This is a genomic window from Streptomyces sp. NPDC001348 (assembly GCF_053597535.1).
The window spans coordinates 56,059-104,103 of sequence record NZ_JBSFIK010000034.1; the positions used below are offsets into that span (position 1 = coordinate 56,059).

The following is a 48,045-nucleotide window of genomic DNA, read 5'->3' on the forward strand; positions in this document are numbered from 1 at the left end:
CGACGCCGACCCCCTCTCCCTGCTCCTCGCGGTGGACGCCCTCCCGCCCACCGCCTTCGAACTCGGCATCGTCGGCTGGGTCCCGACGGTCGAACTGACCGTCCACGTGCGCCACCGCCCCGCGCCCGGCCCGCTGCGGGTGGCGATCACCACCCGCAACCTGGCCGGCGGCTTCCTCGAGGAGGACGCCGAGGTCTGGGACAGCGCGGACCGCCTGGTCGCCCAGTCCCGCCAGCTGGCCCGGGTCAGGCTCGCCTGAGCGGTTCACGGCCGAGCCAGGCCGCCAGGCGGCTGTAGGAGTCGGCGCCTTCGGGGGCCGGGCGTACGTCGGCGAAGGGCGTGTTCGCGTCGCGCTGGGGGTCGGGCAGGACGCGGCGGGCCGTCGCGAGCGCGAAATCGGCGAGCTCCGGGTCGAGTTCGTTCGGGTGGCCGAGGGCCTCGGACAGGTCCCAGGTGTGGGTCACCAGCTCCATCACGTAGCCCGACAGGGCGGCGTGGCCCGGGACCTCGCCCCACGGCACGCGGACGGGGGCCGTCAGGCGCTCGTCGCTCTCCCAGGCCTTGAGGGCCCGGACGCGTGCCTCGTCGTACGCCGCCGCCCAGTCGTTGTCGTCCACCCCCTCGACGAAGGGGTGGACCGCGAGACCGTCGCCGCCCTCGCCGACGACCGCGATCCGCCGGGTGCCGCCGACGACATGGCTGAGCAGGGTGCGGACGTCGAACTCCGTACACGGCGTGGGCCCGGCCAGCTGTTCGGGCCGCGCCGTCTTGACGAGGGCCGCGAACTGCTCGGTGGCGCGGGCGTAGAGGGGGCGGGGGTCGATGGCGTCCATGGTGATGTCTCTCCTTGAGTTCTTGCCGTCGGGCGGAGGGCCGTCGGGCCGTTGGGCTGTTGGGCCGCTGTCCCGATGGATCGAGCATGGCGGGATAACCTGACATCCGCCGTCAACATTTGCCGCGGGGTCCCGGACGGCGCGATCCTGCCCGGGTGAAGTCCGACCGCCTGCTGTCCATCCTGTTGCTCCTGCAGACCCGGGGCCGGGTCCCTGCGCCCGAACTCGCCCAGCGGCTCGAGGTGTCGGTGCGCACCATCTACCGCGACGTCGAAGCCCTGTCGGCCGCCGGCGTCCCCGTCTACGCCGAGCGCGGCCGGCGCGGCGGCATCGAACTCCTCGCCGGCTTCCGCACCGACGTCACCGGACTGACCGCCGACGAGTCCCGGGCCCTGTTCATCCTGGCCGCCGAGGGAGCGCACACCGCCCTCGGCCTCGACGCGGCCCTCGGCTCGGCGCTGCGCAAGGTGATGGCGGCCCTGCCGGCGCCGCACCGGCCCGCCGCCGAGGTGACCAGCCGGCGGATCCTGGTCGACGCCACCCGCTGGAAGGGCGGACCGCAACGGACCGTCGACCTGGAGACGCTGCAGGACGCCGTGTTCGCCGACCGGCGCCTGAGGCTGCGCTACCGGCACAGCGGGGAGCGGGAACCGCGCACGTACACCGTCGATCCGTACGGCCTGGTCGCCAAGGCGGGCGTCTGGTACCTGGTCGCCGACCGGCGGGACGGGCCGCGGCTGTTCCGCGCCGACCGGGTGCACTCCGCCCGGGTGCTGGACGATCCCGTGCGCCGCCGTCCCGGCGTCGAACTCGCCGACGTCTGGGAGGTGCTGCGCCGCCAGGTCGAGGAGCCGGCGGGGGGCCTGGAGGTGACCGTACGGGTCCGCAGGGAGCGCCTCGACATGTTCCTGCGCATGGCGGCCTCGGCGCTGGCCGGACTTCCCGACGACGACGGGGAGGACGAGTGGGTGACCGCCCGGCTCACCTATCCGTTCGTCCGCGCCACCCGCCAACTGCTCGCGTTCTCCGACGCGGTGGAGGTCCTCGCACCGCCCGAGGCGCGTGCCGAGCTGCTGGCCGCGGCGCGCTCCGTCACGGACCTGTATCGGTGAGCGGGCCCGGCTCCCGGTGAGACACCAGCTCGGAGCCGGTGCTCGAGGTGCGATGCACGCCATGGACAGGGCGGTCACAGCGGGCGCTCACGAACGGCCCAGGCGCCGTTGGTTGAGTGCCCTTCTCATGACCCGCTCATCGTTTCTGGAGTTGGCCCCCATGCTGCGTGCACGTCTCCTCCCCGCCGTCGCCCTGCTCGCGATGTCTCCGCTGCTGCTGACCGCGTGCGGTCCCGGCGACTCCTCGTCCTCGACCGGGGGCTCCGCCGGGCAGGGCTGCCGGCGGCCCTCCGGCATGCCGACCGGGGGAGCGTCCGGGCGGCCGAGCGGCGCCCCCAGCGGCGCCCCCTCCGGGGCGCCGTCCGCTGCCGCCTCGGGCAAGCCGACCGGCACTCCCTCGGGCGCCCCCTCCGGCATGCCCGGCGGGGGACCCGGTGGCGCCCAGGGCGGCCCCGGCGGCGGTCAGGGCGGGTGCGGCGGTCCCGGTGGCGGGCAGCCGGGACAGGCTCGGCAGGGCTGACGGGGCTTTCGTACCGCGGGGGCGGCGAGTCCGGTGACCGGCTCGCCGCCCCGGCGCGTCTCCTCCCGGTTCAGTCCAGCCAGTGCCGGCGGCCGACGCTGATCAGCCGCAGCTGCCGGGTCGCCAACTGGGTGACGCGCTCCAGCTCGGCCCCGGAGGAGTCCGGTGCCTCCAGGGCCTCCAGGAAGAGGGAGGCCGTGATGAGCATCTGGTCGACGTAGAGGTGCGCGAGCATCAGCAGGTCGTCGTCGTGCCACCCCTCCGCCTCCGGGTCCGTGGCCAGCTCCGCCTTCACCTCCTGGGCGAACCGGGCCAGCTGGGCGCGGATGGCCTCGCGTACCGGCTGGACCCCGCCGTGCCGCTCGCGGGCGATGAACCGGACGTGCGCGGGATGGGCCTCGACGTGGTCGGCGATCAGCCGGACGACCCGCGTGATGCGGTCGTCGCTGTCGTCCGCCGAGGACACGGTCGTGCGCACCATCGGGTGCAGGCTGCCCAGCGCCTCGTCCACCAGGGCCACGCCGAGGTCCGCCGTGGAGCGGAAGTGCCGGTAGAACGCGGTCGGGGCGACGCCGACGGCACGGGTGACCTCACGCAGGCCCAGGCTGCTCAGGCTCTGCTCCTCCAGCAGTCCCAGCGCCGCGTCCAGAAGTGCCTGCCGGGTCTTCTGCTTCTGGGCCTGCCGGACCCCGAGAGTGTGACTCATGTCATCCAGTTAACAACTGTTCTCTGTAAATGGAAAGCGGTGGGGCGCGATAGACTCAAGAGTCAGTGAACAAGTGTAACCACAACCGTTCACCGAAACTTCACGCCAGCACCCCGGAGGGGGGATCCATCCCATGCTGTTCATCGTCGCCGCTCTCCTGCTGCTCGGCGTCGTCATGGGCACGGTGGCTCACGCGCCGCTGACCGTCACCGCCGTCGCCGCCGCCGTCATCGCCACCTGGCTCGCCGTCTTCGCGCTCCGCGAGCGCCACGGCCGCCGGCGGACCACGTCCGCCAACTGACCCGCATCCACCCATCCATCCGTTCCGTCGGGAGCTGACCACCATGCAACTCACCGCACCGGCAACCCGCCGTACCGGTGTCCGCGACACCGACGGCATGGCCGTCGCGTCCTTCGTCCTGGGCCTCCTCGGTCTCCTCGTCCTCAACCTGTTCCTCGGCCCCATCGCCATCGCCCTGGCGGGCGTCGCCCTGTGGCGTGGCACCACCCGGCGCGGCCGCGCCCTGCTCGGCATGACCCTCGGCGTCGCCGACCTGCTGGTCCTGGTGGCCTTCATGCAGGCGGACAACACCGTGTCCTGGAGCTTCTAGGAAGCTCCCGAAAAGCTCGACGGGTCGCTCGACGAGTCGTCTGAACGCGGGGACAGCGGCTGGGACGAGCCGCGACCACCGCCGGGCCGCCCCGTAGAATCGGGCTCACCATGGCTTATCTCGACCACGCGGCGACCACCCCGATGCTCCCGGAAGCGGCGGAGACGCTGACCGCCCAGCTGAGCGTCACCGGCAACGCGTCATCCCTGCACGCCTCCGGCCGCACGGCCCGCCGGACGGTCGAGGAATCCCGCGAGACCCTCGCGGACGCGCTGGGCGCACGCCCCAGCGAGGTGGTCTTCACCTCGGGCGGCACCGAGGCCGACAATCTCGCCGTCAAGGGCCTGTACTGGGCCCGCCGCGACGCCGATCCGGCCCGCACCCGCGTCCTGGCCAGCCCCGTCGAACACCACGCCGTCCTGGACGCCGTCCACTGGCTCGGCGAGCACGAGGGCGCCACCGTCGAGTACCTCCCCGTCGACGCCTACGGCCGTGTCCACCCCGAGGCCCTGCGCGAGGCCGTCGCCCGCAACCCCGACGACGTCGCCCTGGCCACCGTCATGTGGGCGAACAACGAGATCGGCACGATCCTGCCGGTCCGCGAACTGGCCGACGTCGCGGGCGAGTTCGGCATCCCCCTGCACGCCGACGCCGTCCAGGCCTTCGGTCAGGTCCCCGTCGACTTCGCCGCCTCCAAACTCGCCGCCATGACCGTCTCCGGCCACAAGATCGGCGGCCCCTACGGCATCGGCGCCCTGGTCCTCGGGCGTGAGTACGCCCCCGTACCCGTTCTGCACGGCGGCGGCCAGGAGCGCCATGTCCGCTCCGGCACCCTCGACGTCCCCGCCATCGCCTCCTTCGCGGTGGCCGGCCGCCTCGCCGACGAGCAGCGCGAATGGTTCGCCCGTGAGATGGGCACCCTGCGCGACGCCCTGATCGACGCGGTCCGCGCGGCCGTCCCCGACGCGATCCTGGGCGGCGACCCGGTGGACCGCCTCCCGGCCAACGCCCACTTCAGCTTCCCGGGCTGCGACGGCGACTCCCTGCTGCTCCTGCTCGACGCGCAGGGCATCGAGTGCTCCACCGGCTCCGCCTGCACCGCCGGCGTCGCGCAGCCCAGCCACGTCCTGCTGGCCACGGGCACCGATCCGGACCTGGCCCGCGGCACCCTCCGCTTCTCCCTCGGCCACACCTCCACGGAGGCGGACGTCGAGGCCGTCGCGAAGGCGATCGGCCCCGCGGTGGAGCGTGCGCGCGCCGCGGGCCTCACCTGACCGGCGTCAGCCCTCCGTCACCCTCACGCATCGGACGCATGTGTCGCGGAGTCGCGGCACAGCAACCCCGTGACGTGCGTCACACCTGCCGGCGTATGAGCCCCAGGTATCGCTCCCAGTCCCAGTACCGACCGGGATCGGTGTGGTCCGTCCCCGGCACCTCCACATGGCCGATGAGATGCTCCCGGTCCACGGCTATGCCGTACCGCCGGCAGACCGCGGCCGTCAGCCGGGCCGAGGCCGCGTACATCGCGTCCGTGAAGGAGGACGCGTGCTCCACGAACCCCTCGTGCTCGATGCCTACGCTGCGCTCGTTGTACCCCCGGTTGCCCGAGTGGAAGGCCACGTCCAGCTCACGGACCAGCTGCGTCACCCGGCCGTCCTTGCGCACGATGTAGTGCGCCGCCGCCTGGTGCGCCGGGTCCTGGAAGGCCTTCACCGCGCTCGCGTAGTCGCCCTGCGTGACATGGACCACCACCCGGTCCACGGAGTAGTCGTCCGGCCGGTCCGCCCGCCGGTAGTTCGCCGGGGAGGCCGCCACCCAGCGCGCACCCCGGAAGTCCACCGCCCCCGCCACCCGCGGCTTGTCCACTCCCGGCAGCCGCCACCACAGGTGCGACAGCTCCTCCCGGGCCAGCAGGGCCGTCCCCGCGGCGGCCACGGCCCCGCCGACCAGCAGGGCCCGCCGCCCCAGCCGCCGGTCGGAGTCGCCTCTCGCCGCACTCACCGTGTCACCCCCATGTGATCCTCACCTTGATCCTCAACGGATATGCGCGGAATCCGGTTCCCGCACCCCCGTACCCTGGAAGGGCTATGACTGACACCCCGCAGCCCACCCGCCCCCTCCGCGTCCTCGCCGCCATGTCCGGCGGCGTGGACTCCGCCGTCGCCGCCGCCCGCGCGGCCGAGGCGGGCCACGACGTGACCGGCGTCCACCTCGCGCTCTCCGCGAACCCCCAGTCGTTCCGCACCGGCGCGCGGGGCTGCTGCACCATCGAGGACTCCCGCGACGCCCGCCGGGCCGCCGACGTCATCGGCATCCCGTTCTACGTGTGGGACCTCGCCGACCGCTTCCGCGAGGACGTGGTCGAGGACTTCGTCGCCGAGTACGAGGCCGGCCGCACGCCGAACCCGTGTCTGCGCTGCAACGAGAAGATCAAGTTCGCCGCCCTCCTCGACAAGGCGCTGGCCCTCGGTTTCGACGCGGTCTGCACCGGCCACTACGCCAAGGTCGTCGTGCGCGAGGACGGCACGCGCGAGCTGCACCGCGCCTCCGACATGGCCAAGGACCAGTCGTACGTGCTCGGCGTCCTGGACGACCGGCAGCTCGCCCACGCCATGTTCCCGCTCGGCGACACGGTGACGACGAAGGACGAGATCCGGGCGGAGGCCGAGCGCCGGGGCCTGGCGGTCGCGAAGAAGCCCGACTCCCACGACATCTGCTTCATCGCCGACGGCGACACCCAGGGCTTCCTCGCCCGGCGCCTCGGCAAGGCCGAGGGCGACATCGTCGACGAGTCGGGAACGGTCGTCGGCACCCACGAGGGCGCCTACGGCTTCACCATCGGCCAGCGCAAGGGCCTGCGCATCGGCACCCCCGCCCCGGACGGCAAGCCGCGCTACGTCCTGGACATCTCCCCGGTGGACAACACCGTGACGGTCGGCCCGGCCGCCGCCCTGGACGTCACGGGACTGACCGCGATCAAGCCCCGCTGGTGCGGCGCCGCCCCCACCGGCCCCGGCACCTACACCGCCCAGCTCCGCGCCCACGGCGGCGAGACCGAGGTGACCGCCGAACTGGTCGACGGCTCCCTGGAGGTCCGGTTCACGGAGCCCGTACGGGGCGTGGCCCCGGGCCAGGCGATCGTCCTGTACGACGGTTCACGGGTGGTGGGCTCGGCGACCATCGCGTCCACGGTGCGGGCCGCGGCCGGGGTGGCCTGACCGGGACCGACCCTGCCTTCACGGCGCGTACGCCCCCCGGATCGCTCGCCCGCGGACGGGCACGTCGTTCTGCCGGCCCGCCCGGAAACCCGTTGCGAGTGACCCGCGACGGATGTGTGATGGATCGGCCACCGATCAGGGGAGCACACATGAGGACGGCGCTGCCCACCCCCTCGTTGCACACCGCCCGCCTTCGACTGCGTGCCTTCGAAGGCGCGGACGCGAACGACCTCTTCGCACTGCACAGCAGCGCCTACGTGCTGCGGTACTGGGACGCGCCACCGTGGAGCGAACGCGTGCGCGCCGAGAAGTTCATCACGGCCTGCCGGCAGATGGCACAGGAGGGCACCGGGGCGCGGCTGGCCGTGGAGCGTGTCTCCGACGGGGCGTTCATCGGCTGGTGCAGCTTGAGCAGGTGGAATCCGGACTACCGCAGCGCGTCGCTCGGCTACTGCTTCGCCGATGCGGCGTGGGGCCAGGGCTACGCGACCGAGGCCGCGCGCGCTCTGCTGCGGTGGGCATTCGACACGCTGGACCTGAATCGCGTCCAAGCCGAGACCGATACGCGCAACGTGGCTTCCGCCCGCGTGTTGGAGAAGCTCGGCTTCCTGTGTGAAGGGACGTTGCGGGAAGACTGCGTCGTCAACGGCGAGGTCTCCGACTCGTGGGTCTACGGGCTGATCAGGCGGGAGTGGCAGCCGTCGCCCGAGCCGGTTGCCACGCCGGTTCCCACCCGCTGAGGTCGGTCGCTCGGCGCCCGCCATCGCCTGACCCCAGGCAACTGATCGGGGACAACTCCGTGGAAGAGCAGAGCACGCAGGTATTCACGGCCGCCTGGCTCCGGGTGGAGCACTGGCTGATGTCGCACGCGCCGGAGGACTTCGCCGCGTTGCGTCCGCCCGCCTCGGAACGGGATGTCGCCGCCGTCACCGACGGGTTCCCGCTGCACCCCCACCTGGCCGCGCTGCTGTCCGCACACGACGGCAGCGAGGAGTCCGCCGGCACCAACCTGCTGCCCCGGTTCACCCTGCTCCCCGCCCAGCAGATGGCCGCGTACCGCCCCGTCGGCCAGCGCCCCGAGGCCAGGTGGTGGGTGCCGTTCGCCGCCACGTCCACGGGTGAGTACCTGGTGGTCGACCACCACGACGGGGCTCGTCACGGGGCCGTGCTGATGGTCGACCGCGAGCTCGGAGTCGACGGCCAGGAAGTCTGGCCCAGCCTGCTCGACCTCGTCACGGAAGTCGCCCGAGTCCTGGAGTGCGGCGAGCCACTGCGGATGCCGGGAAGAACCGCTGCGCACCGCCCGGTCGGCGGCCGGCAGTTGGAGTGGGAACTGGTCCCCACTCCCGGACTTCCGGCGGCATGGCTTCGCCAGGTGTGGCAGTACGTCGAGCAGCGGCTGTTGCGCTCCGATCCCGGCGCCCACGCCTCCTTGCGCCCGCCGGCCCGGCCTCAGGACGTCGTGAGCGCCGGGGCGCCGGGCCCCCCGTTCCATCCTCAGCTGACCGCCTTGCTGCTGCTGCACGACGGGGCCGACGCGCCGGGCGGCCACCGGATCTTCCCTGGTGGCTACCGCCCGTACAGCTGTGCTGAGGTGCGTGCCGCGCACGGGCGGATGAAGGCCGCGGCGCGATCCGCCGAGCCGGAGGAGAGCCTGTGGGGCAGAGCCGTCACGTCGGTCGGTGGCCCCGCCGCCCCGGCCCCGGCACCCTCCGCCGTTCCGGCGGACACCCGTCCCGCGAACGCCTCATGGGTGCCGTTCGCGGTGTCCCGGACGGGGGACGAACTGCTCCTCTGCCAGGAGCGGGGGGAACGGTACGGCGCGGTGCTGGCCTGGGATCCGGCGGCGAACGACTACCGGACGGGCTGGCCGGACCTGGCCGCGCTGTGCGAGGGCGTCGCAGCGCTATGAGGTGAAGAACTCCGTCAGCACAGGCGCCAGCACATCCGGATCCACCATGTGCGTCTGGTCCGCCAGCTCGCGGTACGTCCCCCGGGGCGCCGCCTCTGCGACCGCGTGGGTCGCCCCGCGGAGCCAGTCGGGGCTCGCGGCGCCCGCGACCGCCAGTACGGGGACCGTGATCGCGGCCAGCCGGTCCCGGGGGACCAGGCCGCCGCCCATCACCGCGTCGTCGTAGGCCAGGGTCGGCGCGACGGCCTCCATGTCGGCCCACATGGGGGACTGGCGGGCCCGCTCGATCATGCTCTCGGCCAGTCCGGTGAGCCGGAGGAACAGTGCGACGGCGTCACCGGGCCTGCCCTGCGCGAGTGCCTCGGTGAGGTTCCGTGTGTACTCGGCGCGTCTCTCCGCGTCCTTCTCGTCGAGGGCGTACGGCGTCTCGTAGACGGCCACCTGACGGACCGGCAGCCCGCTCGCCGCAGCCTGCAGCACCAGTGCGCCGCCCGAGGAGATGCCGTAGAGCGCCGCCTCACCGCCCACCGTGTCGATCAGCGCCGCGATGTCCTCGACCTCGCGCTCCACCGCGTACGGCGCCGTGTCGCCGCTCCCGCCGCGGCCCCGGCGGTCGTACACGACGGCCTGGAAGCTGTCCGCGAGCCGCTGTGCCAGGGGCAGCATGGTGTGACCCGTGGACATCGCGCCGCTCACGAGGATCAGCGCGGGTCCCCGGCCGGTGGTCTCGTAGGTGATGGTCGTGCCGTCGGCGGAAAGCGTCTCCTCGTCCATACCTGTGCAGACTGCCGGACGGCACGGAACTCATCGGTCAGGACACGTCGACTTCGCCGACTTCGCCGACTTCGACCTCGTAGAAGCAGAGGTGGTCCTTGATCGGTGCGACGTCCGGCTTGGGATCGGGGTACGCCCACACCAGGTCGGGCGCGTCCGGGAGCGACCAGTAGGACGCCGTCCCCTTGAAGGGGCAGTACGTGTGGTTGTCGGACGGGGTGAGGAGATCCAGCCGGACGTCCTCGGGCGGGATGTAGTACCGCACCGGACAGCCGGTCTCCCGCAGTACCAGGGGGCGGTCGGTCTCGGCCAGCACCTGCTCGCCGTGCACCACGCGCACGTGCCGCTCGCCCTGCTCGATCGTGATCGTGTGTCCTTGGGCCATGACGGGAAAGCGTTCGGGGGCGTCCCGTTGTTCCCTCGTACGCTGGCCGCATGCGAATCTGCGTCTTCCTCTCCGCCGCCGAGCTCGACGACCGCTACACGCGCCCCGCGCGCGAGTTCGCCGAACTGATCGGCAAGGCGGGGCACACCCTGGTCTGGGGCGGTTCGAACGTCGGCCTGATGAAGGTGGTCGCGGACGGGGTGCAGGAGGCGGGCGGCCGGCTCGTCGGCGTCTCCGTCGGATTCCTGGCGAACCGGGCGCGGCCCGGTGCCGACGAGATGGTGATCGCCCACGACCTCGCCGAGCGAAAGAAGCTGCTGCTGGAGAAGGCCGACGCGGTGGTGATCATGGTGGGCGGCACCGGGACCCTCGACGAGGCCACCGAGATCCTGGAGCTGAAGAAGCACGGCCGCACCGACAAGCCGGTGGTGCTGCTGAACACCGCGGGCTTCTACGACGGGCTGAGGGAGCAGTTCCGCCGTATGGAGGAGGAGGGCTTCCTGCCCCGACCGCTGGCCGAGCTGATCGGTTTCGCCGAGGCACCGGCGGCCGCGCTGGCGTACCTGGAGGAGCACCTGGGCGCCGCGTGAGGGACCGGCGGTGCGAGCATGGCGCCATGGCTACTCATGTGATCACCGGGGCGGGTTCGGGCATCGGCGCGGCGGTGGCCCGCCGTCTGCACGCGCGCGGGGACGAACTCGTGCTGCACGCGCGTGACGCGGGCCGGGCGAAGGAACTGACGGCCGAGTTCCCCGGCGCGCGGACCCTCGTGGGCGACCTCTCCGACCCGGACCGGCTGTCCTGGGCCTTCTCCCACCAGACGCTGCCCGACCGGGTGGACTCGCTGCTGCACATCGCCGGAGTGGTCGACCTGGGCGAGGTGGGAGACCTGACCCCCAAGTCCTGGCGCCACCAGCTCAACGTCAACCTCATCGCCCCCGCCGAGCTGACCCGCCACTTCCTGCCCCAACTGCGTGCCGCCCGGGGCCACGTCGTCTTCGTCAACTCCGGCGCCGGCCTGAACGCCCACGCCGGCTGGTCCGCCTACGCCGCCTCCAAGCACGGCCTGAAGGCCCTCGCCGACTCCCTGCGCCAGGAGGAACACGGCAACGGCGTCCGCGTCACCTCCGTGTACCCCGGCCGCACGGCCAGCCCCATGCAGGCCAAGGTCCACCAGCAGGAGGGCAAGGAGTACGACGCCGCCCGGTGGATCGACCCCGAGTCGGTCGCGACCACGATCCTGACCGCCCTCGACCTCCCGAGGGACGCGGAGATCAACGACGTGACGGTACGACCGGGCCGCTGAGGCTGTCCCACTCTCCTCTCAGCCTGGCCCGCATTACTCAGCCCGTCCGGCGATTGAGGACGAGGCCGTTCAGGCCGAAGGGGGTCCGTGGCGGAGCCCCGGCGGGGTGCAGGGGCGGAGCCCCGCGGGGGTTCAGGGGGCGCAGCCCCCTGGCGGGGTCGAAGGGGCGGAGCCCCTGGGGACGGGAAGGGCAGGGGCGGCGGGGGCGAGAACAGCCGAGGCCCGCACCGGCTCACCGCCCAGCACCCGCCCCCCCCGCACCCAACCCCCCGCACCCCTCACCCCCGCCCCCAACACCTACGTAGGCTTCACCCGTGAACGACAACACCCCCTTCGGCCCCGCCACCGGCATCGGCTCCCTCCCCGGCACCGACGCCAGGGAAGCCGCCAAGACGGCCACCGGCAGTTTCGAGGACTTCCCCTTCCTCCCCGAGCTGCCCGCCAGAGGCCCCGGCGCGGACATGATCGGCCGCACCGCCGGCATGCTCGTCGAGCTGTACGCGCGTGTGGAGCCCAGCGGATGGCGGATCGGCGACCGGCCGGGCCGGGACACCAAGCGGGCCCGGTCCTGGCTCGGCGAGGACCTCGACGCGCTGGAGGAGTTCACCCAAGGCTACGAAGGGCCCCTGAAGGTCCAGGCCGTCGGCCCGTGGACCCTCGCCGCCGCCCTCGAGCTGAAGAACGGCGAGGCCGCCCTCTCCGACCCCGGCGCCTGCCGTGACCTCGCCGCCTCCCTCGCCGAGGGTCTGCGCCGGCACCTCGACGAGGTCCGAAGGCGCGTCCCCGGCGCCCACCTCGTGCTCCAGCTCGACGAGCCCTCCCTCACCGCCGTCCTGCGCGGCCAGGTGAGGACCGCCAGCGGCTACCGCACCCACCGCGCCGTGGACCGCCAGGTCGTCGAGGCCACCCTCCGGGAGATCGTCGGCATGCACGCGCCCGACCCGGTCGTCGTCCACACCTGCGCCCCAGACGTGCCCTTCGCCCTGCTGCGCCGGGCGGGCGCGTCCGGGATCTCCCTCGACTTCTCGCTCCTCACCGAGCGTGACGACGAGGCGATCGGCGAGGCGGTGGAGGGCGGCACCCGCCTGTTCACCGGAATCGTGCCGGGCACGGACACCCCGTTGTCAGACCCTGCCGGTAGCGTCATGGGTGTCAGGACGTTGTGGCGCAGGCTGGGGCTGCGTCCGGGGCTTCTCGCCCAGGCGGTGACCGTCACTCCGGCGTGCGGGCTCGCGGGCGCTTCCCCGGAGTACGCCCGCCGGGCGCTCGCCCACTGCGTCCGGGCGGCGAGATCCCTCGCGGACAACCCAGAGTAACGGGAGGACAACACGGTGGCCGGCGACAAGCAGCAGGCGGAGACGGCAGTGCCCGCCGAGGCACGGGACAGGCACGCGCAGCTCGCTGAGCAGATCGAGGAGCACCGCTTCCGGTACTACGTGAAGGACGCTCCCGTCATCAGCGACGCGGAGTTCGACAGTCTCCTGAAGACTCTGGAGGCGCTGGAGGAGGAGTACCCGGAACTGCGCACGCCGGACTCGCCGACCCAGAAGGTCGCCGGGGCGTACCGGACGGAGTTCACCTCGGTCGAGCACCGCGAGCGGATGCTCTCCCTGGACAACACCTTCAACGACGAGGACCTCGCCACCTGGGCGGACCGCATCGCCCGTGAACTCGGCGAGCAGGAGTACCACTTCCTGTGCGAGCTGAAGGTGGACGGCCTCGCCGTCAACCTCACCTACGAACACGGCCGTCTCACCCGCGCCGCCACCCGCGGGGACGGCCGCACCGGCGAGGACATCACGCCCAACGTCCGCACCATCGCGGAGATCCCGGAGCGCCTGAAGGGCGACCGCGTCCCCGACCTGGTGGAGATCCGGGGCGAGGTCTACTTCCCGATGGAGAAGTTCTCGGACCTCAACGAGCGGCTGGTCGCGGCCGGTGACAAGCCCTTCGCCAACCCGCGCAACGCGGCCGCCGGTTCACTGCGGCAGAAGGACCCGCGGGTCACCGCCACCCGCCCGCTGCACATGGTGGTCCACGGCATCGGCGCCCTGGAGGGGTTCGAGGGCCTGACCCGCCTCTCCCAGGCCTACGACCTGCTCGGCGGCTGGGGTCTGCCCACCTCGCGGCACAACAGGGTGGTCGACGACCTCGACGGCGTACGGGAGTTCATCGCTTACTACGGCGAGAACCGCCATTCCGTGGAGCACGAGATCGATGGCGTGGTGGTCAAGCTCGACGAGCTGCGCCTGCAGGGCCGCCTCGGCTCCACGGCCCGCGCCCCGCGCTGGGCGATCGCGTACAAGTACGCGCCGGAGGAGGTGAACACCAAGCTGATCGACATCAAGGTCGGTGTCGGCCGCACCGGCCGCGTCACGCCGTACGCCCAGGTCGAGCCGGTCACGGTCGCGGGCAGCGAGGTGGAGTTCGCCACCCTGCACAACCAGGACGTCGTCAAGGCCAAGGGCGTGCTGATCGGCGACACCGTGGTGATCCGCAAGGCCGGTGACGTCATCCCGGAGATCCTCGGCCCGGTCGTCGACCTGCGCGACGGCAGCGAACGCGAGTTCGTGATGCCGGGGGAGTGCCCCGAGTGCGGTACACCGCTGCGGGCCATGAAGGAGGGCGACATCGACCTCCGCTGCCCCAACGCGCGCACCTGCCCGGCCCAGTTGAGGGAGCGGGTCTCCTATCTCGCGGGCCGCGAGTGCCTCGACATCGAGCACTTCGGCGAGGTGGCGGCGGCGGCGCTGACCCGCCCACTGGAGCCGGCCGACCCGCCGCTGGTCGACGAGGGTGACCTGTTCGACCTGACGGTGGAGAAGCTGCTGCCCATCAAGGCGTACGTGCTCGACCCGGACAGCGGTCTGCCCAAGCGGGATCCCAAGACGGGGGAGGAGAAGGTCGTCACGGTCTTCGCCAACCAGAAGGGCGAGCCGAAGAAGAACACCCTCGCGCTGCTGCAGAACATCGAGGCGGCCAAGACGCGTCCGCTGGCCCGCTTCCTCAACGGGCTCTCGATCCGGCATGTCGGGCCGGTGGCGGCGCAGGCACTCGCACGGGAGTTCCGTTCCGTCGACCGCATCGAACAGGCGACCGAGGCGGAGCTGGCGGCCACCGACGGCGTCGGCCCCATCATCGCCGCGGCGTTGAAGGAGTGGTTCGCGGAGGACTGGCACCGGGAGATCGTGCGCAAGTGGAAGGCCGCCGGAGTCCCGCTGGAGGAGGCGAGTTCCGGGGAGGACGAGGGGCCGCGTCCGCTGGAAGGGCTCACCGTGGTGGTCACCGGCACCCTCGAGAACTACACTCGGGACGGGGCCAAGGACGCGCTGCAGAGCCGGGGCGCGAAGGTGACGGGTTCCGTGTCGAAGAAGACGTCCTTCGTCGTGGTGGGTGACAACCCGGGGTCGAAATACGACAAGGCCATGCAGCTCAAGGTGCCGGTTCTGAACGAGGACGGTTTCGGCGTCCTTCTGGAGCAAGGTCCCGAAGCGGCGGCCGAAGTCGCGCTTCCGACCGATGAGTAGCGGTTGAAGGCCACTCCAACGGTGCATATCAGATGCATACGGGTGGCCGGGGTGCATTCGGGCAACCGTCGACGACCGCTGCCCGTGGAAGCGTTCAGCGGCCTACTGTTGAGGTGTGCGCCTGCCGTGCCCAGCTGCGGTCGGGGCATCCCTTTGCCCGTGCGGACCAAGGGAAAGGGCTTTCCAACGCGGAGCCGCTGATGGTTGTCGGGCATCGGGCCGCGTGGCGTGGGCACCGCCGGCTGTGAGAGGGACGGGAATGGAACCGACCGAGAGCGCCGCTCCGGACTCCCGGCTGCGCCTGCGCCGCAGGGCGGGCGCATGGCTGGGGAGTCGCGCGCGGACCGCGGAGCATCAGGGTGTGCGGGGGCGTGCCGCCGGTGCGCCCGCCGCGACGGACGAGCGCATACGTCTGTCCATCGAGCCCGCCCGCGCGATGCAGGGCGCCCCACCCGAACGGCACCTGTCCTGGCCCGCGTTGCCCGCGGTGGTCGTCGCGGCCGCCGTCCTCGCCCTGAGCGGCGGCTTCTACCGCGCGTTCACCGGCAACCACGCGCTCTTCCCCTCGGGCACGGTCGGCTGGTCCCTGGCCGTGCTGACCGGTGTCATCGTCGGCCACCTGGTGATGCTGGGCCGCTCCCGCTGGTGGGGCGGCACCGGCTCCGGCGCCGCCCTCACCATCGCCGTCCTGCTGCTGTACGGCTGGATGCCCGCCGGCATGGTCAGCCTCACCGTCGTCGTCCTGGTCGGCATAGCCCGCCGCCACCGCTGGCGGCAGGGCCTGCTGCACGGCGCCGTGGACATCATCGGCATCGGCGCCGGCGCCCTGGTGCTGGGCGCCCTCGGCCGCGTACCCACCGTCGAACAGCCGTGGGACCCCGAGAGCTGGAGCCTCACCACCGCCCCCGAGGTCGTGCTCGTGGCCGCCGCCTATCTCTCGGTCAGCCGCGCCCTGCTGTGGTACCTGCAGGCCCCGCGCGGCGGCCTGCCCACCGTGGCCCGCACCGCCCTGGTCAGGCAGGGCCTGGTCGCCGTGGCACTGCTCGGCATCGCGCCGCTGGTGTGCGTGGTCGCCGTCGCCCAGCCGCTGCTGCTACCGCTGTTCGCCATCCCGCTCATCGCGCTCGACTCCACGCTGTGGATAGCCCGGGCCCGGGCGGAGGAGCAACTGCGGGACCCGCTGACCGGCCTGCCCAACCGCCAGTGGCTCCTGGAGCGGACCTGGACGGCCCTCGACGACGCGGAGCGGATCGGCGCCCGCGCCGCCCTCATGCTGATCGACCTGGACCGCTTCCGGTCGGTGAACGACACACTCGGTCATCTCGCCGGTGACCGGCTGCTGCTGCAGATAGCGGACCGACTGCGCCTCGCGCTGCCGCGCGGCGCGGAGGCCGCCCGGCTCGGCGGCGACGAGTTCGCGGTGTTACTGCCCGTCGCCGACTCCACCACGTCGGCGACTCGGGTGGCCCGCGGCCTCGTCACCGCCCTCAGTTCCCCGCTCGACCTCGACGGACTGACCCTCGTCCTGGAGGCCAGTGCGGGGGTCGCCGTGTTCCCCGACCACGCCCTGGACGCCGAAGGCCTGCTGCGCCGCGCCGATGTGGCGATGTACCAGGCGAAGCGGGACCGTACGGGCGTCGAGGTCTACGAGTCCAAGCGGGACTCCAACACCCCCGACCGGCTGGGCCTGCTCGGCGACCTGCGCCGGGCGCTGGACGCGCACGAGGTCCAGCTGCACTACCAGCCCAAGGTCCGCTTCGACGGGCAGGTGGCCGGACTGGAGGCCCTGGTCCGCTGGGTGCACCCCGAGCGCGGGAAGGTGCCGCCGGACGAGTTCATAGCGATCGCCGAGTCCTCCGGGCTGATGCCCCATCTGACGGAGTACGTGCTGGAGACCGCCCTCGGGCAGGTCGCCCACTGGCGTGCGCAAGGCCTCTTCGTGCCGGTGGCCGTCAACGTCTCTCCGCGTGACGTGCACACGCCGGGATTCGCGGGCTCGGTGGCCGCGCGGCTGGCCCGGCACGGAGTGCCCGCGGGAGCGCTCCAACTGGAGATAACGGAGCATGTGCTGCTGGAGGAACCGCAGCGGGCCGCCGACACCCTCGCCGGACTGACCGCGCACGGCGTGAAGATGTCCCTGGACGACTTCGGCACCGGCTACTCCTCACTGGTCCACCTGCGCCGCCTTCCGGTCAGCGAGCTCAAGATCGACCGCTCGTTCGTGGCCCGGCTGGCCGTCGACACGGAGGACGCGGAGATCGTCCGCTGCACGGTCGACCTCGCCCATTCGCTGGGCCTGCTCGTCGTCGCCGAGGGCGTGGAGGACGACGAGACCTGGGAGCGCCTGCGCGACCTGGGCTGCGATGCAGTGCAGGGCTGGCTGGTGGCCGCGGCGATGCCGCCGGAGGAGACGACGGCCTGGCTGCTGGCCCGCGGCTCGCGGGGCTGGCAGCGCCCGCGGGCGGCTCTGCCGGCTGCCGAGTGACCTTCTCACCCGGCCACGTGCCTTTCCCGCCCGGCCAGGTGACCTTCCCGCCCGGCCAGGTGACCTTCCCGCCCGGCCAGGTGACTTTCCCCCCGGCCACCCGTTCGCCGTCGGCCGGTGCGTTTTCCCGGCGGACCGTCCCGCTCGGCCCGACGCCGGTCCCGTCAGTCCGCCCGCGCCGTGAAGTGGCCGATCAGCAGCGCCAGCCGGGTCTCGTGGGCGTGCTCGGGCAGACGGCCGCTGCGCATCAGCGTGACCAGCCCGTGCAGTCCGGCCCAGAACGTCTCCGTGAGGAGGCCGGGGTCGTCGCCGTCCGCCGCGATCGGCTCCACGGCCCGCGCCAGCTCGCCGAACGCCTCGTGCAGCGCCGTCGGCGCCCCGGGCGTGGCGAACGGCAGGTCCACGGTGTGCGTGAACATGGCGTCGTAGAGGGCCGGGCGGCGCCGGGCGAACGTCGTGTAGGCCTCGCCGATCGCCGCCAGTGCGGCCCGGGCGTCCCCGGCGGCCGCACGCGCCGCCCGTAGCTCGGCGGTCAGCTCCGCGAAGCCCTGCACCGCGACCGCCGCCATGATCGCGTCCTTGCCCTTGAAGTGGCTGCTCGGCGGAGTTCCCCGGGAGAGCCTGCTGGAGGTACAGGACCTGTACGACAACCACTTCCTGTAGAGCGCGGCCTGGGACGGAAGGCGCTGACGGCAAACCGTTTCACGGGCACCACGCCCCGCCCCATAGGATTGGGGACTGGCGTCACATTCCCGCCTGCCCCGCGACGCCTGGCACGCACGCTCGCCGCGTTGCCGAATCGCCCACGTGGCTCCGCCACGAGGGCGCTCCGGCGCCTTGCGATCGCACGCGCCAGACGCCGCGTGGCCCGCCCTTCGGGCGGACGGCGGGAATGCGACGCCGGCCCCCGGCCCCAAACCACACACACTCACCCCAGAGGAACGCTGCATGCCTGGCATCACGCGCGAGGAGGTCGCCCACCTCGCCCGGCTGGCGCGTCTGGAGCTGAAGCCCGAAGAGCTCGAACACTTCGCGGGACAGCTGGACGACATCATCGGCGCGGTCGCCCGCGTCAGTGAGGTCGCCGACCAAGACGTACCGCCGACCTCGCACCCGCTCCCGCTGACGAACGTCATGCGCCCGGACGAGGTCCGTCCCTCGCTCACCCCCGAGCAGGCGCTCTCCGGCGCCCCTGCCCAGGAGCAGCAGCGTTTCAAGGTGCCGCAGATCCTGGGGGAGGAGTGACCGACATGACCGACAGCATCATCAGGCTCACGGCCGCCGAGACCGCCGCGAGGATCGCCTCCGGCGAGCTCACGGCCGTCGAGGTCACCGAGGCCCACCTCGCCCGTATCGAGGCCGTCGACGAGAAGGTGCACGCCTTCCTGCACGTCGACCGCGAGGGGGCGCTGGCCCAGGCCCGCGCCGTCGACGAGAAGCGTGAGCGAGGCGAGAAGCTCGGCCCGCTGGCCGGCGTGCCGCTCGCGCTCAAGGACATCTTCACCACCGAGGGCGTGCCCACGACCGTCGGTTCGAAGATCCTCGAGGGCTGGATCCCGCCGTACGACGCCACGCTGACCAAGCGGCTGAAGGCAGCCGACGTCGTCATCCTCGGCAAGACCAACATGGACGAGTTCGCCATGGGGTCGTCGACGGAGAACAGCGCGTTCGGGCCGACCGGCAACCCCTGGGACCTCACCAGGATCCCCGGCGGTTCCGGTGGCGGCTCCTCCGCGGCCCTCGCCTCCTTCCAGGCGCCGCTCGCCATCGGCACCGACACCGGCGGCTCCATCCGCCAGCCGGCCGCCGTCACCGGCACCGTCGGCGTGAAGCCGACCTACGGCGCGGTGTCCCGCTACGGCATGGTGGCGTTCTCCTCCTCCCTCGACCAGGGCGGCCCCTGCGCCCGTACGGTCCTGGACGCGGCCCTGCTGCACGAGGTGATCGCCGGGCACGACCCGCTCGACTCCACCTCCATCGACGCCCCCGTCCCGCCGGTCGTCGAGGCCGCCCGCAACGGCAGCGTGGCCGGCATGCGCGTCGGCGTGGTCAAGCAGTTCCGCGGTGAGGGCTACCAGGCCGGCGTCATCCAGCGCTTCGACGAGTCGGTGGAGCTGCTGAGGGAGCTCGGCGCCGAGATCGTCGAGCTGGACTGCCCGTCCTTCGACCTCGCCCTGTCGGCGTACTACCTGATCGCGCCGTCCGAGTGCTCCTCCAACCTCGCCCGCTTCGACGGGCTGCGCTACGGCCTGCGCAGCGGCGACGACGGCGGCCACTCGGCCGAGGAGGTCACCTCCCTCACCCGTGCGGCGGGCTTCGGCCCCGAGGTCAAGCGCCGCATCATGCTCGGCACGTACGCCCTGTCGAGCGGGTACTACGACGCCTACTACGGCAGCGCCCAGAAGGTCCGCACGCTCATCACGCGCGACTTCGAGAAGGCCTTCGAGCAGGTCGACGTGATCGTCTCGCCGACCACGCCCACCACCGCCTTCCCGATCGGCGAGCGCGCCGACGACCCGATGGCCATGTACCTGGCCGACCTGTGCACCATCCCCACCAACCTGGCGGGCAACGCGGCCATGTCGCTGCCCTGCGGTCTCGCCCCGGAGGACAACCTCCCGGTCGGCCTGCAGATCATCGCGCCGGCGCTCAAGGACGACCGGCTCTACAAGGTCGGTGCCGCCGTCGAGGCCGCGTTCGTGGAAAAGTGGGGGCACCCGCTGCTGGAGGAGGCTCCGTCGCTGTGAGCAAGGCACTGTCGAAGGCCAAGGGCTTCAAGAAGTCCAAGTCCGGCCTGTACCTGTCCATGGCCACCACCGCGTTCGGCGCGGTCAGCGTCGCCAAGCAGGCCAAGCTGGCCCGCGCCGAGAGCGACACGCTCCGTCTGGTCGACGCCGCCGTGTCCGCCGCCGCCATCGTCACCGGCCTCGCCATCCTCTACCGCGAGCTGAAGCGGTTGGGCGACGACGACGTCCTGCTGGGCTGAGAGGGAAGTTTCACCGTGACCACCACGACCGACCTGGTGTCGTACGAGGACGCGCTGGCGTCGTACGACCCCGTCATGGGCCTCGAGGTCCATGTCGAACTCGGCACCAGGACCAAGATGTTCTGCGGCTGTTCGACGACGCTCGGCGCCGACCCGAACACCCAGACCTGCCCCGTCTGCCTCGGCCTGCCGGGCGCGCTCCCGGTCGTCAACGCGACCGGCGTCGAGTCCGCGATCAAGATCGGCCTCGCGCTGAACTGCGAGATCGCCGAATGGTGCCGCTTCGCCCGGAAGAACTACTTCTATCCGGACATGCCGAAGAACTTCCAGACCTCCCAGTACGACGAGCCGATCGCCTTCAACGGCTACCTCGACGTGCAGCTGGAGGACGGCGAGACCTTCCGCGTGGAGATCGAGCGCGCCCACATGGAGGAGGACACCGGCAAGTCGACGCACGTCGGCGGCGCCACCGGCCGGATCCACGGCGCGTCCCACTCCCTGCTGGACTACAACCGCGCCGGCATCCCGCTGATCGAGATCGTCACCAAGCCGATCGTCGGCGCCGGCGACCGCGCTCCCGAGGTGGCGAAGGCGTACGTCCGTGAGCTGCGCGAGGTCATCCGGGCGCTCGGCGTGTCCGAGGCCCGTATGGAGATGGGCCAGATGCGCTGCGACGTGAACCTGTCGCTGATGCCCAAGGGCGGCGACAAGTTCGGCACGCGCTCCGAGACGAAGAACGTCAACTCGCTGCGCTCCGTGGAGCGCGCGGCCCGTTTCGAGATCCAGCGGCACGCGGCCGTGCTGTCGTCCGGCGGCACGATCGTGCAGGAGACCCGGCACTTCCACGAGGACACCGGGTCGACGACCTCGGGCCGGGTCAAGGAGGAGGCCGAGGACTACCGGTACTTCCCCGAGCCGGACCTCGTTCCGGTGGCCCCCTCCCGTGAGTGGGTCGAGGAGATCCGGGCGGCGCTGCCCGAGCTGCCGCTGGTCCGCCGTACCCGCCTGCTGGCGGAGTGGGGCATCTCCGCCACCGACATGCAGGCGATCCTCAACGCCGGAGCGCTGGACCCGATCGTCGCCACGATCGACGCCGGTGCCGACGCCGCCTCCGCCCGCAAGTGGTGGATGGGCGAGCTCGCGCGCAGCGCCAACGAGTCCGGCAAGGCGCTGGACGAGCTGGCGATCACCCCGGCGCAGGTGGCCCGGGTCACCGAGCTGGTCGCCAAGGGCGACCTGAACGACAAGCTGGCCCGTCAGGTCATCGAGGGAGTCCTCGCGGGCGAGGGCACCCCGGACGAGGTCGTCGACAAGCGCGGACTGAAGGTCGTCTCCGACGAGGGCGCGCTCACCACCGCCGTCGACGAGGCCATCGCCGGCAACCCGGCCATCGCGGACAAGATCCGCGGCGGCAAGGTGGCCGCGGCCGGCGCCCTGGTCGGCGCGGTCATGAAGGCGACCCGGGGGCAGGCCGACGCGGCCCGCGTCAAGGAGCTGATCCTTCAGAAGCTGGGCGTCGGCGAGGGCTGAGTCCCACGGCGCACGGCCCCGGAGGCAGGACCTCCGGGGCCGTTCCCGTTCGCCCGCCACGGCTGCCGTGACGGCCGGCCGGCGGTTCCTCGGGCGGCGCCGATGAACGGGCCCCTCCGATCCTGCGTACCGAGAAGGTATGAGCAAGAGTTCGACAGCAGTCGCCCCTGCTTCCCGCATCCGGGGCATGCGGGCGCAGGTACTACGCTCGCCCGCCGTGAGCGGACGCACCGGTTCCGAGACCCGGCCCGGGACGGTCGAGGTGGACGACGCCGAGGACCTGGCCGGGGACCTGGTCGACGACCAGGCCGAGGACTTCGACGAGGAGGACTTCGTCGAGGACGCGCGCCGGGCCCGTTGGACGGCCGCCGGTACGGGAGCCCTGCTGACGCTGGCCGGTGTGACCGCTTCCCTGATGCGGCTGAGCGGTGTCCCGGCCCTCGTGCCGACCGCGTACGCCGCCGGTGCCGCCGTGTGCGCGTTCGCCGGGGTGCTGGGTGCCAAGGGCCGTACCCGGCGGTCGTTGTGGCTGCTGATCGCCGGAACGATGGTCATGGCGCTCGGAGACCAGTTCGACTGAAGTGCGGTGTCGCGCGACAGAGTTGGCGTGACTGTCCTGTGATCTGTCTCCCAGTCGCCTGCGCGAGCCGGTGAAACTCGGCAAACGGCCGGTTTCGCCTGCGAGAGTTGTCCTCCCCTTGTTCACCAGTTCTTTGCGGGCTGCTCCGTTCCCGGACGATCGTTCCCGGTCAAAGATCCACACACAGTCACTGGGAGCACGTCCGTGGCAGCACTTGCCCGTTGGTGTGTCCGGCACCGCCTGGCAGCCGTCCTGCTGTGGCTCCTCGCCTTCGGCGGGGTGACCACGGCCGCAGCAGTGGCCGGCTCGGCCTACTCGAACGACTACGCGGTGCCCGGCACCGAATCGGCGCGCGCCGCCCAGCTGTTGCGGCAGGGCTTCCCGGACCTGGCCGGCGACGCCGACACCATCGTCTGGCACACCACCGACGGCACGGTCCGCGCCGCCGACGTCGAGCAGACCATGACCCGTGCGCTCGACAGGATCGCCGCTCTGCCGGGCGTGGCCTCCGTGACGAGCCCCTACGACGGGCCGGGCACCGGCCGGATCAGCGCGGACGGGCACACCGCGTACGCCACCGTCGCCTTCGACCGGCAGGCCGAGGACGTCAGCGGCGCCGAGGCCCGGGCCGTGGTGCGCGCCGCCAAGTCCGCCGAGGCCGACGGGCTCCGGGTGGAGCTGGGCGGCAGCGCGATCGGACTCACCAAGTCCGCCGGCGGCCATGCCGCGGAAGCGGTGGGCGTGGTCGTCGCCGCCGTCGTGCTGTTCCTGGCCTTCGGCTCGCTCGCCGCCTCGGCCCTGCCCATCGCCACCGCGCTGGTGAGCGTCGGCACCGCCTACGCGGCGATCGTGCTGCTCGGACACGCCATGACCGTCGCCGACTTCGCCCCCATGCTGGGCATGCTGATCGGGCTCGGAGTCGGCATCGACTACGCGCTGTTCATCGTGACCCGGCACCGGCGCGGACTCAAACGCGGTCTGGCCGTCGGGGACGCCGCCGTGGAGGCGGTCGCCACCACCGGACGTGCGGTCGTCTTCGCCGGTGCCACGGTGTGCATCGCCCTGCTGGGCATGTTCATGCTGCGGCTGGGCTTCCTCAACGGTGTGGCGGTCGCCGCCTCGCTGACCGTGGTGCTCACCGTCGCGGCGGCCGTGACCCTGCTGCCCGCCCTGCTGTCCTTCATCGGCCCGCGGGCCCTGAGCCGGCGCGAACGGCGGCGGCTGGCCGAGCACGGGCCGCAGCCGGAGCTGCCCACCGGGCTCGCCGCCCGCTGGTCGGCCTTCGTCGAACGTCACCCCAAGCTGCTCGGTTCCGCGGCCGTGGCCGTCATCGTCCTCCTCGCCCTGCCCACGCTCGCCCTCCGCCTCGGCAGCTCCGACCAGGGCAACGACCCGGAGTCGTCCACCACACGCCAGGCGTACGACCTGCTCGCCGCGGGCTTCGGGCCCGGCGTCAACGGTCCGCTGACGTTGGTGACGCGGGTGGAGGGCGCCGGCGACAAACTGGCCCTCGACAACCTCGACACCGTCCTGCGCACCACCGAGGGCGTGGCCTCCGCGACCCCGGTCCGCTACGACGGCGGCGGGGACACCGCCTACCTCACCGTCGTCCCCGACTCGGCCCCCCAGTCGCAGCGGACCAGCGACCTCGTCCACCGGCTGCGCGCCGATGTCCTTCCGCAGGCGGAGGCCGGAACCTCGCTCGACGTGCGCGTCGGCGGGCTGACCGCCGGCTACGACGACTTCGCCGCCGTCATCGTCGGCAAGCTGCCCCTGTTCGTCGGGGTCGTCATCGGGCTCGGCTGCGTGCTGCTCCTCGTCGCGTTCCGCTCGCTCGGCATACCGCTGAAGGCCGCCGCGATGAACATCGCCGCGGTGGCCGCCGCCTTCGGTGTCGTCGTCGCCGTCTTCCAGTGGGGCTGGGGCAGCGAGCTGCTGGGCCTCGGCCGGGCGGGCCCCATCGAGCCGTTCCTGCCCGTGATCATGGTGTCGGTGCTCTTCGGCCTCTCCATGGACTACCAGGTCTTCCTGGTCAGCCGGATGTACGAGGAGTGGCTCGAGACCGGCGACAACCGGCGGGCCGTCCGGGTCGGCCTCGCCGAGACCAGCCGGGTGATCAACTCCGCCGCGGTCATCATGATCTCGGTCTTCCTCGCCTTCGTGCTCAGCGGCGACCGCGTGATCGCCATGTTCGGCATCGCGCTGGCCTCCGCCGTCGCGCTGGACGCCTTCGTGCTCCGCACCCTCCTCGTCCCCGCCCTGATGCACCTGCTCGGCGGCGCCAACTGGTGGCTGCCGCGATGGCTGGAGAGCCGTCTGCCGCGCATCAGCATCGAGCCGCCCGGACTCCGTGCCGCACATGAGAGGCTCACCGAGGTCATGACGGAACTTCACGAGGAGCAGCCCCGCGATGTACGCGATATCCCTGGGTGACGACGGCGCCGAACTGCGCCCCCTGGAGACCTGGCACGCCGGGGAGCTCATGGCCAACATCGACCGGGGGCGGGACTTCATCGGCCGCCACGTCGGCCTGCCGGACGTGGTGACGGACCTGGACTCGGCCCGCGCCTATCTGCGCTCCTACGCCGAGAAGCGCGCCGCGGACGCCGGCGGCCTGCACGGCGTGTGGCTGGACGGCAAGCTGGTCGGCGGGCTGCTGTTCCGTGTCTGGGACACGACCGGCGGAGTGTGCGAGGCCGGCTGCTGGGTCGAGCCCTCCGCCGCCGGGCGCGGTCTCGTCACGCGCGGTATGCGAGTGCTGCTGGACTGGGCGTTTGACGAGCGCGGCATGCACCGTGTGGAGTGGCATGTGTCGTCGGCCAACGAACCCAGCATCAACGTGGCACGACGGCTGGGGATGACCCGCGAGGGTGTGCTCCGGGAAAACTACCTCTACCGGGGCGTGCGCACCAGCACCGAGATCTGGTCCGTGCTCGCCCCCGAGTGGCGTACGGTACGCGCGCGTGCCGCCCACAACGATCATTAAGGGACCTCTCAGACAGCGTCCGTACGGTGCGAGGCATGGGAACGAAGACAGTGGACGGAACCGAGACCGGCGCCGAGGCGAAGAAGGAAGAGGCGACGGCCGACGTCGTCAGGAACGACGACGAGCGGGCCGAGGAGCGCGCCACCGACGAGGTGACGGCCGAGAACACGGAGACCGGCGGCAAGGAGCCGGCGCACGTGAGCGAGGAGGCGGGCCCCTCCGGTGTCGGCCAGGGCGCCGGTGCCGTGGTCTCCGCCGCGCTGGGCCTGGTCGGGCTCACCGGCGGCTGGGTCGGCACCGTGGCCGCCGCGCGCGAGACTCTGATCGGCCAGCTGCAGACCTCCTCGGGCGCGACCGTGGCCAAGCAGATCAAGGCGGTCTACGGCGACGCCTGGCACGCCACCGCGCTGTGGGGCGGCCTGTTCGCGCTGGCCGCGCTGATCACCGGCGTCGTCGTGCTGGCCCGGCCCGCGTTCGGCGCCCCCGGGAAGCCGCAGGCCGCCTGGATCAAGTCGGTCGCCTGGGCGGGTGTCTCGCTCGGCGTCATCGGCCTGCTCCTGGCGGTCCTCAAGTACTCCGACGCGCTGCTCGCCCTGCCCACCGCAGGCTGAACGAGCACGCGAACGACACCCCCCTTAGGGGCCTTAGTCCGTCCGTGAGGGCCTTACGGACGGACTGAGGCCCCTTACGTGTGCCCCGTCCCCGCGGGTCCGCCGAAGATGCGGAACTCTCCCGATGTGGCGCACCCCCCTGGGAGACGAAGGTGGAGACATCGCCGGAAGCGATCCGGGAAAGCACCTTTCACCAGGGGAGACATCATGTTCGCGTTGGAACTGCAGCAGGCCCGTACCACCGAGCTGCACCGTCAGGCCGAGGCCGAGCGTCTGGTCCGTGAGGTGGTCAGGCAACGACGCACCGCTCGTCGCGAGGCGGCGGTCCGCCGTGGCGCCGAGCCCGAGGCCCATACCCGCGTTCCTCGCCGGGACCGGCTCGCCCGCGCCGCGTGAGTACGGGAGCGGAAGCGGGCGGCCGGACGGAAGCCGGCCGCCCGCTTCCGTATGGCCGTACGACGAACGTACCGGCGCTGTGGAAAACCCGGCCCGCAGGGCCCGGCCACCGTGCGATGCTCGGGCCCGTGGAGACCAGATCCGTAAGTCCCGTGTTCGTCGGCCGCACCGACGAACTGGGCGTCCTCAACGACGCGCTCGCCCGTGCCGCCGCGGGGGAGCCGCAGGCCTTGGTGATCGGCGGCGAAGCCGGCGTCGGCAAGACACGGCTCGTCGAGGAGTTCGCCGCCGCGGCCGGCCGCCGGGGCGCGGTCGTCGCGCTGGGCGGCTGTGTGGAGATCGGCGCCGACGGACTGCCCTTCGCCCCCTTCTCCACCGCCCTGCGCGCCCTGCGCCAGGCCCTCCCCGACGAACTGGCCGCCGCGGCCGCCGGCCAGGAGGAGGAACTGGCCCGGCTGCTGCCCGAACTGGGCGAGGCCACCGCCAGCCGGTACGACGAACAGGGCATGGCCCGCCTTTTCGAACTCACGGCCCGACTCCTGGAACGCATCGCGGCCGAACGCACCGTCGTCCTCGCCCTCGAGGACCTGCACTGGGCCGATGCCTCCACCCGCCACCTCCTCGCCTACCTCTTCCGCACCCTGCGCACCGGCCGCCTCGTCGTCCTCGCCACCTACCGGTCCGACGACATCCACCGCCGGCACCCCCTGCGGCCCCTGCTCGCCGAACTCGACCGGCTGCGCACCGTCCGCCGACTCGAACTCGCCCGCTTCACCCGCGACGAGGTCGGCCGCCAGATCGCCGGTATCCTCGCCACCGAACCCGACCCCGCCCAGGTCGACGAGATCTTCGAACGCTCCGACGGCAACGCGTTCTTCGTCGAGGAACTCGCCGCCGCCGCGTGCGAGGACTGCTGCACCGGCCTCACCGACACCCTGCGCGACCTGCTCCTGGTCCGTGTCGAGGCACTGCCCGAACCCGCCCAGCGGGTCGCCCGGATCATCGCCGAAGGCGGCTCCACCGTCGAGCACCGGCTGCTCGCCGCCGTCACCCGGCTCGCCGAGGACGACCTCATCGAGGCACTGCGCGCCGCCGTGGGCGCCAACATCCTCAAGCCCGCGCCCACCGGCGACGGCTACCGCTTCCGGCACTCCCTGGTCCGCGAGGCCCTCGCCGACGACCTGCTGCCCGGCGAACGCTCCCGTATCAACCGCCGCTACGCCGAGGCCCTGGAGGCCGACCCCGCACTCGTCCCCGCCGACGCCCGCGTCATGCGCCTGGCCAGCTACTGGTACCACGCCCACGACGCGGCCAAGGCCCTGCCCGCCGTCCTGGACGCCTCGGTCGTCGCTCGCCGCCGGCACGCCTACAGCGAGCAGCTGCGCCTGCTGGAGAGGGCGATGGAGCTGTGGGACACCACCCCCGAGGAGGTACGCGGCGCCCTGCGCGTCAACGACCACACCGACGCCTACCGGCCCTGTGGCTGCGACCCGGCCACCACGCCCCTGACCTATCTCGACCTCATGGCGGAGGCGGCCGTCGCGGGCCGCTTCTGCGGGGAACGGGAACGCGCCATGAAGATCGCCAAGCGGGCGCTGCGGCTGCTGGAGGACGAGGAGGATCCGCTGCGCGCCGCCTGGTTCTGGGCACAGTGCTCCCGGCTGGTCCAGGCCCAGGCCCGCGGCGACGGCTGGAAGGAACTGGCCACCGCACAGGAACTGGTCCGCGGACTGCCGCCGTCGGAGGTGCACGCCGAGATCCTCGCCCAGGTCGCCAACTGGTCCATGCTGCGCGAGCCCGGTCCCGACGCCCTCGCCGCCGCCGAACAGGCCGTGGAGTACGCGCGGATGGTGGGCGCCCGGGAAATCGAGCTGCACGCCCGCCTCACCCTCGGCGGCCTCATGGTCGACGCGGGTGACCCCGAGGCCGGGCTCGCCCTGATGCGCCAGGTCAAGGAGCAGGCACTGGAGGAAGGCGTCACACAGGTCGCCGGCCGCGCCTATGTGAACCTGCCCAGCGAACTGCACGTGGTGGGCCGCGCCCGGGAAGCCGTCCCGATCCTGCGGGAAGGGATCGCCTACACCCGCAAGTACGGCCTGCTGGACACCGAGGCCTGGGTGTGGGGCAACCTCTCCGAGTCGCTGTACGTGCTCGGCCACTGGGACGAGGCCGCCGACGCCGCCGCCCGTGCGCTCACCGTCGGACACGGTGCCAAACCCCAGGGCCTGGGCGCCCTCCGCCTCGCCCACCTCGCGCTCGGCCGGGGGGACACCGCCGAGGCGGGCCGCCGTCTCGCCACCGCCCGCGCCCACTACGGCCCCCACGACCCCGCACCCCAGCACTCCCTGCCCGTGGCCCGCATCGCCATCGGCGTCGCCGCCGCGGAGGGCCGGCTGCCCGACGCTCGCGCCGAACTGCTGCAGGCCCTGGAGCCCGGCTTTCCGCCCGGCACGCACCGCTACGCCTGGCCGCTGCTGCTGGCGGCCGCCACCGCCGAGGCCGACGCCCGCACCCTGCCGGCCGCGGCGGAGGGCCGTGCCGAGTTCCTCGACCGCCTCTTCGAGGCCGCCAGAAAGCTCACCACCGGCGCACCCGTCTGGCTCGCCCACGAGAAGTGGACCCGCGCCGAACTGCTGCGCGCCACCGCCGAGGACACCGCGGACACCTGGTCGGACGTGGTCACCGCCTTCGAGTGTCTTCAGCGCCCCTACGACCTCGCCCGCGTCCGGCTACGACTCGCCCAGGCCCTGCTGTCCGACGGCGGCGACGACGAGCGGGACCGGGCCGCGGTGCTGCTCCGCCTCGCCGGGGCCGTCGCCGACCACCTGGGCGCCCGTCCGCTGACCCGGGCCGTCGCCCTGCTCGCCCAGCGGGCCCGCCTCACCCCGGCCCGCGCCGCACGGCGGGAACTCGCCGCCGACCCCGCCGAGGCGCTCGGTCTCACCAGCCGGGAGCGGGACGTCCTGCGCCTGGTGTCCGCCGGCCGGACCAACCGCCAGATAGCCGAGGAGCTGTTCATATCCCCGAAGACGGCGAGCGTCCACGTCTCGAACATCCTGGGCAAGCTCGGTGTCTCGGGCCGGGGCGAGGCGGCGGCGCTGGCGCACCGGCAAGGGCTGTTCCCGGCTGAAACGCCCCCGTCCCGATCAGCGGGGTGAGGCTTACGCTGTAGGGACGTCGGCCGAGGGAGGCAGCGCGTGTTCAACGTCTTCGAGGAACTGTTCGCGCCCGGCCGCAAACACACCCGCGACGAGCAGAACCGGCTGGAGCTGACCCGGGAGGACGTCGGCGACGGCGACCCCGGACGCGGACCGATAGACCTCGTCTCCGGAAAGGTCGTCGTCCGGCTGCCGCGACAACCTCAGGAGAGTTCCCCGGAGGGCTGAGCGTCCCGGACGCTGAGCACCTCGTCCTCACCTCACCCGCAACTCCAGGATCCGGTCGTCCCCGCTTGTGGGGTGGCCCCGGCCGTCCGTGTTGCTGGTGACCAGCCACAGCTTGCCGTCGCCCGCCACCACCGTCCGGAGCCGGCCGTACTTGCCGGTGAGGAAGGCCTGCGGGTCCGCCGAGGCCTTCGTGCCGTCCAGCGGGATGCGCCACAGGCGCCGGCCCTTGAGGCCGGCCATCCAGATGACGCCGTCCACGTACGCGATGCCGCTGGGGGAGGCGTCGTCGGTGTGCCACTGGGCGAGGGGGTCGAGGAACCGGGAGTCGCCCGACCTGCCTTCGGCGTCCGGCCAGCCGTAGTTGCCGCCGGGCCTGATCGCGTTCAGCTCGTCCCAGGTGTCCTGGCCGAACTCCGAGGCGAACAGGCGCTGTTTGCCGTCCCAGGCCAGCCCCTGCACATTGCGGTGGCCGTAGCTGTACACCGGGGAGCCGGGGAAGGGGTTGCCCGGGGCCGGCTCGCCCTCCGGGGTCAGCCGCAGGATCTTGCCGCCCAGCGACTTCCGGTCCTGGGCCAGGCCCCGCCTGCCGCTCTCGCCCGTGCCGGCGTAGAGCATGCCGTCCGGGCCGAAGGCGATCCGGCCGCCGTTGTGGATGTAGCCCTTGGGGATGCCCTTGAAGACCGTGTCGGGGGCGCCGAGCTGTTCGCCGGCGGGCTTGTGCGCGTCGTAGAGCATGCGGACGATGCGGTTGTCCGATGCCGAGGTGAAGTAGGCGTAGACCATGTGGTCGGAGGCGTAGCCGGGGGAGAGGGCGATACCGAGGAGGCCGCCCTCCCCGGCCGGGGAGACCCCGGAGACCTTGCCCAGCTCGGTCTTCCGGCCCGTCTTCTCGTCGACACGGATGATCGTCCCGTCGTCCCGGGAGGAGACGAGCAGGCCGCCGTCCGGCAGCGGGGCCAGACCCCACGGGCTCTTCAGGTCCTCGGCGACCGTGCGCAGTACCGTCACCGTGCCCTTGGCCGGCGGTGTCCGCCCGGCCGCAGGTGCCGACGGGGCCGCACCGGAGGACGTCCCCACCGCGGTCGTACTCCCGCCGCCCGGCGACGACCCCCCGTCCGCGGAGCAGCCCGCCGCCAGCAGGAGCGCGGCCGCGGCCAACACGGCTGTCACAGCTCGACGTTGCACGATCTTGGTCCCTTCAGCGGCGGTCCCGGCGGCACCTTCACTCTCTCTCACCCACACCGCCACTCTCTCTCACCCACACCGCCACTCTCTCTCACCCACACCGTCCGCGCGGCCCGGGTTCCCGATGCGCCCCGGTACCGACGGTCAGTCCCACGATCCCTGGGCCGGGGGCAGTCCCGCGACCTCCGCCAGGTCCTCCGGCGTCAGGCGGAGCCCCGCCGCGGACGCGTTCTCCGTCACCCAGCGCTCCCGCTTGCTGCCCGGGACAGGGACGACGTGGCGGCCCTGGGCGAGTACCCACGCGAGGGCCACCTGGGCGGGGGTCACGTCCTCGCCGTGCCGGCGGGCGATACGGCGCAGGCCCACCACGACCGGCTGGTTGGCGGCCATCATCTCGGCCGTGAAGCGGGGATGACGGGCGCGGAGGTCGTCCCGCTCGAAGCCCTCGCCCGGGGTCAGCGTGCCGGTCAGGTAACCGTTGCCCAAAGGCATCGCGGCCAGGAAACCGACCCCCCGGGCCGCGCACCAGGGCAGCAGCCCGTCCAGTGCCTCCGGCGACCACACCGACAGCTCGGCCTGCACCGCGCTCACCGGGAACACCTGCTGCACCCGCTCCAGCTGGCGCAGCGTGGCGTCGTGCAGACGCCTGCCGGAGCGGCGGCCGGCGCGCGCACCCACCGCGCACAGGCCCAACGCCCGTACCTTTCCCGCCCGGACGAGCTCCGCCATCGCGCCCCACGTCTCCTCGACCGGCACCTCCGGGTCGGCGCGGTGGAGCTGGTACAGGTCGATCACGTCCGTCTGCAGGCGACGCAGCGACGCGTCGCACGCCCGCTTCACGTATCCGGGGCGCCCGTTGGCCACGATGTGCTGCTCACCGACCAGCAGGCCGACCTTGGTCGACACGAAAGCATCCGCACGGCGCTCCTTGAGCACCCGGCCCAGCAGCAGCTCGTTGGTGAAGGGCCCGTACATGTCGGCCGTGTCGAGCAGCGTCGAACCCAGGTCCAGAGCCCGGTGCACGGCCCTGACCGACTCCTCGCCCCGCTGCCGCGACCCGCTGTACGCCCAGCTCATCGGCATGCACCCGAGTCCGACGGCCCCCACCGCGAGCGCCCCCGCGCCGATCGTCCTGCGCTCCACCTGCCGTGAACCTCCCTCTGACCGGCCCCCAACCTAACCTCTGCGCTCCGGCGGGCCTGACATAGCCTCGGGACCATGACTGCTGACGTGTGGCTTCCCATCCCGCCGGACGAGATCGAAGGGCTCCCCGAGGGCCTGAACTACCTTTTCTGGGACGGCGGCGAGGGGGGCGACCAGGAGTTCCCCGGCGACCCCGCGGAATGCGCCGTGTACGTGGTGCCGTACATGAAGCGCTGGTCGGTCAAGGTGCGCCCGCTGGAGCACCTGCGACACGTCCAGGTCATCCAGACGCTCACCGCGGGAGTCGACGACATCACCGCCCGGCTGTCGTCCATCGTGCCGGGCGTGCGGCTGTGCAACGCCCGGGGTGTGCACGAGGCCAGCACCGCCGAGCTCGCGCTCACGCTGATCCTCGCGTCGCTGCGGGGGATTCCCGATTTCGTCCGGGCGCAAGAGCAGGGACGCTGGCAGAGCGGGTTCCGTCCGGCCCTCGCCGACAAGAACGTCCTCATCGTCGGATACGGAGCCATCGGCGCGGCCATCGAGGACCGGCTCGCGCCCTTCGAGCTCGCGCGGGTGGCGCGCGTCGCGCGCTCAAGTCGCACCACGGCGCGCGGTCCGGTGCACCCGCTCACCGAACTGCCCTCCCTGCTCCCCGATGCCGACGTCGTAGTCCTTTCCACGCCCTTGACAGAGGCCACCCGGGGCCTGGTCGACGCCGACTTCCTGGCCCGGATGAAGGACGGGGCCCTCCTGGTCAATGTGGCCCGGGGGCCGGTCGTCGACACGAAGGCGCTGCTCACGGAGCTGGACAGCGGACGGCTCAGCGCCGCCCTGGACGTCACCGACCCGGAGCCGCTGCCCCCGGCGCACCCCCTGTGGCGTGCGCCGGGCGTGCTGATCAGCCCGCACGTGGGCGGTCCCACCTCGGCGTTCCTGCCGCGCGCCCAGCGGCTGCTGGCGGACCAGTTGCGCCGTTTCGTGAACCGGGAGCCGCTGCGCAACGTGATCCTCACGACGGGCTCCTCGGCAGGGGCGTAGCCCCGATCGCGTACCCTCCGCGACCCCGCGGGCGCGGTGCGTACGCGTGTTGCCGTAGATCGTCACGGAGCGTAGAGAAGCTATGTCCCTGAGTGACGAGACTGGTGTATCGTCCCGACAGGGGCTGCGCCGCGGACCGTTCGGCGCCGGGGATGGACATTTCAGAATTTGTGAGGGGGGCGACGGGCGATGCACGGCCTATGGACGAACGATCCGACGCGGCGGAGCCGCCGACGGCGACCCTGGCGCAAGGTCACGCTCAGGCGCGGCCACCACACCGACCACCACACCGGCCACCACGCACGGACCGGGAGGGCCCGGTGAGCCCCCCGCCCGTCACGACCCTCGACGGACCGCCGCGTACGCAGCGCCCGTCGGGGACGCTGCTGCCCCTGCCTCCGGCCTCCGGCCACGGCCCACGCCTCGTCCACCAGCTGGTGCTGGCCCTGGTGTGCGCGGGATACGCCGTCGGTTCCGCGTTCGACTGGGGCTCGAACACAGTCGCGCTGGTCATGGGCGACTTCGGGCTGACCGCGGCGGCGGGCACCGCCGCCGTCTCCTGCTTCCTCTACGCCCGCAGCCCACGGGTCCGTTTCCGGCCCGCCTGGCTGCTGTTCGCCCTGTCATCGGCGATGGCGGCCCTGGGCAACGCGGTCTGGGGATGGTACGAGGTCGTGCTGGACCAGCCCGTGCCCAGCCCCAGCTACGCCGACCTGTTCTTCCTGTGCTTCGCACCGCCCGCCATCGTGGGGCTGCTGGTGCTCGCCAAACGCCCGGCGAACAAGGCGGGCTGGATCTGTCTGGCGCTGGACGCCTGGCTGATCGGCGGCTCCCTGCTCACCCTGTCGTGGAGCCTCGCGCTCGCCCAGGCCGCCCGGTTCGACGGACCGAGCGTGGCGCACGCCGCCCTGTCGCTGGCGTACCCGCTGCTCGACATCGCCCTCGTCAGCATGGTGCTCGCGACGCACTTCAGGCGCGCACCGGGCAACCGGACCGCGGTGAACACCGCGATCGGCGCCCTCGCCCTGACCGTGATGTGCGACGCCCTGTTCACCTCGCCGCTGCTGCACAGCAGCTACCACTCGGGCCAGCTGCTCGACGCGGGCTGGTTCGCCGGTTCGCTGCTCCTGGCGTACGCCCCGTGGGCCGCTCCCCGGCGCCAGGATCCGCAGAACGCCGAGAGAGACCGGCGTGGCACGGACGGGCACACCCGCGTGATCCACGAACACGTGCCCGGTCAGCGCGGCGGCCACCCCGCGGCGTCGGCGTACGCGCCCGAGCCCGCGCCGGGGGGTGATCACAGCCGGTACCCGGCGGGCCCGCCCCTCACCGGATCCCTGGCCGCACTCACGCCGTACCTGGCCGCGGCCGTCTGCACGCTGGGCATCCTGTACAACGTCCTCGACGGCCGCAGCCCCGACCACGTGGTGCTCATCACCGCCGGCTGCGTCGTGCTCGCCCTCGTCGTACGCCAGGGCATCATGCTGCTCGACAACATCACCCTCACCCAGGAACTGGCCCAGAAGGAGAACCACTTCCGCTCCCTGGTGCAGGGCTCCAGCGACGTCATCATGATCGCCGCGCCCAACGGCATCCTCCGGTACGTCTCCCCGGCCGCCGCCGGGGTCTACGGACGGCACGCCGAGGAACTGGTGGGCACGGAACTGGCCCATCTCATCCACCCGGAGGACCTGGGCTGCGTGGTGCACGAGGTGCGCCGGTTCCTCGCCGCCAGTCCGCTCGAGGAACCCACCACCCGCATCGAGTGCCGCTTCCGCTCCGGTGACGGCGGCTGGCTGAACGTCGAGTCCACCGTCAACCGCCACCACGGGGGCCTCATCTTCAACAGCCGGGACGTGACGGAAAGAGTGCGGCTGCAGGCGCAGTTGCAGCACAACGCCGAACACGACCCGCTCACCGACCTGCCCAACCGCTCCCTGTTCACCAAGCGTGTGCAGCAGGCCCTGTCCGGCCGCCGCGCCTCCGACCGGGGCGACCGGCTGCGCGGCACGGCGGTCCTCTTCATCGACCTGGACGGCTTCAAGGCCGTCAACGACACGATCGGGCACCAGGCGGGGGACGAACTGCTCGTCCAGGCCGCCCGCAGACTCCAGGACGCCGTCCGGCAGGGGGACACCGCCTCCCGGCTGGGCGGCGACGAGTTCGCGGCCCTGATCGTCGGTGACGGCACCCGCGACCGCGCCGCCCGGGAGCGGAACATCCTGGAGCTCGCCGACCGCCTCAGGACGACCCTCTCCCAGCCGTACCTGATCGACGGCAACGACGTCCGTGTCAACGCCTCCATCGGCGTCGCCTTCGCCGAACCCGGCCTCGGCGCGGGCGAGCTGCTGCGCAACGCCGACCTCGCGATGTACCGGGCCAAGTCGGCCGGGAAGGGCCGCGTCGAGCTGTACAAACCCCAGATGCAGCAGGACGTCGTACGCAAGGCGGAGCTGGCCACGCGGCTGCGTGCCGCACTGCACGACGGTGAGTTCGCGCTGCTGCACCAGCCGGTGGTGTGTCTGGAGAACGGCCGGATCACCTCGGTCTCCGCGCAGGCACGCTGGCGCTCCTCCCAGGGAGTGCTCTTCACCCCGGCGGAGTTCCTGCGGGTGGCCGAGGACAGCGACAAGACCTCCGAACTCGAGCGCTGGGTCATCGAGGAGGCCGTGGAGCAGGCCGCCGAGCGGGCCGCGACCGGGCTGAACGTGCCCGTGTCCGTCCGGATGAGCGCCCGGCGGCTGCTGGACCGCTCCATGCCGCTCGGCTCGGTGGAAGCCCTTCTGACGCGTCACGGGCTGCCGTCCGGCTCGCTCGTCCTGGAACTGTCCGACACCGATCCCCGGGTGGGCCTGGACGAACTGGAGCGGCGCTTGACCGCGCTCAGTCGGCTCGGTGTCCGGATCGCGCTGGACGGCTTCGGCAGCGGCTACGCGGCGATCACGGCATTGCGCAGACTCCCCGTCGACGTGCTGAAACTCGACCGCAGCCTGGTCGAGGGCGTCGTGGAGTCGGCACGGTTGCACAAGATCACAAGTGGGCTGCTGCGTATCGCCACCGACCTCGGACTGCAGTCCGTGGCCGAGGGCGTGGACCTGCCCGAGCAGGTGGGAGCGCTGCGCGCGATGGGCTGCACGCACGCCATGGGCACGGCCTTCTCCGGGCCACTGGACGAGTACCGGCTGCGCAGAGCGCTCGGATCCGGCCACTATCCGGTTCCGCACGCGGCGGCCGAACCCGCGCCGGTGTTCGCAGGCGGTTCCGCGGGGGTGTACACCAGTGGTGTCACCGGCGGAGTCTCCGCCGTCTTCGGAGGCAGCAATGCACTGCGCTCACATAATGAGACGCCCGTCCCACCCACTTGACACATGGTGCGCGTCGGGGGGAGGGTCTGTGCCATGCGCACCCGAATTCTCGTACTTGGACAGCGCGTCGGCTGAGCTGGGACCCACCGGAGGAGGATCCGGAAAGCCCAGCGACCCTCACCGGCGCGCTCCCCTCGCTTGCCTTCCGGCACGAGGGGTTTTTTGTTGCACCAGCACCTGTCGTACAGCAGCCGTACACCGCACCAACCTCGCACAAACCCTCGCAAAAACCTCAGCATCGAGAAGAGAATGCCGATGACCGAGCAGGCCACCGGGGCCCACCATCCGCAGCCGCGGCCCCGTTCCGGAGGACAGTCCGCCCACGTCGAGCACGTCACGGGCGCGCAGTCCCTCATCCGCTCTCTCGAGGAGGTCGGGGCCGACACGGTATTCGGTATCCCCGGCGGCACGATCCTTCCGGCGTACGACCCGCTGATGGACTCCACCAAGGTCCGCCACGTCCTGGTCCGGCACGAGCAGGGCGCCGGCCACGCGGCCACCGGCTACGCGCAGGCCACCGGCAAGGTGGGCGTCTGCATGGCGACCTCCGGTCCCGGCGCCACCAACCTGGTCACCCCGATCGCCGACGCCAACATGGACTCGGTGCCGCTGGTCGCCATCACCGGTCAGGTGGTGTCCTCCGCCATCGGCACGGATGCCTTCCAGGAGGCGGACATCGTCGGCATCACCATGCCGATCACCAAGCACAGCTTCCTGGTCACCAGGGGCGAGGACATCCCCCGGGTGATCGCGCAGGCGTTCCACATCGCCTCGACCGGCCGCCCGGGTCCGGTCCTGGTGGACATCCCCAAGGACATCCTCCAGAAGAAGACCACCTTCTCCTGGCCGCCGGCCCTGGACCTGCCCGGCTACCGGCCCGTCACCAAGCCGCACGCCAAGCAGATCCGTGAGGCGGCCAAGCTGATCACCTCCGCGAAGCGGCCCGTCCTCTATGTCGGCGGAGGCGTGCAGAAGGCCCACGCCACCGCGGAGCTCAAGGTCCTCGCCGAGCTCACCGGAGCGCCCGTCACCACCACCCTGATGGCGCTCGGCGCGTTCCCCGACAGCCACCCGCAGCACCTGGGGATGCCGGGCATGCACGGTTCGGTCGCCGCCGTCACCGCGCTGCAGAAGGCCGACCTGATCGTCGCCCTCGGAGCCCGCTTCGACGACCGCGTCACCGGCAAGCTGGACAGCTTCGCCCCGTACGCCAAGATCGTCCACGCCGACATCGACCCCGCCGAGATCGGCAAGAACCGCGCCGCCGACGTGCCGATCGTCGGGGACGCCCGCGAGGTCATCGCCGACCTGGTCCAGGCGGTGCAGAAGGAACACAGCGAGGGCACGCAGGGCGAGGCCGCCAAGTCCCGGTACGCGGCCTGGTGGAAGGACCTCAACCGCTGGCGCGAGACCTACCCGCTCGGCTACGACCAGCCCGAGGACGGCTCCCTGTCCCCGCAGCAGGTCATCGAGCGCATCGGGCAGCTCGCGCCGGAGGGCACGATCTTCGCGGCGGGCGTCGGCCAGCACCAGATGTGGGCCGCCCACTTCATCCAGTACGACAAGCCCGCCACCTGGCTGAACTCCGGCGGCGCGGGCACGATGGGCTACGCGGTCCCGGCCGCCATGGGCGCCAAGGCCGGACAGCCCGAGCGGGCCGTGTGGGCCATCGACGGCGACGGCTGCTTCCAGATGACCAATCAGGAGCTCACCACCTGCGCCCTGAACAACATCCCGATCAAGGTCGCCATCATCAACAACGGTGCCCTCGGGATGGTCCGCCAGTGGCAGACCCTGTTCTACAACCAGCGGTACTCCAACACCGTGCTGCACTCCGGCCCGGGCGACGACCCCAAGGGCCCGAGCGCCGGCACCCGCGTCCCCGACTTCGTGAAGCTGTCGGAGGCCATGGGCTGCCACGCGATCCGCTGCGAGTCCCCGGACGACCTCGACAAGGTCATCGAAGAGGCGAACTCCGTCAACGACCGCCCCGTCGTCGTCGACTTCATCGTCCACGAGGACGCGATGGTGTGGCCGATGGTCGCCGCCGGCACCTCCAACGACGAGATCATGGCCGCCCGGGACGTCCGCCCCGACTTCGGCGACAACGAAGACGACTGAGCCGGGAAGAGCGAAGAGGAAGACCAGACATGTCCAAGCACACGCTCTCCGTCCTGGTGGAGAACACGCCCGGCATCCTCGCCCGGATCGCCGCGCTGTTCTCCCGCCGCGGCTTCAACATCGACTCGCTCGCCGTCGGGGTCACCGAGCACCCCGACATCTCCCGCATCACCATCGTGGTGCAGGTCGACGACCTGCCGCTGGAGCAGGTGACCAAGCAGCTCAACAAGCTGGTCAACGTGCTGAAGATCGTCGAGCTGGAGCCCGGCCAGGCGGTCCAGCGCGAACTCGTCCTGGTGAAGGTGCGCGCCGACAACGAGACACGCTCCCAGATCGTCGAGATCGTCCAGCTCTTCCGCGCCAAGACCGTCGACGTCTCCCCGGACGCCGTGACCATCGAGGCCACCGGCAGCAGCGACAAGCTGACCGCCATGCTCAAGATGCTGGAACCGTTCGGCATCAAGGAGCTGGTCCAGTCCGGCACCATCGCGATCGGACGGGGCGCCCGCTCGATCACGGACCGGTCGCTGCGCGCCCTCGACCGGTCGGCGTAAGGACGCGCTCGGGCGGTCGGGTGACACCGGCCGCCCGTATCGCGAGACCCCGAAACTCCCCTGCGACCCGCCGTCATACGGTGGGACTCACACCCTGTACACCAAGGAGAGAACCCAAAGTGGCCGAGCTGTTCTACGACGCTGACGCCGACCTGTCCATCATCCAGGGCCGCAAGGTCGCGGTCATCGGATACGGCAGCCAGGGCCACGCCCACGCCCTGTCGCTGCGCGACTCGGGTGTCGACGTCCGCGTCGGTCTGCACGAGGGCTCCCAGTCCAAGGCGAAGGCCGAGGAGCAGGGTCTGCGCGTGGTGACGCCGTCCGAGGCCGCCGCCGAGGCCGACGTCATCATGATCCTGGTCCCGGACCCCATCCAGTCCCAGGTCTACGAGGAGCACATCGCCCCGAACCTGAACGACGGCGACGCGCTGTTCTTCGGTCACGGCTTCAACATCCGCTTCGGCTTCATCAAGCCCCCGGCCGGCGTGGACGTCTGCATGGTCGCCCCGAAGGGCCCGGGCCACCTGGTGCGCCGCCAGTACGAGGAGGGCCGCGGCGTTCCCTGCATCGCCGCCGTCGAGCAGGACGCCTCCGGCAACGCCTTCGCGCTCGCCCTGTCGTACGCCAAGGGCATCGGCGGCACCCGCGCCGGCGTCATCAAGACGACCTTCACCGAGGAGACCGAGACCGACCTGTTCGGTGAGCAGGCCGTGCTCTGCGGTGGCACCGCGGCACTGGTCAAGGCGGGCTTCGAGACGCTGACCGAGGCCGGCTACCAGCCCGAGATCGCCTACTTCGAGTGCCTGCACGAGCTGAAGCTGATCGTCGACCTCATGTACGAGGGCGGCCTGGAGAAGATGCGCTGGTCCATCTCCGAGACCGCCGAGTGGGGCGACTACGTCACCGGTCCGCGGATCATCACCGACGCCACCAAGGCCGAGATGAAGCAGGTCCTCGCCGAGATCCAGGACGGCTCCTTCGCCCAGAACTGGATGGACGAGTACCACGGCGGCCTGAAGAAGTACAACGAGTACAAGCAGCAGGACTCCGAGCACCTGCTGGAGACCACCGGCAAGCAGCTGCGCAAGCTGATGAGCTGGGTCAACGAGGAGGCGTAGGCTTCCAGGAAGGCCCCGGGGGCCGGAGCAGGACTGCTCCGGCCCCGTTGGCCATACCGTCCTGCCACGGACGGGTGATCCTTCCGCAGAGGCGTAAGACGCTCCGTGTCACGCCACTACACTGCTGCACAACACGCGTCAGGCCCACAGCGTCGTGCGTCTTCCGCGGCTAAGCGACCCCGAGGCATTTCCGGTGCCGCTCCCCTCCACCGCCTGCGGCCGTCGGGACGGCCGTCCGCATTGGACTTGTGAGGACCTCACGTGAGCTCGAAACCCGTCGTACTCATCGCTGAAGAGCTTTCGCCCGCCACCGTCGACGCGCTCGGCCCGGACTTCGAGATCCGGCACTGCAACGGCGCCGACCGGGCCGAACTGCTCCCCGCCATCGCCGACGTGGACGCGATCCTGATCCGCTCCGCCACCAAGGTCGACGCCGAGGCGATCGCCACCGCGAACAAGCTGAAGGTCGTCGCACGAGCCGGCGTCGGCCTGGACAACGTGGACGTCTCCGCCGCCACCAAGGCCGGCGTGATGGTCGTCAACGCCCCCACCTCGAACATCGTGACCGCCGCCGAGCTGGCCTGCGGTCTCCTCGTCGCCACCGCCCGCCACATCCCGCAGGCCAACGCCGCGCTGAAGAACGGCGAGTGGAAGCGCAGCAAGTACACGGGCGTGGAGCTCGCCGAGAAGACCCTCGGTGTCGTGGGCCTCGGCCGCATCGGCGCGCTCGTCGCGCAGCGCATGTCCGCCTTCGGGATGAAGGTCGTCGCCTACGACCCCTACATCCAGCCCGCCCGCGCCGCGCAGATGGGCGTCAAGGTGCTGTCGCTGGACGAGCTGCTCGAGGTCTCCGACTTCATCACCGTGCACCTGCCCAAGACGCCCGAGACGCTCGGCCTGATCGGCGAGGAGGCGCTGCGCAAGGTCAAGCCGTCGGTGCGGATCGTCAACGCCGCGCGCGGCGGCATCGTCGACGAGGAGGCGCTGTACTCCGCCCTCAAGGAGGGCCGCGTGGCCGGCGCCGGCCTGGACGTGTACGCCAAGGAGCCCTGCACCGACTCCCCGCTGTTCCAGTTCGACCAGGTCGTGTGCACCCCCCATCTCGGCGCGTCGACGGACGAGGCGCAGGAGAAGGCGGGCATCGCCGTCGCCAGGTCGGTGCGTCTCGCCCTCGCCGGTGAGCTGGTGCCGGACGCGGTGAACGTCCAGGGCGGTGTCATCGCCGAGGACGTCAAGCCGGGTCTGCCGCTCGCCGAGCGCCTCGGCCGGATCTTCACCGCGCTCGCGGGCGAGGTCGCGGTCCGCCTCGACGTCGAGGTGTACGGCGAGATCACCCAGCACGACGTGAAGGTGCTGGAGCTGTCCGCGCTCAAGGGCGTCTTCGAGGACGTCGTCGACGAGACCGTGTCGTACGTCAACGCCCCGCTGTTCGCCCAGGAGCGCGGTGTCGAGGTGCGCCTGACGACGAGCTCCGAGGCGGCGGACCACCGCAACGTCGTCACCGTGCGCGGCACGCTCGCGGACGGCGAGGAGGTGTCGGTCTCCGGCACCCTGGCCGGCCCGAAGCACCTCCAGAAGATCGTCGCCGTCGGGGACTACGACGTCGACCTCGCACTCGCCGACCACATGGTCGTCCTGCGGTACGAGGACCGGCCGGGTGTCGTCGGCACCGTCGGCCGGATCCTCGGCGAGGCGGGCGTCAACATCGCCGGTATGCAGGTCGCCCGGGCGGCGGCCGGAGGCGAGGCGCTGGCCGTGCTGACCGTCGACGACACGGTGGACTCGGGTGTGCTGGCCGAGGTCGCGGAGGAGATCGGCGCCACGTCGGCCCGCTCCGTGAACCTCGTCTGACCCGGCAGGGCGACACCGGTACGAAAGCGCCGGGCGGGCTGGTGATCCAGCCCGCCCGGCGCTTTCGTCTTGCTCCGCCCCGTCAGGCGGTCGCTGCCTCCGGCTCCTCGGCCCGCGGAACCTCCCGCACCTGGATCCGCCGCAGGGTCATCGCGGCCGCCACGGCCGCGCCCGCCAGCAGTACCGCCCCGCCGAGCGCCGCCGCGTGCATCCCGTTGGTGAACGCCTCCCGTGCGGCCGTGGTCAGGGCGTCGCCCGCCCCGGCGGGGAGCCGGCCGGCGACGGCGAGGGCGCCGCCCAGGGTCTCGTGGGCCGCGGCCGGAGCCGAGGCCGGGATGTCGTGGCGGTAGACGGCCGTGCCGATGGAGCCGAGGACCGCCATGCCGAGGGCGCCGCCGAACTCGGTGCCGGTCTCCATGACGGAGGAGGCCGCGCCCGCCTGCTCGACCGGGGCGGTGCTCATGGCGAGGTCGGACAGCTGGGACATCACCATGACGACCCCGGAGGCGAGGACGCCGGCGGCGGCCAGGGTGAGCCACAGGGAGTCGGTGCCGGTCAGGGCGAGCATGCCGTAGCCGGCCGCGGTGACGGCGAAGCCGGCGGCGACGACGTACCCCCGGTCGACGCCCTTCTGGACGAGCTGGGTGGTGACCGGTCCGGCGACGCCGATGAGGACCGAGGGGAGCAGGCTCCACAGCGCGGCCTCGAGGGGGCTCTTGCCGAGGACCGACTGCAGGTACTGGGTGGTGAAGAGGGCCGAGCCCATCATCCCGAAGGCGGAGACCAGGGTGAGCACGATCGACGGGGTGAAGCCGCGGGCCCGGAACAGGGCCGGGGAGATCAGCGGTGAGGCGTTGGTGCGCTGCCGGCGGACGAAGAGCGCGGCGAACAGCAGGCCGACGGCGACCGACACGACGTACCGGATGTGCCAGCCCTCCGACGGGATCTCCTTGAGGCCGTAGATCACGGGGAGCACGGCGGCCATCGACAGCGGGACGCTCACCCAGTCGAAGCGGCCGGGGTTCGCGCTGCGGGACTCGGGGAGCAGGACCGGGCCGAGGACCAGCAGGAGCAGCATTGCGGGCAGGTTGACCAGGAAGACCGACCCCCACCAGAAGTGCTCGACGAGGATGCCGCTCATCACCGAGCCGAGCGCGATCCCGCCCGTCATCACGCCGGACCACAGGCCGATGGCCTTCGCGCGCTGGCCGGGGTCGGTGAACATGGTGCGCAGCAGGGCCATGGTCGACGGCATCAGGGTCGCCCCGCCGATGCCGAGCACCGCGCGGGCGGCGATCAGGGTCTCGGCGCTGTCGGCGTAGGCCGCGAGCACCGAGGCGGTGCCGAAGGCGGCGGCGCCCATCAGGAGGAGCCGGCGGCGGCCGATGCGGTCGCCGAGCGAGCCCATCGTCATCAGCAGGCCGGCCAGGACGAAGCCGTAGATGTCGAAGATCCACAGCTGCTGGGTGCCGGTCGGCCGCAGGTCCGCGTTGATCGCGGGGGTCGCGAAGTAGAGGACGGACACGTCCATCGAGACCAGCAGCAGCGGCAGCATCAGCACGCCGAGGGCGGTCCATTCACGGCGCCCGGCGAGGGCGGTCGGGGTGGCGCTCGTCGAGTTCGTCATGCCAAGGAATGTACGCGCGTATTAAACGCTTGTCTAGAACGCTTGTGTAATTCATGCGTCTAGGACGGCTGTATGGATCGCGGAGTAGGGTGGTCCGCATGGGACACCGTGAGGATCTGCTCGAAGGCGCCAAGCGCTGCCTGCTGGAGAAGGGCTTCGCGCGCACCACGGCGCGCGACATCGTCAAGGAGTCGGGGACCAACCTGGCCTCGATCGGCTACCACTACGGCTCGAAGGACGCGCTGCTCGCGCAGGCCTACGTCTCGCTGGTGGAGGGCATGTCCGACGGCTTCGGCCGGGCCGGGGAGGACGGCGTCGACGGAGCCCCCGGCTCGCTCGAGCGGTTCCGGGCGGTGTGGCGGGGAATCGTCGACAGCATGCGCGCGCCCGGCTCCGTGTGGCGGCTCAGCATGGAGGTCATGACCGTCCAACTGCCCGAGGTCCGCGACCACTTGTCCCGCGCCCAGCGGGAGGGCGGCCGGGGTCTCGTCGCGCTGCTCATGGGCGTACCGGAGGAGGAGGTGTCCGACGGGACCGCGGACACCCTCGGCCGGTTCTACCTCACGCTGATGACCGGCCTCATCGCCCAGTGGACCTTCGACCCCAGGACCGCGCCCGACGAGGACGCCCTCACCGAGGGGCTGCGCCAGGTCATCGAGGCCGCCACCGCGACGCGCCCCTAGAGCCGCGCCCCCTTCAGCGCCATGTGCAGCAGCAGCCGGTCCTCCCCGTCGTCGAGGTCCAGTCCCGTCAGCTGCTCCACCCGGGACAGCCGGTAGTACAGGGTCTGGCGGTGGATGCCCAGCTCGGCGGCGGTGCGGCCGGCCTGGCCCGCGCAGTCGAGGTAGACCTCGGCGGTACGGGCCAGCTCCTGGTGGGCGGGCGTGAGCAAGGGGGCCACCACCGGATCGTGGGCGGTCTCGGGCGGCAGCGAGGTCAGCAGACGGTACGGGCCGATCTGCGCCCACTCGGCGACCGGCCCGAACCGGGGTTCCGCCAGGGCCGCACGGGCCGCCGCGGACGCCTCCTGCCAGGCGGCCCCCAGCTCGGCGAGCCCCATCCGGGCCGCGGCGATCCCGGCGGCGACCGCGCCGGCCCCGGCCCCGGTCCCGTCCCCGCCCCTTTCCAGCAGCCGCCCCGCCGCCGACACGGCCGGAGTCATGGTGTGCGTCGACCGCAACCGCACCAGCAGTGCCAGCGACTGCGCGGCCAGCCCCCACGGCACCGTGCACAGCGCGGTCGCCCCCGGCAGCGTACGGACCGAGGGCGCGTCACCCGGGTCGGCGGACGGCCAGGGTGCCACGCACACCACCGTGTGCGGACCGTCCGCGCGAGCACCGAGGGCCGTGCGCAGCTCCGCCACCGCCATGTCCCGCGGCCAGCCCCGCTCCGCCGTGAGCACCGACCGCAGTTCCCGGGTCAGGTCCGCACCGTGCTGCGCCTCGTCCGCGAGCAGCGCCCCGATCCGGTCCGCGACCCCCATCGCCGCGGTCAGCTGCCGCTCGCTGGGACCAGGGTCGTCGTCCAGCAGCCAGACGTACCCGAGGACGACACCCCGATGGCGTACGGGGAGGCAGATGCGCCCCCGGTACACCCCCGCCTCCGGGGTCGGCGGGATGCGTACCGGGCCGGTCGCCCGCGTGATTCCGAAGCCCTCGAACCATCTCCGGACCGCCGCCGTGGAGCGCCGGGTCAGGATCGAGCGGGTGCGCACCGGGTCCAGCGCGGAGGCGTCCAGCTCGCCCTCGCTGTCGTACGCGCCGAAGGCGATCAGCTCGAAGTCGCGGTTCTCCAGTGTCGCCGGCACGCCCAGGAGCTCCGATATCTCGTCGACCAGCTCCTGGTAGTCACCCACGTTCTTGAAAGGTGCGGCATCGGACATCACCCGGGCATTGTCCCGCATATCCGCGCCGCCTTCATACATCTGTCTGAGATCCCGGGCGCGGATGCGTGACAGCTGTCGATGGCCGACGATCGGGGGGATCCTTAGGTTTCACGGTGGTTCTCCGTGCCGTACCCGATGTCGGGTGTCGGCCTTCTTTGGCCTTGTTGTGGAGGTGCCCCGTGCTGGGTCCCGTGATTCTCGCCGCGTCGCGCAGCGACCGGATGCGACGCCTGATCTCGGCGGCCCCGGTGACCAAGCAGGTCGTCGACCGCTTCATCGCCGGTGAGACGGTGGACGACGTCGTCCCGATCATCGAGGACCTCACCGCTGAGGGCCTGGAGCTGACCATGGACGTGGTCGGCGAGGACATCACCACCCCCGAGCAGGCCACCGCCGCCCGGGACGCCTACCTGACGCTGATCGGCCGCCTCGAGGAGCTGGAGCTCGGCGAGAAGGTCGAGATGTCCGTCAAGCTGTCCATGTTCGGCCAGGCGCTGGAGAACGGCCACGAGCTGGCCCTCGCAAACGTCCGCCCCGTCGTCGAGGCCGCCGCCGCCATCGGCACGACCGTCACCCTGGACGCCGAGGACCACACCACCCTCGACTCGATGTTCGCCATCCACGAGGAACTGCGGAAGGACTTCCCGCAGACCGGCTGCGTCATCCAGGCCTACCTCTTCCGCACCGAGGCCGACGCCCGCCGCCTCGCCGCGAGCGGCAGCCGCGTCCGCCTGGTCAAGGGCGCCTACAAGGAGCCCGCCGAGGTCGCCCACCAGCAGAAGAACGAGATCGACAAGGCGTACGTCCGGACCTTGAGGATCCTGATGGACGGCGAGGGGTACCCGATGGTCGGCTCCCACGACCCGCGTCTGATCAGCATCGCCCAGGAACTCGCCCACCGCGCCGGGCGCAAAATGGACGAGTACGAGTTCCAGATGCTCTATGGCATCCGCAGCGACGAACACCTGCGGCTGGCCGCCGAGGGTCACCGCATGCGCGTCTACACCGCCTACGGCACCGACTGGTACGGCTACTTCATGCGGCGCCTGGCGGAGAAGCCGGCCAACCTGCGCTTCTTCGTGCGCAGCATGATCACCAAGGGCTGAGCCCGCACCCCGCCCGCAACACCGCTCACCTCAAGGAGTTACGGATCTCATGGACGCTGTGACCCAGGTCCCCACCCCCGTCAACGAGCCGGTGCACGGCTACGCCCCCGGCACGCCCGAGCGCGCCCGGCTGGAGGCCAAGCTGAAGGAGCTGGCCGACAACCCGATCGACCTGCCCTGCACCATCGGCGGTGAGCAGCGGATGGGCGGCGGCGAGGCCTTCCAGGTCGTCCAGCCGCACAACCACAAGGCCGTCCTCGGTACCTACCGCAACGCCACCCAGCAGGACGCGCAGGACGCCATCGACGCGGCGCTGGCCGCCGCGCCCGCCTGGCGTGCGCTGTCCTTCGACGACCGTGCGGCGATCTTCCTGCGCGCCGCCGAGCTGCTGTCGGGCCCGTGGCGGGAGACGCTCGCCGCCTCCACCATGCTCGGCCAGTCCAAGACGGCCCAGCAGGCAGAGATCGACACTCCCTGCGAGCTGATCGACTTCTGGCGCTTCAACGTGTCCTACGCCCGCCAGATCCTCGCCGAGCAGCCCCCGGCCAACGCCCCGGGCGTCTGGAACCGCCTCGACCACCGCCCGCTCGAGGGCTTCGTCTACGCGATCACGCCCTTCAACTTCACCGCGATCGCGGGCAACCTGCCCACCGCGCCCGCGCTGATGGGCAACGTCGTGGTGTGGAAGCCGTCCCCGACCCAGACCCACGCCGCCGTGCTGCTCATGCGGCTGCTGGAGGAGGCCGGGCTGCCCAAGGGCGTCATCAACCTCGTCACCGGCGACGGCATCGCGGTCTCGGAGGTCGCCCTGGAGCACCGGGACCTCGCCGGCATCCACTTCACCGGCTCGACCAAGACCTTCCAGTACCTGTGGAAGACGGTCGGCAACAACATCGAGAAGTACCGCTCCTACCCGCGGCTGGTCGGCGAGACCGGCGGCAAGGACTTCGTGGTCGCCCACCCGAGCGCCGACCGCGCCGTCCTCAAGACCGCCCTGACCCGCGGTGCCTTCGAGTACCAGGGCCAGAAGTGCTCGGCGACCTCCCGGGCGTACATCCCGGCGTCCATCTGGAACTCCGGTTTCAAGGAGGAGTTCGCCGCCGAGGTCGACGGCATCGCCATGGGCGACGTCACCGACTTCTCCCACTTCATCGGCGCGGTCATCGACGAGCGTTCCTTCGCCAA

General features: G+C 71.8%; 42 protein-coding genes and 2 pseudogenes. 34 read left to right on the plus strand and 10 right to left on the minus strand.

Going from position 1 to position 48,045, the window contains the following annotated elements; genetic code table 11:
- Window positions 1–259: pseudogene (locus tag ACWC21_RS29665) on the plus strand (thioesterase family protein); the annotation flags it as partial.
- Here ACWC21_RS29665 and ACWC21_RS29670 read toward each other — a convergent pair.
- The gene (locus ACWC21_RS29670) at window positions 246–833 is read right to left on the minus strand and encodes a TIGR03086 family metal-binding protein (protein WP_450886160.1); all 588 of its coding nucleotides are present in this window, start codon (window positions 831–833) and stop codon (window positions 246–248) included. The pseudogene ACWC21_RS29665 and the gene ACWC21_RS29670 overlap by 14 nt on opposite strands.
- A gap of 155 nt (window positions 834–988) precedes the next feature.
- Between ACWC21_RS29670 and ACWC21_RS29675 the strand changes: the two genes are divergently transcribed.
- A complete protein-coding gene (locus ACWC21_RS29675; protein WP_450886161.1) occupies window positions 989–1,945 on the plus strand; it encodes a helix-turn-helix transcriptional regulator in 957 nt (318 codons plus the stop codon).
- Window positions 1,946–2,105: 160 nt separating this feature from the next.
- Window positions 2,106–2,465 (plus strand): hypothetical protein, encoded by a 360-nt coding sequence (locus ACWC21_RS29680; RefSeq protein ID WP_450886163.1) that lies wholly within the window; start codon window positions 2,106–2,108, stop codon window positions 2,463–2,465.
- A 70-nt stretch (window positions 2,466–2,535) separates the two neighbouring features.
- Here the strand turns inward: ACWC21_RS29680 and ACWC21_RS29685 are convergent, their stop codons facing one another.
- Window positions 2,536–3,171, minus strand: a complete 636-nt coding sequence (locus ACWC21_RS29685; protein WP_450886165.1) for a TetR family transcriptional regulator — start codon at window positions 3,169–3,171, stop codon at window positions 2,536–2,538.
- A gap of 133 nt (window positions 3,172–3,304) precedes the next feature.
- Between ACWC21_RS29685 and ACWC21_RS29690 the strand changes: the two genes are divergently transcribed.
- The 3 genes from ACWC21_RS29690 (at window position 3,305) to ACWC21_RS29700 (ending at window position 5,056) form a co-directional block, all read left to right on the plus strand.
- On the plus strand, window positions 3,305–3,472 hold the full coding sequence (locus ACWC21_RS29690; protein WP_450886167.1) for a hypothetical protein: 168 nt from the start codon (window positions 3,305–3,307) through the stop codon (window positions 3,470–3,472).
- 43 nt (window positions 3,473–3,515) lie between these two features.
- Window positions 3,516–3,782, plus strand: coding sequence for a DUF4190 domain-containing protein (locus tag ACWC21_RS29695; protein WP_450886168.1), 267 nt, complete (start codon window positions 3,516–3,518; stop codon window positions 3,780–3,782).
- 110 nt (window positions 3,783–3,892) lie between these two features.
- On the plus strand, window positions 3,893–5,056 hold the full coding sequence (locus tag ACWC21_RS29700) for a cysteine desulfurase family protein (RefSeq protein WP_450886170.1): 1,164 nt from the start codon (window positions 3,893–3,895) through the stop codon (window positions 5,054–5,056).
- A 79-nt stretch (window positions 5,057–5,135) separates the two neighbouring features.
- Here ACWC21_RS29700 and ACWC21_RS29705 read toward each other — a convergent pair whose 3' ends face one another.
- Entirely contained in the window at window positions 5,136–5,783 is a 648-nt protein-coding gene (locus ACWC21_RS29705) for an N-acetylmuramoyl-L-alanine amidase (protein WP_450886172.1), read from the minus strand.
- Between the two features lie 86 nt (window positions 5,784–5,869).
- Between ACWC21_RS29705 and mnmA the strand changes: the two genes are divergently transcribed.
- The 3 genes from mnmA (at window position 5,870) to ACWC21_RS29720 (ending at window position 8,912) form a co-directional block, all read left to right on the plus strand.
- Window positions 5,870–7,000: a tRNA 2-thiouridine(34) synthase MnmA gene (gene mnmA, locus ACWC21_RS29710; RefSeq protein ID WP_450886174.1), complete on the plus strand. Its 1,131-nt coding sequence runs from the start codon at window positions 5,870–5,872 to the stop codon at window positions 6,998–7,000.
- A gap of 149 nt (window positions 7,001–7,149) precedes the next feature.
- Window positions 7,150–7,740, plus strand: a complete 591-nt coding sequence (locus ACWC21_RS29715; RefSeq protein WP_450886175.1) for a GNAT family N-acetyltransferase — start codon at window positions 7,150–7,152, stop codon at window positions 7,738–7,740.
- A gap of 59 nt (window positions 7,741–7,799) precedes the next feature.
- Window positions 7,800–8,912 (plus strand): hypothetical protein, encoded by a 1,113-nt coding sequence (locus tag ACWC21_RS29720; RefSeq protein WP_450886177.1) that lies wholly within the window; start codon window positions 7,800–7,802, stop codon window positions 8,910–8,912.
- Here the strand turns inward: ACWC21_RS29720 and ACWC21_RS29725 are convergent.
- A complete protein-coding gene (locus ACWC21_RS29725) occupies window positions 8,907–9,686 on the minus strand; it encodes an alpha/beta fold hydrolase (RefSeq protein ID WP_450886178.1) in 780 nt (259 codons plus the stop codon). The genes ACWC21_RS29720 and ACWC21_RS29725 overlap by 6 nt on opposite strands.
- Before the next feature lie 37 nt (window positions 9,687–9,723).
- Window positions 9,724–10,071, minus strand: a complete 348-nt coding sequence (locus ACWC21_RS29730; protein ID WP_450886180.1) for a DUF427 domain-containing protein — start codon at window positions 10,069–10,071, stop codon at window positions 9,724–9,726.
- Window positions 10,072–10,121: 50 nt separating this feature from the next.
- Between ACWC21_RS29730 and ACWC21_RS29735 the strand changes: the two genes are divergently transcribed.
- The 5 genes from ACWC21_RS29735 to ACWC21_RS29755 all read left to right on the plus strand — a co-directional run bounded on the left by ACWC21_RS29735 (window position 10,122) and on the right by ACWC21_RS29755 (window position 17,389).
- Window positions 10,122–10,661, plus strand: coding sequence for an LOG family protein (locus tag ACWC21_RS29735; RefSeq protein ID WP_450886181.1), 540 nt, complete (start codon window positions 10,122–10,124; stop codon window positions 10,659–10,661).
- Between the two features lie 26 nt (window positions 10,662–10,687).
- Window positions 10,688–11,377, plus strand: coding sequence for an SDR family oxidoreductase (locus tag ACWC21_RS29740; protein ID WP_450886183.1), 690 nt, complete (start codon window positions 10,688–10,690; stop codon window positions 11,375–11,377).
- 314 nt (window positions 11,378–11,691) lie between these two features.
- Window positions 11,692–12,693, plus strand: a complete 1,002-nt coding sequence (locus ACWC21_RS29745) for a methionine synthase (RefSeq protein WP_450886184.1) — start codon at window positions 11,692–11,694, stop codon at window positions 12,691–12,693.
- A 15-nt stretch (window positions 12,694–12,708) separates the two neighbouring features.
- On the plus strand, window positions 12,709–14,904 hold the full coding sequence (ligA, locus tag ACWC21_RS29750) for an NAD-dependent DNA ligase LigA (RefSeq protein WP_450886186.1): 2,196 nt from the start codon (window positions 12,709–12,711) through the stop codon (window positions 14,902–14,904).
- Window positions 14,905–15,163: 259 nt separating this feature from the next.
- Complete coding sequence (locus tag ACWC21_RS29755) at window positions 15,164–17,389, plus strand: putative bifunctional diguanylate cyclase/phosphodiesterase (protein ID WP_450886187.1); 2,226 nt, start codon at window positions 15,164–15,166, stop codon at window positions 17,387–17,389.
- Window positions 17,390–17,553: 164 nt separating this feature from the next.
- Here the strand turns inward: ACWC21_RS29755 and ACWC21_RS29760 are convergent.
- Window positions 17,554–17,985, minus strand: a pseudogene (locus ACWC21_RS29760) (TetR-like C-terminal domain-containing protein); the annotation flags it as partial.
- Between the two features lie 352 nt (window positions 17,986–18,337).
- Between ACWC21_RS29760 and gatC the strand changes: the two are divergent.
- The 11 genes from gatC to ACWC21_RS29815 all read left to right on the plus strand — a co-directional run bounded on the left by gatC (window position 18,338) and on the right by ACWC21_RS29815 (window position 29,864).
- The gene (gene gatC / locus ACWC21_RS29765) at window positions 18,338–18,634 is read left to right on the plus strand and encodes an Asp-tRNA(Asn)/Glu-tRNA(Gln) amidotransferase subunit GatC (protein ID WP_003973500.1); all 297 of its coding nucleotides are present in this window, start codon (window positions 18,338–18,340) and stop codon (window positions 18,632–18,634) included.
- 5 nt (window positions 18,635–18,639) lie between these two features.
- The gene (gene gatA, locus ACWC21_RS29770; RefSeq protein WP_450886189.1) at window positions 18,640–20,136 is read left to right on the plus strand and encodes an Asp-tRNA(Asn)/Glu-tRNA(Gln) amidotransferase subunit GatA; all 1,497 of its coding nucleotides are present in this window, start codon (window positions 18,640–18,642) and stop codon (window positions 20,134–20,136) included.
- A complete protein-coding gene (locus ACWC21_RS29775) occupies window positions 20,133–20,375 on the plus strand; it encodes a hypothetical protein (RefSeq protein ID WP_388796850.1) in 243 nt (80 codons plus the stop codon). The genes gatA and ACWC21_RS29775 overlap by 4 nt, the downstream gene beginning before the upstream one ends.
- Before the next feature lie 15 nt (window positions 20,376–20,390).
- Complete coding sequence (gatB, locus tag ACWC21_RS29780; protein ID WP_450886191.1) at window positions 20,391–21,905, plus strand: Asp-tRNA(Asn)/Glu-tRNA(Gln) amidotransferase subunit GatB; 1,515 nt, start codon at window positions 20,391–20,393, stop codon at window positions 21,903–21,905.
- A gap of 217 nt (window positions 21,906–22,122) precedes the next feature.
- The gene (locus ACWC21_RS29785; RefSeq protein WP_450886193.1) at window positions 22,123–22,485 is read left to right on the plus strand and encodes a hypothetical protein; all 363 of its coding nucleotides are present in this window, start codon (window positions 22,123–22,125) and stop codon (window positions 22,483–22,485) included.
- Window positions 22,486–22,689: 204 nt separating this feature from the next.
- Window positions 22,690–24,918 (plus strand): MMPL family transporter, encoded by a 2,229-nt coding sequence (locus tag ACWC21_RS29790; protein ID WP_450886195.1) that lies wholly within the window; start codon window positions 22,690–22,692, stop codon window positions 24,916–24,918.
- Window positions 24,896–25,471, plus strand: a complete 576-nt coding sequence (locus ACWC21_RS29795; RefSeq protein ID WP_450886197.1) for a GNAT family N-acetyltransferase — start codon at window positions 24,896–24,898, stop codon at window positions 25,469–25,471. The genes ACWC21_RS29790 and ACWC21_RS29795 overlap by 23 nt, the downstream gene beginning before the upstream one ends.
- A 35-nt stretch (window positions 25,472–25,506) precedes the next feature.
- Window positions 25,507–26,082, plus strand: a complete 576-nt coding sequence (locus ACWC21_RS29800; RefSeq protein ID WP_450886199.1) for a hypothetical protein — start codon at window positions 25,507–25,509, stop codon at window positions 26,080–26,082.
- Between the two features lie 207 nt (window positions 26,083–26,289).
- A complete protein-coding gene (locus ACWC21_RS29805; protein WP_450886200.1) occupies window positions 26,290–26,478 on the plus strand; it encodes a hypothetical protein in 189 nt (62 codons plus the stop codon).
- A gap of 116 nt (window positions 26,479–26,594) precedes the next feature.
- Window positions 26,595–29,636: a helix-turn-helix transcriptional regulator gene (locus ACWC21_RS29810; RefSeq protein ID WP_450886202.1), complete on the plus strand. Its 3,042-nt coding sequence runs from the start codon at window positions 26,595–26,597 to the stop codon at window positions 29,634–29,636.
- A gap of 39 nt (window positions 29,637–29,675) precedes the next feature.
- Window positions 29,676–29,864, plus strand: coding sequence for a DUF6191 domain-containing protein (locus tag ACWC21_RS29815; RefSeq protein ID WP_450886203.1), 189 nt, complete (start codon window positions 29,676–29,678; stop codon window positions 29,862–29,864).
- A 27-nt stretch (window positions 29,865–29,891) separates the two neighbouring features.
- Here the strand turns inward: ACWC21_RS29815 and ACWC21_RS29820 are convergent, their stop codons facing one another.
- Both ACWC21_RS29820 and ACWC21_RS29825 read right to left on the minus strand, forming a co-directional pair.
- Complete coding sequence (locus ACWC21_RS29820; RefSeq protein WP_450886205.1) at window positions 29,892–31,034, minus strand: PQQ-dependent sugar dehydrogenase; 1,143 nt, start codon at window positions 31,032–31,034, stop codon at window positions 29,892–29,894.
- Between the two features lie 159 nt (window positions 31,035–31,193).
- Entirely contained in the window at window positions 31,194–32,192 is a 999-nt protein-coding gene (locus ACWC21_RS29825) for an aldo/keto reductase (RefSeq protein WP_450886207.1), read from the minus strand.
- A 75-nt stretch (window positions 32,193–32,267) separates the two neighbouring features.
- On the opposite strand from ACWC21_RS29825, the gene ACWC21_RS29830 reads away from it, so the two are divergent.
- From ACWC21_RS29830 to serA, 6 genes are all read left to right on the plus strand, one after another.
- A complete protein-coding gene (locus ACWC21_RS29830; protein ID WP_450886209.1) occupies window positions 32,268–33,233 on the plus strand; it encodes a 2-hydroxyacid dehydrogenase in 966 nt (321 codons plus the stop codon).
- A 320-nt stretch (window positions 33,234–33,553) separates the two neighbouring features.
- Window positions 33,554–36,598 (plus strand): putative bifunctional diguanylate cyclase/phosphodiesterase, encoded by a 3,045-nt coding sequence (locus ACWC21_RS29835; protein ID WP_450886210.1) that lies wholly within the window; start codon window positions 33,554–33,556, stop codon window positions 36,596–36,598.
- A 255-nt stretch (window positions 36,599–36,853) separates the two neighbouring features.
- On the plus strand, window positions 36,854–38,719 hold the full coding sequence (locus tag ACWC21_RS29840) for an acetolactate synthase large subunit (RefSeq protein ID WP_450886212.1): 1,866 nt from the start codon (window positions 36,854–36,856) through the stop codon (window positions 38,717–38,719).
- 29 nt (window positions 38,720–38,748) lie between these two features.
- On the plus strand, window positions 38,749–39,273 hold the full coding sequence (gene ilvN / locus ACWC21_RS29845; protein ID WP_450886214.1) for an acetolactate synthase small subunit: 525 nt from the start codon (window positions 38,749–38,751) through the stop codon (window positions 39,271–39,273).
- A gap of 119 nt (window positions 39,274–39,392) precedes the next feature.
- The gene (gene ilvC / locus ACWC21_RS29850; RefSeq protein WP_450886216.1) at window positions 39,393–40,391 is read left to right on the plus strand and encodes a ketol-acid reductoisomerase; all 999 of its coding nucleotides are present in this window, start codon (window positions 39,393–39,395) and stop codon (window positions 40,389–40,391) included.
- A gap of 261 nt (window positions 40,392–40,652) precedes the next feature.
- The gene (serA, locus tag ACWC21_RS29855) at window positions 40,653–42,242 is read left to right on the plus strand and encodes a phosphoglycerate dehydrogenase (protein ID WP_450886218.1); all 1,590 of its coding nucleotides are present in this window, start codon (window positions 40,653–40,655) and stop codon (window positions 42,240–42,242) included.
- 82 nt (window positions 42,243–42,324) lie between these two features.
- Here serA and ACWC21_RS29860 read toward each other — a convergent pair whose 3' ends face one another.
- Window positions 42,325–43,869 (minus strand): MFS transporter, encoded by a 1,545-nt coding sequence (locus tag ACWC21_RS29860; RefSeq protein ID WP_450886220.1) that lies wholly within the window; start codon window positions 43,867–43,869, stop codon window positions 42,325–42,327.
- Between the two features lie 98 nt (window positions 43,870–43,967).
- Here ACWC21_RS29860 and ACWC21_RS29865 point away from each other — a divergent pair, with 98 nt between their 5' ends.
- The gene (locus ACWC21_RS29865) at window positions 43,968–44,552 is read left to right on the plus strand and encodes a TetR/AcrR family transcriptional regulator (RefSeq protein WP_450886222.1); all 585 of its coding nucleotides are present in this window, start codon (window positions 43,968–43,970) and stop codon (window positions 44,550–44,552) included.
- On the opposite strand, the gene ACWC21_RS29870 is transcribed toward ACWC21_RS29865, so the two are convergent.
- Window positions 44,549–45,772, minus strand: a complete 1,224-nt coding sequence (locus ACWC21_RS29870) for a PucR family transcriptional regulator (protein WP_450886224.1) — start codon at window positions 45,770–45,772, stop codon at window positions 44,549–44,551. The genes ACWC21_RS29865 and ACWC21_RS29870 overlap by 4 nt on opposite strands.
- 161 nt (window positions 45,773–45,933) lie before the next feature.
- Here ACWC21_RS29870 and ACWC21_RS29875 point away from each other — a divergent pair, with 161 nt between their 5' ends.
- Complete coding sequence (locus ACWC21_RS29875) at window positions 45,934–46,860, plus strand: proline dehydrogenase family protein (protein ID WP_450886226.1); 927 nt, start codon at window positions 45,934–45,936, stop codon at window positions 46,858–46,860.
- Window positions 46,861–46,909: 49 nt separating this feature from the next.
- A partial coding sequence (locus ACWC21_RS29880) for an aldehyde dehydrogenase family protein (RefSeq protein WP_450886228.1) occupies window positions 46,910–48,045 on the plus strand: 1,136 nt, incomplete at its 3' end.

Coding starts and splice junctions, on each gene's coding strand:
- ilvN (WP_450886214.1), top strand. CDS start 38,749: ATGTCCAAGCACACGCTCTCCGTCCTGGTGGAGAACACGCCCGGCATC.
- ACWC21_RS29830 (WP_450886209.1), top strand. CDS start 32,268: ATGACTGCTGACGTGTGGCTTCCCATCCCGCCGGACGAGATCGAAGGG.
- mnmA (WP_450886174.1), top strand. CDS start 5,870: ATGACTGACACCCCGCAGCCCACCCGCCCCCTCCGCGTCCTCGCCGCC.
- ACWC21_RS29870 (WP_450886224.1), bottom strand. CDS start 45,772: ATGCGGGACAATGCCCGGGTGATGTCCGATGCCGCACCTTTCAAGAAC.
- gatA (WP_450886189.1), top strand. CDS start 18,640: ATGACCGACAGCATCATCAGGCTCACGGCCGCCGAGACCGCCGCGAGG.
- ACWC21_RS29860 (WP_450886220.1), bottom strand. CDS start 43,869: ATGACGAACTCGACGAGCGCCACCCCGACCGCCCTCGCCGGGCGCCGT.
- ACWC21_RS29795 (WP_450886197.1), top strand. CDS start 24,896: ATGTACGCGATATCCCTGGGTGACGACGGCGCCGAACTGCGCCCCCTG.
- ACWC21_RS29805 (WP_450886200.1), top strand. CDS start 26,290: ATGTTCGCGTTGGAACTGCAGCAGGCCCGTACCACCGAGCTGCACCGT.
- ACWC21_RS29685 (WP_450886165.1), bottom strand. CDS start 3,171: ATGAGTCACACTCTCGGGGTCCGGCAGGCCCAGAAGCAGAAGACCCGG.
- ACWC21_RS29695 (WP_450886168.1), top strand. CDS start 3,516: ATGCAACTCACCGCACCGGCAACCCGCCGTACCGGTGTCCGCGACACC.
- ACWC21_RS29725 (WP_450886178.1), bottom strand. CDS start 9,686: ATGGACGAGGAGACGCTTTCCGCCGACGGCACGACCATCACCTACGAG.
- ACWC21_RS29715 (WP_450886175.1), top strand. CDS start 7,150: ATGAGGACGGCGCTGCCCACCCCCTCGTTGCACACCGCCCGCCTTCGA.
- ACWC21_RS29740 (WP_450886183.1), top strand. CDS start 10,688: ATGGCTACTCATGTGATCACCGGGGCGGGTTCGGGCATCGGCGCGGCG.
- ACWC21_RS29680 (WP_450886163.1), top strand. CDS start 2,106: ATGCTGCGTGCACGTCTCCTCCCCGCCGTCGCCCTGCTCGCGATGTCT.
- gatC (WP_003973500.1), top strand. CDS start 18,338: ATGCCTGGCATCACGCGCGAGGAGGTCGCCCACCTCGCCCGGCTGGCG.
- ACWC21_RS29810 (WP_450886202.1), top strand. CDS start 26,595: ATGCTCGGGCCCGTGGAGACCAGATCCGTAAGTCCCGTGTTCGTCGGC.
- ACWC21_RS29670 (WP_450886160.1), bottom strand. CDS start 833: ATGGACGCCATCGACCCCCGCCCCCTCTACGCCCGCGCCACCGAGCAG.
- ACWC21_RS29730 (WP_450886180.1), bottom strand. CDS start 10,071: ATGGCCCAAGGACACACGATCACGATCGAGCAGGGCGAGCGGCACGTG.
- ACWC21_RS29735 (WP_450886181.1), top strand. CDS start 10,122: ATGCGAATCTGCGTCTTCCTCTCCGCCGCCGAGCTCGACGACCGCTAC.
- ACWC21_RS29690 (WP_450886167.1), top strand. CDS start 3,305: ATGCTGTTCATCGTCGCCGCTCTCCTGCTGCTCGGCGTCGTCATGGGC.
- ACWC21_RS29700 (WP_450886170.1), top strand. CDS start 3,893: ATGGCTTATCTCGACCACGCGGCGACCACCCCGATGCTCCCGGAAGCG.
- ACWC21_RS29865 (WP_450886222.1), top strand. CDS start 43,968: ATGGGACACCGTGAGGATCTGCTCGAAGGCGCCAAGCGCTGCCTGCTG.
- ACWC21_RS29800 (WP_450886199.1), top strand. CDS start 25,507: ATGGGAACGAAGACAGTGGACGGAACCGAGACCGGCGCCGAGGCGAAG.
- ACWC21_RS29840 (WP_450886212.1), top strand. CDS start 36,854: ATGACCGAGCAGGCCACCGGGGCCCACCATCCGCAGCCGCGGCCCCGT.
- ACWC21_RS29755 (WP_450886187.1), top strand. CDS start 15,164: ATGGAACCGACCGAGAGCGCCGCTCCGGACTCCCGGCTGCGCCTGCGC.